This is a genomic window from Nocardia sp. NPDC058518, from assembly GCF_042719655.1.
Lineage (GTDB): Bacteria > Actinomycetota > Actinomycetes > Mycobacteriales > Mycobacteriaceae > Nocardia.
Genome location: NZ_JBHXNJ010000016.1, coordinates 50,294 through 106,884 on the forward strand (window position 1 = coordinate 50,294; position 56,591 = coordinate 106,884).

Here is a 56,591-nt window from a genome sequence, read left to right on the forward strand (position 1 = left end):
TTCTTGTGGGGGGGGGTGGCCGCGCGTGCGCCCCCCCCCTCCCGGGCCGCCCGCCCCCCCGCCCCCCCCCTTCTCTGCTCTCCGCAGCATGTCACACTCGCCGCCCCCACATCGTCGAATGGTTATGAGCATCAACGATCTGCATACCGATATCCGGGGAAACGTTCTCCTGCCGGGTGACACCACCTTCGACCTGGCCGCCTGCCCCTGGAACACCGCGATCACCCAGTCGGTCGCCGCCGTCGTGGAGGTCGCCGACGCCGACGATCTCGCGAACGTCGTGCGCTACGCGAACCGCGCGGGCCGTACGGTGGTCACCCAACCGACCGGCCACGGCGCGACCGGCGACATCGACAACGCCATCCTCGTGCGCACCGGCCACCTCGACACTGTCGACATCGACCCGGCCCAGCGGGTGGCGCGCATCGGCTCCGGCGCCGAGTGGGGCGCCGTCCAGACCGCGGCCGCCGCGCACGGCCTGAGCGGCCTGGCAGGCAGCAACCCCGTGGTGGGTGTCACCGGATACACCCTCGGCGGCGGCTTCGGCTGGCTGGCGCGCAAACACGGGTGGGCGGCCGAAGCGGTCCGCGCGTTCGAGATCGTCGACGCCGACGGCCGACGCGGCCGGGTGAGCGCCGACTCCGATCCCGAGCTGTTCTGGGCGCTGCGCGGCGGCGGTGGCGACTTCGCGATCGTCACCGCGCTCGAGATCGACCTGTTCGAACTGCCACAGCTCTACGGCGGCCGGGTGAGCTGGTCCGCCGAGCGCACCCGCGACGTGTTCGACGTCTTCACCGAACTCACCACCGACGCACCGCCGGAGCTGTCGGTCTGGCTGCAGCGCTACCAGATCCCCGGCGCCGCACCGACTGTCGCCATCGATTTCGCCTACCTCGGCGACGAGGCGCGGGGCCGCGAGCTGACCGGCCGCCTCGACACCGTCACCGGCGCGCTCGCCGACACCCGCACCACCATGACCCCCGACCGGATCGGCACCATCACCGCCGAACCCACCGACCCCAGCCCTTCGCTGTCGCGCGGCGAACTGCTCACCGACCTGGGTGACGCGGTCGTCAAAACACTCATCGACGCCCCGGTCGCGCCCCTGCTCAACATCCAGATCCGCGGCCTCGGCGGCGCCCTGGCCGACACCACCCGCGAACACGGCGCGCGCGGCCCGGTCACCGAGCCCTACGCCCTCTATCTGCTCGGCCTCGGCCTGCCGCACCTGATCGACGACGTCAAGGCGGCCTTCACCACCATCGTCGACAACCTCGGCGCCCACGTCACCGGCAAGAAGCCGTACACCTTCCTCGCCCCGGGCGAATCGGCCGCGGCCGCCTTCGACACAGTCACTCTGGACCGCCTCCGCGAGATCAAACAGGCCCGCGACCCGCGAAACGTCTTGCGCGCCAACTTCCCTGTCCTTGGCTGACCGCCGACCCGCGCCGTCCACAGCCGACGGCGCGGGTCGCGCGTGTCGGCCGCACAGGCCGTCATCGCGAGTTCGGATTGTTCGCCGCGCCGACGAAGGGCGCGCCAGGGAGTGAATCCGCCGGACGACTGTCAGGCGGAGGCGCGGTTCGCCCGGTGCCGTCGGACGGCCGACCGGTTCGCACAGGCCGGGCTGCAGAAGCGTTGTCTGCCGTTGCGTGAGATGTCGGCGTACACCTGTGCGCACCCATCGGCCTCACAGGCGCCCAAACGGTCCATACCGAGCCCGGTCAGGTGCAAGGCGGTGCCGACGGTGATCAAGGCGGCGATCTGGCGGTCCGTCGCCACTACTGGATCGCGGAAGTGCAGATGCCAACCGTCGCCGACATGGTCGGTCAAGCGCGGCGCCGACGCGTACTCGGCCAGCAACACGTTGAGCCTGGCCGCGCGCTCGGTGCGGTCCGCGCAGTCCACCACACCTCGCCAGCGCCCCAGAAACGCCGTCACCGACACGAGATCGGCGTCGGACACCCCCGCCGACAGCACCAACCCCGCCGCCGCACAGCGCCGCGCCAGCTCCGCGGCGCTCGAACACGGATCGTTGAGCAACTCGACGCCGAGCAGCACCGGCTCCCGTCCGTAATGGTTGTAATGCACAATGCCATTACAACACACTCGATTCATGACCAGTCATCCCGCGCACACCTGGCAGATCGAATCGCGTCACCGGACCAGCGAGGGCCTCGTCGCCTACCAACGCTGCCGCTGCGGCGCACGCCGAGTGGTCGTCGACCACCTGAGCGTCGCGTCCGAGATCCACCGCGACGAACCCGGCCTCGCCGCCACCGGATAACTCGCACCACCATGACGAACATCACGTTTGACCGCTACACTTTGGACCGCTGCCCAGATGTGGGGCAGATCTCGCCATAGCGTCAGCGCTCGACCGGAAAGACCCCTTGATGAAGCGTTCCACCGTTGTCGCCATCCTCGCGGCCGCCACCGTGCTCGGCCCCGTCGCGGGTTCCGCGGCGGCCTCGCCCGGCCTGCCCCTCACCGACTTCGCGGCGGAGACCCCCATCGGCGACTTCGGCCTGCCGAGCGATCAGCCCGAATCCGGTTCGGCGCAGAGCGGCTCCACCACCGGCCTCGAGACCACGGGCTCCTCCGGCACCGGCTCGGCCGGCCTGCCCAACCTCGACCGCCTGCTGTTCGGCGGACGCATCCTGTGCGGCGCCTTCGGCAGCGCGCTCGCCGTCGCGGGCGAGGCGATGATGGACTGCAGCCAGCTCCCCACACCGCTCTGAGACAGCCACAGACACCACGAAGGGGCACCGGAAGTTTCCGGTGCCCCTTCGTTTTTCGTGCGCTACGCGGCTACGGAGCGTCGGCGTTGCCCGCCTTCCATTCCGGCCACGCGATGTTCCAGTCACCCAGCCCGTCGACACCGGACAGGGTGCCGCCGACCGTGTTCTTGATGACGGTGATGTCACCGCGCTTGGCGTTCTCGTACACCCAGCGCGCGTTCGCCGGACTCAGATTCAGGCAGCCGTGACTCGCGTTGGAGTAACCCTGCTGCCCGACCGACCACGGTGCCGAGTGGAAGAAGATGCCGCTGTAGGAGATTCGCGTCGCGTAGTCGACCGGCGTGCGGTACCCGTCGGCCGAGTTCACCGCCACACCGTAGGTCGAGGAATCCATCACGATCTTCTCGTGCCGGTCGCTGACGATGTAGATGCCGTTGTCGGTGGGCGTGCTGTCCTTACCCATCGAGGTGGGCATGGTCATGATCACCTGACCGTTCTTCTCCACCGTCACCTGGTGGGTGTTGTCGTCGGCGGTGAAGATCACCGCGTCGCCGATGGTGAAGAACGAATGGATGTTGTCCTGACCGAACAGGCCCTTGCCCAGGTCCTTGCCATAGACGTTCACATCGACGGTCACCTTGGTGCCCGGTGCCCAGTAATGCTCTGGGCGCCACCGCACTTCGCGATTGTTCACCCAGTAGAAGGCACCCTCGACAGCAGGCTCGGTGGTGATCTTGATGGCCTCTTGCGCGGCCCGGCGATCGGGGATGTTCTCGTCGAACTGGATCGCCACCGGCTGACCGATGCCGACCACATCACCCTCGCCGGGCAGCAGGTACGGCTTGGTCTGGCTCTTCGGCGAGCTGGTGGTGAAGCTCAGCGTCGAGGAGTTCGCGCCACCGAGCCCGATGGCCGAGGCCGTGAGCTGGTAGGTCTTGCCGTAGCCGAGAACCTCGGCGGTCGACCAGGAGCGGCCGTCCGCGGCCAGCTGGCCCGCCACCGTGGTGCCCTGCTGATTGGTCAGCTTGACGTCGGTGAACTTGCCGTCTTCGACCTGGAAGGCCATCGGCATGCCGGGCGAGACGCCGACCTGCCCGTCCTTGATGGTCGAGACCAGCTTCGGCTTGATGAGCTCGGCGAGGGGGTTGCGATCGATCGCCACCTCCACACCGGCACCCTCCGCCGCCGAACACGCCGACGCCCCGAGGGCGAACACCGCCAGCAGCACCACCGGAACGATCGTCCGTAGCGACCGAGGTCGCCCCCGCTTCTTACCCATGTCAACCCCGTTTCCGTACCGACGCGATTACAGTGCGCCGCAGATCCCACCGACCCGAATCGCTAGAGCCATCCGTGTGAGCGGGGGGCGTTACGAACTCGACGTCTCGCCCATTCTGCCAGCTGGCCCGGCCGGTTCCAACGGGAAAGACCCCGCGACACGACCAAGTCACAATCGTTAGATACGCGCGAGGGCCGTCGGCGTTAACAACGCCGAGTGTGCGGCATTGTTGCTGGTCAGCGCCCGATTTCACTTTCCGGCCCACCGCCTGCTAATGTTTGTTCCGCACCGGAGACGGGGCAAAGAACAAAAACACGCGCCATTAGCTCAATTGGCAGAGCAGCTGACTCTTAATCAGCGGGTTCGGGGTTCAAGTCCCTGATGGCGCACTCACGGGATGCCCCGTCACCATTCGGTGACGGGGCGTTTCCTGTTTCCAGCCAGTACAGATCGACGCCGGTCGCCATCGACCACGCCATGTAGGTGGTGCGTCGCGGCTTGGTAGCTCCCGACTCGGCACGCTGCACCGTGGCAGTCGTCACGCCCAGCCGATCGGCCATCTGGCCCTGGTTCAGCTTCGCGTGCATCCGCGCCAGCATGAGCCGCTGCGGCCCTGTCGGCACGGGAATTACCCCGGCCTGCTGCTGCACCGAACTGGTCATCTGTCCTCCAAAGCAGTAGTTACGACTCCCCGCATCGTATCGCCGCGACTGTCGTACTTACAACAGTCTCGCCGTGTCGCATCGGTGTGTCGGTGGTTGACGAAAGTACTGGATTACTACATTCTGAGCTTATGCCCATCCAAGTCGGAATAGCAGACTTTCTATCTGCCGCCGCCGCCGCGAGGGTCATCGGCGTTACCGATGTCACCGTTCAGCGGTGGGCAAAGAGTGGCCGAATCGCCGCGACGAAGCTGCCCGGTAGTACCGGCGCCTATCTCATCGCTCGCGCGGATGTCGACCGCGCCGCAGCGGAGCGCAGCGCACGCAAGGACGCAGCGTGACGGCCCGCGCGTATCTGGCCGCGATGCTGGCCACGTTCGCCGCTGTCTACGGCCTCGGCTGGCTGGGATTGGTGTTGCCGTCATGATCGCGCAGCGCGCCCGGCGAATCGCCCGGCCTGACTCTCTGGCCGGTCTGCTGCTCGACCTGAGCCTAGTCGCTTGCTGCATGGGATGCGTTCCCGCGCTTGCCATTCTGATGTCTGTGCCCGAGTTGGTGCACCCATGATCCGACGTACTGAGCCGCTGCCACGCTGCCCGCAATGTGAGCGCCCCTACTCCCCCCGTACCCGAGTGCCTCGGTTGCCCTCGGGGGAAGTGCGCCCGTGCTGGGAATGCCGTGGTGGCCGGATAGACGCCCGACCGCGCCCGGTGTTCCGGCCTGGGCGCGGTCGGGAATTCACGGGTGGTGATGCCGCCTAGCCGTCGCTCTCTGCGCGGTCCGACGTAAACCGACTGCGCCCGCACCGATACGCGACTTAACCCACGGAGACGGTGCCCGAGGGACGTTCGACACGGCTCGCTACCGCGTTGAATGTTGTTCCAGCACACAGCAATTCGTACCGCACCCTCACGGGTTCGGGGTTGCTGGCTGGCCGAAACGAGACGCCGGGCGTTGCTTCTCGGGAATTCCTGGGGGAGGTCAAGACCCCGACCACACACCTACCTATAGGGAGATTCAATGAGTCCCAACGCTCAACGGAAACCGGACCGGCGCACCTGGCTGGCCAAGTTCCCGGACACCTGCGCCGAGTGCAAAGAACCGATCAAGCGCCGCCAGCCAGTGACGTGGCTGTCGGCGAAGATCGCCCACGAGTCATGCGCACACACGGTATGGCTCAAGACCCGCGCAGCCAGTCCCGCAGCCGCCCGCGCCGCCCGTCACCGTATGGCCCGCAAGCAAGGCCACAGGAAGGCCACCGCCGCGCAGGTGCGCGCCGCCGCCGCCGAGGCCGAACGCAACCGTGACGCGATCCTCCGTGGCGACACGTTCCGCGCCGGTGGCCTCCCCGAGGCGCCCTCGGGCCCGTCGCGGCGCAGCAAGGCCCGGAAATGACCCTCGAGGACACGAACGTCTGCCGAGTGTGTTTCGGCCCCATCTGCTACCGGCAGACGGTCGGCGGCGTGTGGCTGCCGATCGACTGTGAACCGACCGCAGACGGCACGGTGCGCATCCGCGCTGATCGCGCCGTAGTCCTGTCCGGCGCCGACCTCACCGAGGCGCGGCGCCTACGCCCGATCCCGCTCTACCGGCTGCATAAGCCCTCGGAAGGCTGCCCGAAATGACCCACCACATCACGCCCATGATCACCCGAGGCGCCGCGCTGCTCGTGTTCGACTGTGACGACCCGGCGTGTGACTACCGAGGCCCGGACACGTCTACCTCCGGCACCTGGCCGATCAGGAACGCGTGCGCCGCTGCCCTGGCCCTCAACCGTGCCGACTGGCTCGACACCTACGACGGCGCGCCCGGTGCCGTGATCGCCGCTGCGCCAATCGAAGTGCGCCTAGAGTCGCCCGGCGCCATGGCCACCTGGCGCTATGGCGGCTAGGTGGGGCGGCAGGAAGGCAGCGGCATACACCGCTGCCGTCCTGGAGCGTGACGGCACGTTGTGTGTCCTCCAGCGGCCCGGCTGCACGCACATCGCCACTACCGCAGATCACATCGTGCCCCGGTCCCTCGGTGGTGATCCATGGGACCTGGAGAACGGGCGCCCGTCCTGCCGTCCTTGCAATTCCAGCCGAGGCAACGGCCTGGCCGGTGCTACGCCGGGCGTGCGGATCGTCATCGTGACCGGCCCACCGGCCGCCGGGAAATCGACCTACATCAGGCAGCGCGCGCAGGGTGACGACGTGGTGATCGACCTCGACGTGATCGCCTCGGCGCTGCGCGGGCCCACCAATGACGCGCAGCACGTGTACCCGTCGCACGTGCGGCACGTGGCGATCGCGGCCCGGCAGGCAGCCATCCGCAGGGCGACGCGGCTGGCCGAACGGGTCACGGTGTGGATCGTCCATTCCATGCCGTCTGCGGCACAGCTGGACGGCTACCGCGCGCAGGGCGCCGAGGTGGTCACGATCGACCCCGGCGCCGATGTCGTGGTCGAACGCGCCCGCGCCGACCGGCCCGCCGAGGCCATGCGCCATGTCGATCGCTACTACCTCGGCGCCGGTGGTGACGTGCCACCGTCGCGCGAGTGGTGATGCATGAAATCATGCATAGTCCATGCATGAATATGCAGCGGATCATGCATCGTCTATACATGATCCATGCATGACCCTCGGGTGCGCGAGTCTGTATCAACATTCGTACCTTGGTACAAACACGCATTCAGCCGGCCTTTTGAGGTCGCGACCCCCCGGCAGCCCCCTGCCCAGCTCCCCTGTTTCTCTCGGTCTGTATTGACACAGGGGTTGGTACAAAGGTGTATGAGAAGATGAACATCTCAGTTTATAACGGGTTTGTAACAATTTCTGGGTGAATTTTATGCATGGCCATGCATGGCAGCCTTGCATATTATTCGGGGTTCATGCATGGTCGTATGCATGCCCCGACCCGACCCCCGCGCACCCCGCGCCGGACAAGACGCACTGTTCGACGGTGACGCGCTGCCGGTCGCCCGGCCCGGCCACATCGTACGCGGGCGGCACTCCGAAGCGGTCGACCGCGCGTTCTCCTCGGCCACCGAGGGCGGACTACTGCGCCCAGAGCATGAGGCCCTACAGACGTTCGTGCGCGGCTGCGCGTGGGCCCTGGACTCATTCGAGGGATCGAACCTCCCCTACGGCCCGGCCAAACTCGTGCCCGCCGCTGTCGAAGCCCTGCGCGAATTGAACCTCACCCCGGCGCAGCAAGCCGACGAAACCGACGACAAGCTGAGGGAGTTGCTAGACGACATCGGCAAGCCGAGCACCGACGCGCCGACCGATGCGTAAGCGGACCGGCACCCTTCCCGCGGAGCTCGCCGGCCTTGGCATCCTGGCCGGTCACAGCGTTTTGGTGGCCGATCGTAAACGGACCGGCCGGTGATTCCTACCCCGCCGCCTCGGTATCACACGCCTCGGAACTCCGATCGTCCCAGCTTCGGCCGCGCGATCGACCGCACCTCTACCGGCCTCGGGCGTCCGCTGATGCCCTGGCAGCGTCGTGCGGTCGACGTGGCTACCGAAATCGACACGAGCACAGGACGTTTCGTGTATCCGCTCGTCATCATCAGCGTGCCTCGGCAGTCGGGTAAGACGGCGCTTGTCCTGGCCAAGGCGTTTCATCGCGGGCTGATGCTGCCCAATGCGCGCGTGTGGCTCACCGCGCAGACCGGCATGCACGCCCGAGACAGCTTTCTGGAGATGGCGCGCCCGGCCAAACTCACCCCGTTCGGCAAGCTATTCGACCTCAAACGCGGCGCCGGAGATACGCGAATTGAGTTCGCGCACAACATGTCTCAGCTACGCCCCCACCCGCCGACCGAGGACAGTTTGCACTCCAAGCAATCCGACCTGAATCTCATAGATGAGGCGTGGGTGTTCGGCGAAGATCAGGCAGCCGGGCTCATGGCCGCGATCACGCCGACGCAGGCCACGCGCCCAATGCGCCAGACAGTCATCCTGTCGACGCGCGGCACGGCAGCGAGCACGTGGTTTCACGGGCTGATCGACCGCGTACGCGAGGACAATCCGCCCGGTGTGTGCCTGGTCGACTACGGCATCGGCCCCGATGACGACCCGCAGAACCTCGACGTGATCGCCGCTGCGCACCCGGCCTACGGGCACACCATCGACATGGCCGCGCTGGAGTCGGCGCAAGCACAGCTGCCGCCCGGCGAGTTCGCGCGCGCGTACGGCAACATCCCGACCGCTGCCGCCGAGAGCCTGTTTCCGCCCTCGGCGTGGGCTGCCTGCCAGACAGTGGACCGGCTGCCAGACGGGCCCGTGACGCTCGCCGCTGCCGTGTCGATCGACCGGTCGGAAACCGCGATCGCTGCCGCGATCATGGCCGACGGTGTGCCGTGGTGCGAGGTGATCGAAGTGCGCGAGGGGACCGAATGGGCGGCACCTCGGCTTGCCGAGTTGGCCGAACGGCACAGTGACGGCCCGCCCTGGATCGACCGAGGCGGACCCTCGGGAACCGTTGCGGTGCAACTGGATCGGCTCATGGTGCCGGTGCGTGACGCCACGTCCTACGACGTTGCGACCGCTGCCGCCGACATGTCCGATCGCGTGATCGTCGGGCGTATCCGCTGCCGCGTTCACCCCGCGCTGACCTCGGCTGTCGGCTGCGCCGCCTGGCGCAACCTCGGCGACGGCGCGCGGGCGTTCGGGCGCCGGGCGTCCGCCGGATCAATCGCCGCCCTCGAGGCTGTCTCGACCGCTGCCCACGGTGCAGCTCAGCACGTGCCCATGCCCCCGCCGAAGATATGGACCCCTGATGCCTAAAGCGCTGCTCGATGCCAGTAGTTCGTCCGTGCTCGTCACCTGTGATTCGTGCACCTGGCGCGCGATCGCGGGCACGCGCGGTGGTGCCTGGAAGTTTGCCGCGATACATCTCCGGTTGGTTCACCGCGACATCCACGCCGCGCGACGCGCCGTAAAGGCGAGTTGCCAATGGGTTGCTAGAGAACGTGGGCACCGGCAGGAAGCTGGGAAGCGTGGGAATCAGGGACGCAATCCGAGCGATCGCGCACGCGCCGTCGACGATCGCGGCAGCGCATAACACGCTGTCGGGCCCGGCGTCGCCGTGGGCACAGTGGCCTAGCCACCTGGCGCACGTCGACGTTCCGGAGTGGACAGACGGTTACGAGTGGCCCGTCTCGCGCGCCGAGGCCCTAGGCGTACCGGCAGTGAACCGCGCACGAAAGCTGTTGTGCGGCACTATCTCCCGCATGCCCATGCGGGTATGCGACCCAGCTGGCCCGGTCGCCCAGCAACCGCGATGGATCGACCGCACCGACCAGCCACTGAGCCCGTTCCACCGCACATCCATGCTCGTGGACGACTTGCTGTTCTACGGCTGGGGCCTGCTCGCAGTGACCCGCGCCGAGGACATGTCGGTCGAATCGCTCGACTACGTGCCATGGGATCTGTGGGAGTTCGACCCCGAGGGGCGTATCAGGATCGGCGGACAGCTGGCCGCGCCCGGCACGGTGTGCGCCGTGCCCGGCCCGGATGAGGGTTTGCTGAGGTTCAACTCTCGCGCCATCCGTATCGCTGATTCGCTGTCGACCACCACCGAACGCGCAGCCAAAACGCCCGTGCCGAACATCGAATTGCACGACACCTCGGATCGGCCGATGGACGACACCGATATCGGCAAGCTAGTCAGTCGGTGGGCGGCTGCGCGCCGAGGCGAAAACGGTGGCGTCGCGTACACGAACAAGAGCATCGAAGTACGGGCGCACGGACAGCAGAACGCGGACGTGTTGATTCCGGCCCGCAACGATGCCGTGGTCGACATCGCCCGCGCGATCGGCATTCCCGCCGCGATGCTCGATGCGACTGCCGCACAGGCCGCCCTGACCTACGAGACATCGCAGGGCAGAAACGCGGAGTTCATCGACTACGGCCTGTCACCGTTCATGGCCGCGATCTGCGCGCGCCTCGGACAGGACGACATCACCGCGCCCGGCCTACACGTAGAGATCGACCTCACCGGCTTCTCGTCGCTGGCGCCCCCGGATCGGGCGATCGCACCCGACGACGGCGCCACCATGCCGCAGCCACCCGCACCCGCGCCGACCCGATTGGGGATCGCCTCATGACATTTCGCACCGTCTACGGCAACACACACTCTGAAAACGGTTGGCGCATGGCCGATCGCAATGAGTGCGTGGTGGCCAACCCCGTGCCGTTCAGCGACACAGCGCCGGTCCGTTCCGGCGTCGCCGCGACGATCCTCAATGCCTGGCTGATCTGGTACCACCTCAACGTCGAACAGATCGTTTCGCCGGTGTGGGGATGGTCGCGTGACAACGACGTGACTACCAGCAATCACCTTTCCGGAACGGCCCTCGACATCAACGCGCCCACGTATCCGTGGGGATACCGCACCATGCCTGTCGAACGAATTCACAAGGTGCGCAAGGGATTACAGCTTTTCAACGGCTGCGTGTTCTGGGGCGCCGACTGGGACCGCGCCGACGAAATGCATTTCCAGATCGCCTACCCCGAGGGCGACCCACGGCTATCGGCCCTGGCCGAGGCACTGAGTGACGGATACCTCGGGCTGTACGGACCACCGACCACCGAACCGGAAGAGGAAGACATGCCATTCACCGAGGCCGATCGCAAGCTGTTGCAGGACGTACACCGCGAGCTGCGGCAGCCGTACCCGTCGCGCAGCCGGTACCGCGCCAACGCCAAGCCGGTCGACACCCTGGCCGGAATGGTCCTCAACGCAGACGCCCGCATCCATGAGGACGCGACCGAGCGCGCCGCGATGCTGGGCGACGCCGAGGCCGGTGCCCGTGTGCGCGCTGCCGCCGAGGCGGGCGACCCGCACGCCGCTGCCATCCTCGGGATTGTCGACGGGATCAAGTCATGACGTGGTATCTGATCCTCGCGTACGCGATCGCCACCGGCGCATTCATCGCTGCCGGTGCCGCCGTGATTCTCGTGATGTCGTTCGCAAATGCGTTGGCGCACAGCCAATCCCGAACAGAGGGGCGACACACGGTCGGCGCTGGCCGAGGTGGGCCCCCGTGAGTACGCCCACCGATCCGCCGACACAGTGCACGCACCCCGGCCGGTCGACCGCGCGATCCAGCGTGGCGACCCTGGTGGGTATCGGGCCGCTCGTGCCGGTGCTCGTGATGCACCTCGGCGAGACCCGCGCCGCGCTCGTGGTCGGCGCCGCGCTGATCGGCAACGCGGTGGTCACCCGAGTGTTGGCCATTCCGCAGGTAGAGGCGTGGCTACGCGCCGTCGTGCCCCTGCTCGCAGCCTCGAAAGGTCCGACACGATGACAGTCCGAATCACTACGGGTGCAACGGTTTTCGCTGAGGCGTCGACGCGCACGGTTACCGGCATGGTCGTTCCGTTCGGTGTCACCGGCCGAGGTTCGATCGGTCCGACCACGTTCGCGCCCGGCGCGATCGAGCTGCCCGCCGACCTCGGGCGCGTCAAGTTGTACCGGGATCACCGCGATCAGTACGGGATCGGTACCCCGGTCGGCTGGATGACCCGTGCGGAATCGCGCCCTGATGGGCTCTACGCCACGTTCGCGATCGGCGTGGGCCCGGATGGCGATCAGGCCCTACAGGACGCGCAGGGCGTCCGTGACGGGCTGTCGATCGAGATCAACGGACAGATGGACCGGGCGCCAGATGGCACCGTGCGCCGCGCGCAGCTGGCCGCCGTCGCCCTGGTCCCTACGCCCGCGTTCGCCGACGCGCGCGTGTTGACCGTCAACTACTCCGAAACCCCAGAGGGAGCCCAAATCATGCCTACCGAAAACGAAAACCCGCAGGTCGCAGCCCCGGCCGTCACGGAATCCGCCGGCGGAATTCCGGCCCCCGCCACCACCGTCGCGCCCGGCACTGGCGCCGGTGTCCCGGTCACGCCCGGCACCACGGAGCCGCTGCCCGCGCCGGTGCCCGCGCCCGCCCCGACTGCCTCGGCTGCGTTCGCTGCCTCGGCATCGCGCCCGGTCGGTGTGCAGGTGACCGAGCGAGCGCCCACGTTCGCGCAGGTGGTGACCCATCTCCAGCACGTGATGCGCGGCGAGACGCCCGCGGCTTCGTTCGCCCTGGCCGACATCACCTCGACCGCGTTCACTCCCACGATCAGCCTGCCGGGCTGGCTGGGCGAACTGTGGCAGGGCGTCGCCTACCAGCGCGAAATCATCCCGCTGATGACACAGCGCCCGCTGACTCACCACAAGATGGTCGGCTGGAAATGGGGCGTCAAGCCCAAGGTTGCGAAGTACCTGGGCGACAAGACCGAGATCCCGACCAACGTACCGACCACGCTGCCCGATGAATTCGAGGCCGAGCGGTGGGCTGGCGGCTGGGATCTGGACCGCAAGTTCATCGACTTCAACGACAGCGAGTTCCTGGCGTCGTTCATGCGCGCGGCAGTCGAGTCGTACGCGATGGAGACCGACACCGACGCGGCGGTGTTCCTCAACACGAGCGCCACCGTGGTGCCCGGTACCGCGCCGGACATGCTGCGCGCTGTGTCGCGCGGCGCGCAGGCGATCAAGCGAGGCAAGGCCGGTCGCGCGTCGTTCGTCCTGGTGAACGACACCGATCTCGAATCGCTGCTCGACTTCGCAGAGCTCGACGTACCCGCGTTCCTCGGCGTGCTCGGTATCGAGCCGACGTCGTGGGTTCCGTCTGATCTGGTCCCGGCCGGTGGCGTGATCGTCGGCGCAGCCCCGGCAGTGGAGTTCTACGAATTGCCCGGCAGCCCGATCCGGGTGAACGCGCTCGACCTGGCGCGCGGTGGTGTGGATGAGGCCGTATTCGGCTACACCGCAAACCATCTCGTGAATGCCAAGGGACTCGTCAAGGTCGCATGGGCGACCCCGGCGCAGCCCTGATCATGGCCGCACCACTGACCACCGTTGAACTCGTGCGCGCATATCTGGCGCTCGAGGAAGACGGCGCAGCAGCCGACGAAACCTACCTGGCCGCGACCGTTTCGGCGGTCGTGTCCAGGGTGGCCACGTGGCTAGAGCCGCTGGCCGCTGGCGCCGAGTGGCCCGACCACGTGCGGCACGGTGCGACCATGCTGGCCGCCCGCGTGTGGAAGCGCCGAGGCACGCCCTCGGGCGTAGAGACCCAAGGCGATTTCGGGGCGTTCTACGTCCAGCGGACAGACCCCGATATCGCGATGCTGCTCGGTCTCGGCAATCACCTACCGCCGAAAGTTGGGTAGCGCATGAACATCGTTCGTGAGCTTGACCGGATCGTCATTGCCCTACGGGCACAAGGGATTCGGGCAAACATTGATCCGGTCAAGCTCACCCCGCCGTGCGCGTGGGTGCAGGTTACGCAGGTGGCGCACACCCGCCTATGCGGCGGCGCCGAGGCAACCGTCACGGTGCTACTGATCACCACCGACCGACCCCCGGCGCTGGCACACGTGGCCCTCGGTGAGCTGCTGGATAAGGCGCTGGCCGTGGTCGAACCCACGGAACCGACCGTCACCAATGAGGCGGTCAAGCTCACCGACAACGGGCAGCCGCTCCCGGCCTACCGGATCACGACCACAACCGAAATCGGTTAGGAGACAACACAATGCCCGCACAGACATACAAAGTCGGCCCCGGCACACTGGCGTTCGGTGAGGTCGGCACGCCCAACGATTTCAGCTGCCAGTTCACCGACATCGCTCTAGAGCCTTCCAAGGATTCAGAGGACGCGCTGAAAGTCCTGTGTGGCGATCAGATTCCGGGCGACGTGACTTACACGTGGGTGCTGAAAGGCACGCTCGTGCAGTCCCTCCAGGACACCGGAATCACGCTCTACACCCTGGCGCAGGCCGGTAACACGGTGCCGTTCCGATTCTCGCCGAAGTCCGGCGCCAACGGATTCAGCGGTTCGGTGGTGATCGACCCCACCAAAATCGGCGGTGAGGTCGGTAAGACTGCCACCGCGGATTTCGAGTTTCAGGTAGTCGGGCTGCCCGTCCTGGTCCCGCCGCCGGTCGGTCCCTGATGCCCGGACAGCTGCGCGGGAACCGCAACTTTCAGCGGACCATGAACCGCGCGCAACGCGATCTCCGATCGGGTGAGCCGAGCAAGAAGGCTGCCCAGATCGCGGCGCGCGCTGCCCGCGCAGCTGCGCCCAGAAAGTCCGGGCGCCTGTCCCGGTCGATCCGTGCCAACGGACGCACGGTGTCAACCCCGATCGTCTACGCAGCCGTCCAGAACTACGGGTGGCCCGCGCGCAACATCCGCGCACGGGCGTTCATGTACGACGGCATGCGCCGCGTAGAAGCCACCTGGCTACGCCAATTCACCGACAACACAGACCGCGCCCTCGGGCGAGTGAGAGGTATCTGATGGGCAAGGTACAGCGACTGCTGATCGACATTCTCATGGTCGACGGCACCGAACACGATTCCGTCGAAATCATTGGCGCAGACCGCAAACGGTGGTCCGAAACCGCGCAGCGGCACAAGTGGCCCAGCCAGCAAGACGACCCCGACCTGTGGCTGATGTTCCTGTGCTGGGCTGCGCTCTACCGCACCGGCAAGTTCCCGCAGGGGTTCGACCAATTCGCCAATGAAGTGAGCGCCTACGACATGGCCGAGGCGCCCGAGGTGGACCCTACGGCCCCGACGACTACGGGCGTCTAGTCGTCGGCCTGGCGCTCGCGACGCACACCGCCCCGGCGGTGTGGTGGGAAGCGTCGCCCGAGGAAATCGCAACGGCCCTAGACATTTTGGAAGAGCAAGCCGAGGAGGTTCGCCGTGGCAGCCGGTAGCGCAGTGCTCGCCGTTCACATCATCAGCCAGCTAGGCGGCGCCGGGTTCAACGCGGCGCAGCGCGCGGCGAACAGGCTGGCGCGTGCGGCTGCCTCGGCTGGCCGGGCGGTCGACCGAGTAGCCCGCACGACCACCAAGATAGCGGCGCTCACCGGTGCCGCTGCTGCCGCTGCCGGTGCGGTCGGCTCACTCGGTATCGGCCTGGTCGGCCTCGGTGTGCTGGCCGGGCCCGCAGTCGCCGCGATCGCCCTCGGCATGGATGGCATCAAGCAAGCTGCGCAGGGCGCCAAACCCGCGCTCGATCGGCTGAAAGCTGCTGTTTCACAGACGTTTGCGCGCGAGATGGCGCCAGCATTTCAACAGCTGTCGGGCGTCATGGACCGGATCACCCCGGCCATGCAAGGTATTGCGTCGTCAGTGTCGACCGTGTTCGGCGCGGTCGTCGGTGAGCTGGCCGGGCCCGGCGCTGCCGCCCTCGATCAGCTGTTGGTCGGCACACAGAAGTTCATCGGCGCGATGGCGCCCGGCCTGGCGCAGATGACGCGCGGCATTCTCGACATGGGCGCAGCCGCCGCGCCGGTGGCGGACAAGATGGGCGCCGCGTTCGGCAGCGTGTTCGGCGAGATCGGTAAGGCGTTCTCTCGGCTGTCCGAGGACGGCACGATGACGCGCCTTATGGACGGGTTCGCGCAAGCGCTGTCCGGCCTGGCCGTGTTCATCGGCCCCCTGGTCGAACTGCTCGGACGCCTCGGCGCCGTGATCGGTCCCGTTCTGGGACAAGCCTTTACGATCCTCGGCAACGCGCTCACAGCCATGATGCCGTCCCTTGTGCAGATGGCTGGCACGATCGGCACTGCGCTAGTGCAGGTGTTCGAGGCCCTGGCGCCGGTGCTGCCCGTGATCGCCTCGGCGTTCGCCTCACTGCTGACCGCGATCGCGCCCCTGATTCCGCCGCTGGCGCAAGTGGCCGCGATCCTGCTCGGTGGTCTGGCGCAGGTAGTCCAGGCCCTGGCGCCCGCCTTCCAAGCTGTCGCCGAGGCACTGGCCGCTGCTCTGCTGCCGGTGCTGCCCATCATCGCTGATCTGTTCGTTCAGATGGCGCCAGTGATCGCACAGGTAGCGGGCGAGATCGGCGCCAATCTCGTCGCCGCGATTCAGACTCTGGCGCCGGTGCTGCCCGGCCTGATCGGCGCGTTCGTCGAATTGCTGGCCGCGCTGCTGCCGATCATGCCCACGATCCTGTCCCTGATCACCTCGCTGTTGCCGCCGCTGGCGAATCTGCTAGTTGCGTTGTCCCCCTTGATAATTGCTGTCGTCGGTGCCGCTGCGTCGCTGGCCTCGATGATGGGCGGCGCCGTGTCCGCCAGCCTCGGCGTGGTCGTCGGCGCGATCAACGCGGTAGTGAACGCGATCAGTTCCCTGATCAGCTGGATAGGCCGGATCAAGTGGCCCAGTCCACCGTCCTGGCTGCCAGGGTTCGGCGCTGCCGGTGGCGGCGCCACGTTCGCCGTGCCGTCGCCCACGGTGGCAGCGTTCGCCGGTGGCACCGGCCTGGCCGGTGCGTTCGCCGCGATGGCCGCGCCGGGCGGCAGTGGCGGCGGCACCGTGCAGACGGTGAACATCACGATCACTGGCGCGCTCGATCCGACCTCGGTCGCGCGCCAGGTGCGCCAGCTGCTGGCCGACGATCAGCGATTGTCCGGCATGATCGCTGCCCGCCGCGTGCAGGTGGTCGGCTGATGGCCCGCATCATGCCGAAGCCAACCATCCTGATCGACGGTATATCGCTGCCGACCACGGGCGGCCCGGCCACCAATACCAACGTCGCGATTGACGACCTGGCCCTTACGTGGGGACGCACGTCCGAGGATGCCGACGTGGTGGCCGCGATCGTCACCGTAAAAATCTGGGTACCAATGGGCGACACGTTCTTTACCGATGACGTTGTAGGCAAACCGCTCACACTGCAATGGACCCATTCGGGCGAGACGTTCGTGTTTTTCCGTGGCCGGGTGAACGCCTACAAAATTGCGGTGGGCCCGCGCCCGAATGTGCCGCAAGAATTCTCGCGTGGATTCATCGTCACGCTTGTCGGGAGCGACAAGATTACCGACGTAGTAAATGTGGGGTTCGGCCCGAACACGCTGAGCCATAATGACACTCTGATCATCAGGGCGAACCTGATTAAGAATGCGGCCAACGGTGGCGGTATTGATCTGGAGGGCGTCTATTTCGAGCCGCAGACGGTTAACTGGCCGTGCGGAATATACGACACGAATAACACGAACCTGCGTCAATGGTTGGACGCGTTCTATATCAGCCTCGGGAATTGGTGGACCTACGCCCACGACACGAACGCCATCCGTGGTGTGCGCCGGTGGACCGATCCCACGGCCCGGCACTGGCGCGCCTACGTCGACAACGACAACCGGCAGATGGTCACCTATCACCCGGTCTCGGTGGTCTACGACACGATCACCTATCAGTCAACGGTCATGCCCGGCCGTGAGTGCTTCTTTGATGGCGCAGCCGAATTGGACAGTGGCACAGCATCATCTATCAACACGATCGCCTGTCACTACTACGATCCGGCCGACGTGGAACACATGCTCGTGATGACGCCGGGCGGCCACCAACGCACCCTGACGTATGACTCTTGGCTGTCGACGGAATCGACCGTGACACAGGTCTGCCAGGATCTCTATTCAATGTACGGCGCGAATATGCAAAACCCGAAGCTGCCGCCGATCACGTGGGATACCTCGGTGGGTGGCGGATTCCTCGGCATCAGCAATGCGAAATGCATGACCCGCGCCTACGAGAATGCAGGCGAAATCACGATGGGCGGCAGCCCCCTGGCCGCTGTCCTCGGCGCCAAGAATCAAGTACAGGCCAACGGCGGAACGATCCGGTACCTAGACGACCATTGGGAAATCACGATCAATCCGAAATGGTGCGGCAACTGGGGCAATACCACGCCGATCACGTGGGACAACATGCCCGCTGGCTGGCCATTCGATGCACCGGGCAGCGCCTATCTAGACCCCGGTCTCACCGCGTTCGATATGTACGACATGCCGGATAAAGTTGTCTACCAAGGGGATGCATAACAATGGCCGGACAGACACCGAATTACCAACTGATCTACGCCACCGGCACCGATCCCGTTGCCAGCTACCCGGCCATGAATCGCCAGAGCATGGAAAAGGTAGACACCGTGCTGACCCAGATCAGCAAGGCGCCCGGCCCCGAGGGACCGCAGGGCCCGCAGGGTATCCAGGGCCCGACCGGCGCCACCGGCCCGGCCGGACCGCAGGGCATCCAGGGCGTGCAGGGCGCCACCGGTGCCGAGGGCCCGCAGGGCGACGGCATCGAGCTGCGCGGCGCCGTGGCCACCGCCGCCCAGCTGCCGACGCTCACACCCGCCGACGCAGGGGCGGCGTACACCACCGACGACGGACACCTCCACGTGTGGGATGGCACCGCATGGCATGACCTCGGCGCAGTGCAGGGCCCGGCCGGGCCCGAGGGCCCGCAGGGTGTCCAGGGCCCGGCCGGTGCCGTGGGCCCGCAGGGTATCCAGGGCGCCACCGGTGCGACCGGCGCCACCGGTGCGACCGGCCCGGCCGGTGCGGCTGCGCCTGTACCGGCCTCGGCGTGCGCCATTCGTACATCGTCGGTCAACATCAACAACGCGACAGACACAGTGGTGTCGTGGAACTCTGCCGCGTGGGACTACCGGCCCGCAGGTGAAGCGGCGCAATACAGTTCGGTCGGCATCACCATTCGCGTACCCGGCCTGTACCTGATCGAAGCGGAATGGCCATGGGCTGGCAACTCCACCGGGCGCCGTGCCGTCAAGGTCACCAAGAACAGCAGTGTCGTCGGTGGCGCGATCCTGTCGACTGCCACAAACGCAAACGCCTGGATCGACAACACCTCGGTGACGGGCACCCGGCCACTGGTCGCGGGCGACGTTCTACGGCTGATCGTCTCCCACGATTCCGGCGGTGTTCTCGCTGGCGGCGCACTCGTCGCGGCAGACGTTCGGGGGCGACTGACTGCCACGTTGGTCCGCCCGGCGTAAGCGGACCGAGGGTGCTCGCCGGCCTCGCCGCGGCCGCTCGCCGGCCTCGACATCATCGCAGGTCAAACGCCCGAGTGCACTTATCATCTTCGGCGCGTAAACGGACCGCAGGCGACCGAACCGCGCGCTAGGTGTCGGCACGCCCGCCGAGTTCCCCGATTTCGCGCGTGCGTTCCTGCCTGGCTCGCGCCGCTTCGCGCTCGTCTGGTGTCAGTTCCCGCAGCGTCTCCGCGTGATCGCCCACGTGCGCCTTGTGCACCGAGCGGTAATACTCTTCGTTGTCCGACTGAGCCATGGTTAGACCTCCGGGAATTCGGTAATCGGGCCGTCGTGCCGCATGAGCCATTCGAGTAGCAGTTCGGCGCGCACGGGGTCACGGGCAAGCACCCCGTATCCGCCGCCGAGGATTCCGTCTACCCACTGGCCCGACCAGCGGCCAATGGCAGCGTCGCCGGTGTGACCGAGGACGAAATACAGCGAGCCGTGTTCGTTGCGGTGGACCTCGACCGCGCGGTAGGTGCCCGCGAGTGACGTGCCGTAGAGCTGCTGGTCTGAGTTCCAGCCGTAATCGCCGGTCGCTCGGAAGTTGACGAACTCGCCCGCGTGCGTCGCCTCGAGTTCGTGGGTGTTGATCGTCGCCTCACCGCGACGGCTGGTCTGCCACACCGCATTCCACTTCCCCGACATGTCCAGCCCGATCGGCATGAGGCCGAGAAGCTGTCCAACGGACATGTCCAGCGCCTTGGCGATGTCGACCAGTCGATCCGACGGCGGGGACGTTTGTGTCTCCCAGCGCTTTACCTGTGTCTCGTTGGTGTCCAGGGCCCTTGCCAGTGCTGCTCTGCTGATTTTCAGCGCCTCGCGCCGAGTGCGCATGTTGCCGCCGATGCTGGTCATATCGCCTTTTCCTGCCCCTGAGTTGGACAAATATGTCTGGACAACTACGTCCAAAGGGTACCCCTGATTGTCTGTCCAACACAGGGGATCTCGTGCTTCACTGTCCAGCAGGGGGACAGAAACGTCCCGACAATTTTGACCCTGTAGGGGACACGATGGGCGCACGTTGGTGGTTCGTGTGGGGCCGCAGCTGGATCGAACGTGAGGCCGTGAGAGAGGCGGACAGGATCATGCGAGACGCAGTAAGGGCGGATGCCGAAACGATGCGCCGCGTTGCCGATGGCCTACGCGAGCAGGACCGGGAGCGGTCGACGTCCGCGACACAAGCCGAAGTAGATGCGGTCATCCGTAGGTGGATGGCCGCTCACCCGGACGGGCTGCGCGCAATAGGCGAATGACCGCGCAGCCCGTGAACAGCGGAACCCCCCACTGCCACAACGGCGGTGGGGGGTTCTGCTATATCAGGCTGTCCGCTGGACCGCGTTCACCGTGCGGCGCAAGGACTCGGACGGTAGCCGCACGTATCGCTGCGTGGTCACCGGCGAGGCGTGGCCTAGTAGTTCCTGCACCACGAGGATGTCTCGGTCGACGCTGTAGGCCACCGTGCCGAACCGGTGCCGAAGCGAGTGCATCGACCACACACCAGGCATCAACCGGGCGATCAGCTTGCCCACCCAAGCCGCCGATAAGTGACCCTTATCGGACCCTGGGAAGGCCCAGCCGGGCGGCAGCTTGCGCAGCTCGGCCGCGAGATCATCCGGTAGCGGCATGTTCCGTGTCTTGCCGCCCTTGCCGTGAACTACCAACGTCCAGCCGTCGAACGTCTGCACAAGGTCATTGCTGTGGACGCGGGCGACCTCACCCCGACGCAACCCGCACTCCGCAGCAAGACGCAGCATCAACCGTTCTCGTGGCTGGGCTGTTGCCAGCGCCCGCGAGTAGACCGGCTCCGGCGCTGGCATCGCGGTCGGATCGGCCGCTTTGACCTTCGGCAGCTTCTCGGCCGGGTTCGTCTCGGTGCGCCCGGCGTCGACTGCCCACCGGTAGAACATCAGCACCGACGATCGGAAGGACCGGCGCGTCTCGCGCTGCCAGTCCTGGGCGCCAGCCCACGCGATCAGCTGATCGGTGGTTACGCCCCATGGCGAGGAGTTCTCGCCCATGCCGCGCGCCAGTCGCCGGATATGGGACAGCCGCGTTGTGCACGTGGTGGCAGGTGCCCCACTGGCGCGCAACGCGGCTGTCCAATCGGTAATGGGATTTGCCCAACCGGCTGGTACTGGCCGGTTGTTCCCCCTCACTCTGGTCATGGGCAAAGATTCGCACAACCGGACTTGGAACCTCCGGATTTAAGACCCACAAAATAATGCCTTGTGGACCTACCTTTTACCAACCTTGTCGTGGTATAGCGACGCGCGATCACAACGCCAATTCCGAATGTGAAATGCCCAGTGCGGCAAGCAGATTGTCCCAGCGCACCGTGTACGCGAGATGCCGCGTTGCATGGTCGGTGCCGAACTGGATTATGTAGTTCTGGCCGGAAGCTTCGGCGAGTCGCAGCAGGATTACCAATTCACTTCGCGTGATCGTCGGCTCATCCTCGGATGTGACCACAGTCACAGTCTTGGCGCTCATGCCGCACGCCCCACGCGGGCAACGCGGGCAACGTCGGCAGCCCACCGGTAGTGATCGAGCTGCGTCACCTGCGGCAACGCGGACCGAGTGCGCTTATCAGCGGGTTCGGGGTTCAAGTCCCTGATGGCGCACAACAGGAAGCCCCTGACCAGGTCAAATGGTCAGGGGCTTCCTTCGTTTCACCGATCGGAGCCGTCACCGACCGCACGTGTATGCGTAGGATGACGCCTGTCTGTAGGGAAGTCCGGTGCGAGTCCGGCGCTGTCCCGCAACTGTGAGGCCCGTGCGCGGGCCGAAGCCAGATACCTGCGGATGAGGTACTGAACACGGTCGTGATCACGTGGGTATTGATCGATGCGCCGAACCGAGCCGTGCTCTAACGGCTTGTTTCCGCATGTCCTCATCGCGTGAGAGCCAGACGCGATAGGAGCTCTTCCCATGCAGTCCTCGACTCTGCGTCGTCGCACGTTCCTGCTCGGTGGCGCGCTCGCCGCGGGCACTGTTCTGGCCGGCTGCAACCGGTCATCGACATCCGCGGACGGTGCGGTCGACACCTTCACCGCGGCCTTCCAGGGTTCGGGTGCGGGCGAAGGCATCGACCCCGGCGTGAACACCTTGTTCATCGACGAGGCCAGGATGAAATCGGTCTACGACGGGTTGTTCGAGATCGATGCGACGATGACACCGATTCCCCGGCTGGCGGTTTCGGCCGAGCCGAACGCCGACGGCACACGATGGCGGATCGCGCTGCGTGAGGCGCGCTGGCACGACGGGAAGGCGTTCACCGCCGATGACGTGCTGTACACGTTCTCGCGGGTGCTCGGCCCGCCACAGCGGCGCCCGTTCATCGCCGCGTCGTCGCTGGCGAACGTCGACCTGGCGCGGAGCCGTGCCGTCGATGCCCGCACCGTCGAGATCGCGCTCACCGAACCGTCTTTCGAGTTCCTGATCGCGCTGTCGGCCTACGGAACCAAGATCGTGCAGAACGGTGCCACCGATTTCGACCGGCCGGTGGGCACCGGCCCGTTCGTGTTCGAGTCCTTCGAAGCGGGAAGGCAGTTCGTCGCCACCGCCAACGATCACTATTGGGACGGCGCACCGGAGATCCGCCGGTTACGGATCGTGAGCGCGGAATCCGACGCCAGGCTCTCGGCCGTGCAGAGCGGCGAGATCGACTACGCCGACAACCTCACACCCTCGGCGGTTCGGACCTTGCAGGGCAAGCGCGGGGTCTCGCTGGGATCGACCCCGAACAGTGGAATCTATTTCTTCGCCATGAAGACCGACCGGGCACCGTTCGATAACCCTGACGTCCGCCGGGCGGTGATGCGGATGCTGGACCGCGACGAACTGGTCAAGGTCGCGCTGGAGGGCCAGGGAGAGGTCGGCAACGATGTTTTCGGCAAGGGCTTCCAGTACTCCGCCGACCTGCCCCAACACAGCTTCGACCCCGACGAGGTGGGGCGCCTGCTCAGTCGTGCCGGGGTGCGCGACCTGTCGTTCGATCTTTTCACCGCGCCCGTCGCGCACGGATTCGTCGAGACGGCAAGGCTTTTCGCCGAGCATGCCGCACGCTGCGGGGTCAAGGTGAATGTCGTCCTCGGCTCGAAGGACACCTACTACACCGACGCGCTCAACACCGGCCAGCTGACGATGGGCCAGTCCGGACCGTTGCCGATTCCGAACCATTTCGCCTCGCGGCTGCTGACCGGTTCACCACAGAATCGGACGAAGTGGTCCGACCCGGAGTTCGACGCCCTGTACGCGAGGGCACAGGCGACACCGACCGAGCAGGCCCGCGCGGCGATCTATCAGACGATGCACGAGATCCTCTACGACAGAGGTGGATTCGTGTTCTTCGGCAATACGGCGTGGAACACTGCCGCCCGCGATCGGTTCCAGAACCTGCCGGACGCCGTGCCCAATTCGCACGGTTGGGCTCGATTCAACCGAGTGGGTGCTCGATGACCGTCCTGAACGCGGCGCGGTACTGGGTCAACCGCTGGGATCGCCGCATCGTGACCAGTATTCGGTAGCGTCCGTGCGTGTTTCGACACCGTATGCCCGATTCCTGGTGCGCCGCAGCGTGATCGGAGCAGGGCAGCTCAGCATACTGATGGTGCTGGTGTTCGGGCTGTCGCTGCTGTTGCCCGGCGACGCGGCCGATGTGCAGAGCAATGATGTACTCGGCGAACAACAGCGGGCGGCGGCACGGCAACTGCTCGGACTCGATGTCGCGCCGGTCAGACGCTTCGCCGACTGGCTCGGTGACGCGGTGACGGGCGACTTCGGTGTCTCCTATGCCAACGGCCGCCCGGTCGCCGAGGTGATCGCGGACCCGTTGCTGACTACCGCGCTGATGGCCGCGCTGGCATTCGTGCTGCTGGTCCCCATCGCTGTCACGGCCGGGTTCGCGGCGGGGCTGCGGCCGGGATCGTGGGTTGATCGCCTCGTCACCACGATCAGTATCGGCCTGGATTCCATTCCGGACTTCGTCCTCGCGGTGCTGTTGGTCAGCTATGTCTCCCTCGAACTCGGCCTGCTCCCCGCGACGTTCCTCGGCACCGACCTCGACACCTTGCTCGACCGGCCGGAGTATCTGGTGCTGCCACTGGTGGTGATGGTCGCCCGCGTCGCCGCTCCCCTGGTTCGGCTCGTGCGCGCCGGGGTGATCGACGTGATCGATCAGCCCTATATCGCCCAGGCCCGACGGCTCGGGGTCGGCCGGGTATCGCTGCTGGCACGCCACGTCGCACCCAACGCGCTCGCGCCCGCGATGCAGGAACTCGGACGCACCGGTGACGGGCTGCTCTCCGGCGTGCTGATCGTCGAGGCGATATTCGTGGTTCCCGGTATCGCCTCGACGCTGATCGGTGCCATCGGTAATCGCGACGACCCGGTGATCCTGGCGATCGTCGCGATCACCGGTGTGATCGCGATCGGGATCAACACCGCCATCGATATCGCCGGGCAACGGATGGTCCCGCATTCGGCCGAAAGCTCGGCCCGATGACCACGCGCCGCTGGATCTACGCGGGCATCGTCGCGGTGCCGCTGATCGTCGCCTCCACCGGTCCGTTCTTCGCCGGCGCCGCGCCGACGCGGCGGCAGGCTCCGTTCGGTCCCTCGGAATGGTCCCCGTTCGGCACCGATCGGCTCGGACGTGATGTCCTGGCCGCGGCACTCACCGGTGGGCAGACCTTCATCCTCATCGCGGCCGTCACCGTCGCGCTCGCCTACGTCGTCGGCGCGGCGATCGGTCTCGCCGCCGCGGCGGCACCTCGAGCGTGGATCGACGAATTGCTGATGCGTCCGATCGACGTGATGCTCTGTCTGCCTTCGCTGCTCATCATCATGGTGGCGGCCCTGCGCACGCGCGGGTCCGCGGTGGCGATCGCGTGCGCGATCGGACTCGCGCTGATCGCGCCGATCACCCGTTTCGTCCGGATGGCGGCCAAGGGGACAGTGCGCGGCCCGGTGATGGACGCGCTGCGGATGCAGGGTGAGAGCCGCACCTTCCGCTACGGGAACTACACCGCCAGGGCGATGGCCCGGCCGATCGCCGCCGACCTCGCTATCCGCTTCACCGCCGCCGTCTATTTCCTCGCTTCGGCGAACTTCCTCGGCCTCGGCTTCGACACCACCTCCACCGACTGGGCGGTGTCGGTGGCCGCCAACAAGGACGCGCTGACCATCGCCCCCTGGTCGGTCGTCCTGCCGGGCGGGCTGATCGTGCTGCTCATCATCGGGATCAATCTGCTCGCCGACGACATGCTCGCTGACCCACGCACCCTGGCCGCTCGGCGGGCAGTCCGGGCGGACCGGCATGGCTGATACCGAGGAACCTCTCATCCGGGTGCGCGGTCTGCGGGTCAGCGCAGGCGAGACCGTGCTCGTCGACGGGGTCGACCTCGACGTACACGGCGGCGAGATCGTGACACTGTTCGGGCCCTCCGGTGCGGGCAAGACCACCATCGCTACCGCGCTCGCCGGTGTTCCGGCGGCGGGCACCGTCGTCTCCGGACAGGTTCTCCACGGTCGCCGCGGCGCGGTCCGCATCGGCTACCTCCCCCAGAACGCGGCGGGGACACTGAATCCCGCCCGCAGGATCGGCACCGCACTCGGCGAACTCGATCGAATCCGCCGACGCCGCAACGGGATCCGCGGGAGCAGTCGAGCCGAGCGGCAACGTCGCATCGCCGAGACCTTGGCGGCCGCGGCCTTCGATATCGACGCACTCGGTGGCGTCCTGCGGAAATATCCGTTCGAGTTCTCCGGTGGCGAACGTGCCCGGCTCGCCCTGGCCCAGGTACTGACCTTCGACCCCGACGTGCTCGTAGTAGACGAGCCGACCGTGGGGCTGGACCCGATCGCGCGCGCGAAACTGCTCACCGGGCTCGATGATCTGCGCCGCGCGGGCAAGGCCGTCGTTCTCGTCACCCATGACACGTTCGCCCTCGAACAGGTCAGTGATCGCACCCTGTTCATCCGTCACGGCCGTCTCCACGAAACCGGCGAACTACCGGTAGCGGTGACCACCGGGCCTCTCGATCGAACGCCGAAAGCACCGGCCGAGCCCGCGTTGCGGGTACGCGAAGTATCGGTGTCGTACCGCGGTTCGACCGTCCTGCACGCCGTCGACCTCGAACTGCGTCGCGGCGAGATGCTGGCCATGATCGGTGCGTCCGGCGCGGGCAAGTCGACGATCGGCCGCTGCATCGCCGGACTCGTCACCCCGGACGTGGGCGAAGTACGCCTCGACGACCGCCCGCTGCCGTCGCTACGGCGACGCACCCGAGCCCAGATCGCCGCGGTGCAGTACGTCTGGCAGGAGTCCGCCGCGTCGTTCGACCCGCGCCGCACCGTCCTCGACCAAGTCGCCGCCACCGCGATCCGGCTGACCGGCACCGACCGTGCCCGCGCGACGGCGGACGCGCTCGAGATACTGCACCACCTGGGAATCGACCACCATCAAGCCGAGCGTTATCCGGCCGGGTTGTCAGGTGGCCAGTTGCAGCGTGCCGCGCTGGCCAGGGCACTGGGCGCCCGGCCACGAGTCCTCGTGTGTGACGAGATCACCACGTCGCTGGATCAGCCTCTGGCCCAACGGATTCTGGACCACCTCGACGAGTACCGGCACCGCACCGGCGCCGCGGTGCTGGTGATCAGTCACGACCTGCGCGGTTACCTGCCCCGCGCGGATCGGGTCGCGGTCGTCGACGCCGGACGAATCATCGAAACGGGCTCACCCGCAACCGCTCTCGACCGTTAGCTCAGCCGGACTCCGCGAGCCGGGTGGCGTCGCATCGGGCGCGCATCACCGCATCGGCGCGGGGTTGCGCCGGTGCGCGCGGGTGATGCGCGCGGTTGACATCCATGAGGCCGTCGAGGGCGTCGCGAGCACGGGTGAGTTCGGCGATGTGGTCGGTCAACCGGTCACGTTCCTGAGCCATCCGCTCGAAGGCGAGCTCGGAATTCTGCTCGCTGGGAGCGTCCACACAGCGCAGCAGCTGGGAGATCGTGCGGCTGGACACCCCGGCCGCGTACAGCCGGCGCAGCAGCAGCACCCGGTCGACGTGGTCGAGGGTGTAATGCCGTTGGCCGCTGGGACTTCGAGTGCTGGTCAGCAGCCCCTGTTCCTCGTAGTAGCGCAGCGACCGGACACTGACTCCCGTGTTGGTGGACAACTCCCCGATCCGCACAGGTTCCTCCTCGTGATCTGCGACACAGACCGTTGCCTCTCACATCCGTGTCAGCTTTTAGCGTAGATCTATCGCCGGCAACCCGGCGAGTCGGACTATCTGGAGAAGCGACATGGCATCCCTATTCGAAAGCTCTCGGCTCGGTGACCTGGTACTGCCCAACCGCGTGGTGATGGCCCCGATGAGCAGGGTCCGCGCCGCCGCGGGCGGCCTGGCCACCCCATCGATGGCCAGTTACTACGCTCAGCGGGCGACCGCCGGCTTGATCGTGAGCGAGGGAACGCACCCGAACCCGGTGGGACAATCCAATCCGGGCACCCCCGGACTGCACACCGACGAACAGGTCGCGGCGTGGCGGCAGGTGACCGACGCGGTGCACGTCAACGGTGGCCGCATCTTCGCCCAGATCATGCACGGCGGGCGGGTCTCCCACCCTGACACCACCGGACTGCAGCCGGTCGGCCCGTCCGCCGTGCCCGCTACCGGCGAAGTGTTCACCCCCACCGGACCACAGCCCGTGCCCGTGCCGCGCGCCCTGGACATCGCCGAGATCCCCGAGCACGTCGAGGCCTACGCCGAGTCAGCGCGCCGGGCCGTCGACGCCGGTTTCGACGGCGTCGAACTGCACGGTGCGAACGGGTATCTGATCTCGCAGTTCCTGTCCTCGAACGCGAACCTGCGCACCGACCGCTTCGGCGGTTCGATCCGCAACCGCATCCGGTTCGCCGTCGAGGCGGTCGCCGCCACCGTCGACGCGGTCGGTGCGACCAGGACCGGTATCCGCCTGTCCCCGGGCGGGGAGTTCTGGGGTGTGGCGGAAACCGATGTCCCCGCGCTGTACCGCGAGTTGCTGACCGAACTCGCTCGCCTCGATCCGGCCTATGTCCATCTGGAGGCGACCACCGACCACGAGGTGCTGCTGAAGTTGCGGCGGACATGGCCGGGCACGCTCATCATGAACCCGGTGCTGCCGATGGGACCGAAGCAGACCGGACTCACCGAGGCCGAGCACTGGCTGGAACTCGGCGCGGATCTCATCAGTTTCGGTCGAGCCTTCCTCGCCAACCCGGATCTCGTCGAACGATTGCGCAACCACCTGCCACTCGCACCGGCGGACGAATCGACCTACTACCAGGGCGGAGACAACGGCTACCTGACCTACCCGGCGCATCAGTACGCCGCATGAGCCAGTTCGAGTGACGGCGCACCAACGACCGCATCCCGGCAGTTACCACAACTGCCGGGATGCGGTCGTTCTGCTGCGGGTCGCCTGCCAGACGACGGTCACGGTCTCGTTATCGAACCGCCATGGAGAATCCCGCGCTCGAGCGCTCAGACCCCGGTTCGGACTCCCCCGAGCTGCGCAAACCCCCGCAAAACCCGATTCGGGCGAACTATTTTTGTGACGGCCACCACGTAGTTCGGAGTTCTAAACCTCCTGCATACATAACGATTCTGCAACTGCCCGGAAAGGAAACAAGATCGGCAACGTTTGCCGTTCAAGTTTCGTTTACCTTGCGTTAACCCTTCGTGACCATTCTGTCATCAGGTCACAAACGGACCTGCGGTTTGGTTAGCCCGGAAGTATCCAACCTCCGATAGCACCGAACAGCGCGTGGTCTCCCCGCAGCCAGCTGTGGAGCACCGTGCGACGCCAGCGATGAACTGCCACCGAGCGTTCGTCCCCCGACAGTGTCGCACCTTCCCCATACAGACAGAAACAACGCATCGCCTGACCGGCGTGTACTCCCGTGCGCGCTGCGCGATCCATCGCGCCCTCCTCCAGGGCCTGCGTCGCCAGACAGAGATGAAGGAACAGAAGAAACATGCTCATCAAAGACAAGCTCAGCACCGTTATCGGCCGTCGCTCGCGCCGTGAGGCGTTCACCGTGGCAGTTGCCGCGGTCGGTCTGGTCGCCGTAGCCGCGTCCTCCGCCGTCTCGTTCGCCGACGACAGCGTCCCCGAGCGTGCCGCCATCGTCGAGCAGGTGGAGAACATCCCCGCCGTCGGCGCCGCACCTGCTGTTCAGGCCATCCCGGCGCCCGCGCCGCAGGCCGCTCCGGCCCCCGCGCCGCAGGCCGCTCCGGCTCCCGAGGTCGCCCCGGCCCCGATGCCCGAGGTGAAGTCCTACGAGGACAACCTGCACGGCTGGATCACCGAGGCTCTCGACATCATGGCCGCCAAGGGCATCCCCGGCAGCTACGAGGGCATCCACCGCAACATCATGCGTGAGTCGACCGGTAACCCCCAGGCGATCAACCTGTGGGACATCAATGCGATCAACGGCATCCCCTCCAAGGGCCTGCTCCAGGTGATCGACCCCACCTTCGCGGCCTACCACGTCGAGGGCACTCCCTTCGACGTGTGGAACCCGGTGTCCAACATCGTCGCGGCCTGCAACTACGCGGCCAACCGCTACGGCTCGATGGACAACGTCAACAGCGCGTACTGATACAACCGTCAAACAGACGGGGTAACGCCCCCGCTCCGGTCATCGCCGACCGGAGCGGGGGCGTTTCGTCGTAGAATCGCCGTCGTGCCAGACAGCGCCGATCAGGCACCCGATCACGCGCATTCCGACGCGGCCACCGCCAGCCGCGTCGCCAAAGCCCGCCGCATGGCCGCCTACGCCTGGTCGCGTGACATCCGCAGCGCCGAACTCCTCGCCCTGCCCGCGACCACCCTGCGCAAGCTGGCCCGCGCCGCCGGCACCAACCCGCCGAGCACCGGCGAGACCTGGCAGGTGGTCGCCGACCTCCTCGACCAGAAGGACGCCTGGGCGGCCCGCAACCCCGAGCACGCCGCCGCGGTGCGCACACACGCTGACGAGAAACTGCTGTGGGTGAAGCCCCCGGTGAAGCCGTGGACAGCGGAGTCCTAGCGATACCGGCTCAGGCGAGCAGCAGCCCGACGGCCAGCGCGAGCATGATCACCGCGATCAGCGAATCGAGGACACGCCACGCGATCGGACGCGCGAAGAGCGGACCGAGCCTGCGAGCACCGTAGCCGAGGGCAACGAACCAGATGACGCTGGCGAGCATGGCGCCCGCGGCCAGGAACCAGCGGTCGGGCGAGGCGTAGGTGCTGGCGAAGGAACCGAGCAGGACCAGCGTGTCGAGATACACGTGCGGATTGAGCCAGGTCAGAGCCAGGCCGGTGAGCACGGACGCACCGACGGCCACCGAGGCGCCCGCCGCTTCGGCGATCAAGGCCGACGAACCGAGGGCGCGCCGGGCCGCCAGCAGCGCGTAGCCGACCAGGAAGACCGCCCCCGCGTACCGGGCAACGGTCAGCACCGCCGGAAACGACTCGACGATCGTCCCGAAGCCGGCCACCCCCGCGCCGATCAACACGATGTCGGACACCGCGCACACCGCGATCACCGGCAACACGTGCTGCCCACGCACCCCTTGGCGCAGCACGAACGCGTTCTGCGCGCCGATCGCCACGATGAGCGAGAGCCCGAAGCCCAATCCGGAGAGGGCGGCCAACGCCGCCGATGATGCCGTCACTCCTTCGACGTTAAGAGAGCGTCAATTTTCAGTCCAGCTAATGATTCTTCACAACCATTAGAGTTGCTTATGTGGATCTCCAGCTCGACCAGTTGCGCGCGCTCAACGCCGTGCTCACCGAGGGCACCTTCGACGCGGCCGCGCGCAGGCTCAACCTCACTCCGTCGGCGATCAGCCAGCGCATCAAGGCACTGGAGGAATCAGCCGGAAGGGTGCTGGTGCAACGCTCGAAACCGGTGCGCCCCACCGAATCCGGGCTCGCGGTGCTGCGATTGGCCAGGCAGGTGGAATTGCTCGCCGGCGATACCGCGCGCGAACTCGGCGATGCCGACCGCCCCGCCGACCGGCCGATCCGCATCCCGATCGCCGTCAACGCCGACTCACTCGAATCGTGGGTGATGCCCGCACTCGCGAGCGTGCCCGCCGGGATCTCCTTCGACCTGCACCGCGAAGACGAGGAACACACCACCCAGTTGCTGCGCGACGGCACAGTGACAGCCGCGATCACCGCGACCGCGACGCCGGTACAGGGCTGCACCGTGACCCCGCTGGGCGCGATGCGCTATCGCCCGACGGCGACCCCGCGGTTCGTCCGCACCTGGTTTCCCGACGGCCCGACCCCGGCCGCCTACACCCACGCGCCCGTCGTGCACTTCGACCGCAAAGACGATCTGCAATTCCGCCAGCTACGCCGCCGCACCCGTCGCCAGGTCGATCCGCCGGGTCATTACGTGCCGTCGTCGAGCGCGTTCGCCGACGCGGTGCGGCTCGGACTCGGCTGGGGCATGCTGCCCGACCTGCAAACCGAGAAGGATCGCACCGCAGGCACTTTGGTGAACATCGAGGGCGACTCCCACATCGATGTCCCGCTGTACTGGCAGCAGTGGAAACTCCACTCCCCCGCCCTCACCGCCGTCGCCACCGCGATCGCCGCGGCCGCGGCATCCGCGCTCACGACGCCGGGTTAGCTAACGAACCGTCTCATCGAGATCCGGAACCACGCTCAGCCCCCACTGATTGGCACAGCCGGTACACACCCACGTTCCGTTCATCTCCTGATAGGTGTACTCGTAGTCGCAGGCGGGGCAGTTCGAGGAATCACGCATGACAGATCCTTGTGAGTGGTGAATTATCGAGCAGCGGAGAGGAATTCGATCAGGATGCGATTGACCTCATCGGGCCGCTCCAGATACCCATAGTGCCCACACCGTTCGATCTCGGTGTAGGTAGCCGTCGGGATCGCCTCGGCGACCTCCCGGCAGAACTGAGGCGGCACCATCTGATCATCGGCGAACCCGACAACCAAGCTGGGTACCGAGATCCCCCGATACGCCGCCCGCCGATCCTGCGACCGATCCATCCCCGCTTGCGCCCGAGTCCCGGGAGTTCCCTTCCCCGAAGTGAATTCGAAGATATCGAGCCACTCCTGTGCCTTGGCCGGATCGGCCAGGGTGTGCGGCGACAGATTGATCATCGCCTTGACCGCGGCCGCGTACTCCGGCGGCAACTGGATCCCCTTGTCGAACAACGCCTGCTCCCCCTTGCTGAGGGCGCTCGTCACCGGATGCGGACGCGCGGTGGCCGCGAACATCACGGCCTTGCGCAGCAGCTCCGGCCGAACCAACGCGAGCTCGGCGACAATCCGCGATCCCATCGAGGTACCGACCACATGCGCTGGGGCACCGAGGTGTTCGATCAGCGCGGCGGTGTCACCGACCAGTTGCGCCATGGTGATTCCGCCGGCCGACTCCGACGACGGCGCGATCCCCCGATTGTCGACAGTCGCGACGGTGAAACCCGCCTCGACCAGGGCAGGCACCTGATAGTTGCGCCAGACACGTCCAGGACTCCCACTACCCATCACGAGCAGGACAAGCGGTCCCGAACCGGTGACGTCGTAGTTGAGCTGAATGCCGTTGAGCGAGGCGATGGGCATATCTCAACCTACCGCCACCGGGGGCGGGGTCTGCAGCGAGGACAACCACGCAGCATCATCTGACCGACACCGCGCACAGCATGCCCATTGAAACGATGAACCCGGCTGCCTTCATGCACCACCCCTGCGTGCGAAGTTCGAGCTCTGTCCACTGCGCATCGGGCTGTGGGCCTGAATCGTTAACCGGCCGAATCGCTTCGGGCCTCGCCTGCCGCTGTCACCTTCGCGGCCAGCGAGCGGATCGCCGCGCTTTCCGCATCGGTCATCCGGTCGATGAACAACTCCCGCACCAATTCGACGTGCTCGGGCGCGGCTTCGCGCAACACCTCGCGTCCGGCCTCGGTCAGCGAGACGACGATTCCGCGCGCGTCGTCCTCGGCGGGCACCCGAGCGACGAGTCCACGCGTGGCCATCCGGGCCAGCTGCTTGGACAACCGGGACTTGTCCCAGCAGACCTTTGCGGCGAGCTCCTTGGCCCGCAGACATCCCTCGGGTGTCGCCGACAGCGGCACCAACAGCTCGTAGTCGGCCATTGATAGTCCGTGTTCGGCCAGGCCCGCGGCCAGGACGGCGTCCAGTCGCTGGCGCATCAGGATGTAGGACTGCCAGGTCTGCTGCTCTTCTTCGGACAACCATCGGGGCACGGGAATGATTCTAGAACGTAGTTGGTTGACATGGAAACCAACTACGTAGCACCCAGGAGGCACCCCATGCCAGCTATCACCGTCGACGACATCATGGTGCTGCCCCGGCTGCCCCGTCCCGATGTCACCGAGACCCAGCGTCCGGTTCGCCAGATCGTCACCGCCGCGCGCCAGCAGGAAGGTGCCGGATTCGAGGTGACCCGGCCGTTCCCCAGCGTCGACCTGCGCTCGGCCGACCCGTTCATCCTGCTCGACCAGATGGGCCCGGTGGCCTACGAGCCGTACGAGGCCAAGGGCGCGCCGTGGCATCCACACCGCGGCTTCGAAACCGTCACGTACATGCTCGACGGCACCATGGTCCACCACGATTCCCAAGGTGGTGGCGGCGTGATCGGCGAGGGCGACACACAGTGGATGACCGCGGGCTCCGGCATGCTGCACGACGAACTGCCCGAGGAGAAGCTCGTGATCTCCGGCGGCACGTTTCACGGAATCCAGCTGTGGGTGAACCTGCCGCGATCGAACAAGTTCGCCACCCCGCGCTACCAGGACCTGCGCGCGAGTGAACTGACCCTGGTCAGCTCGCACGACGGCGGTGCGCTCGTGCGCGTCATCGCCGGTGAGGTCGCCGGATTCGCGGGCCCCGGTTCCACCTACACCCCGATCGCCTACGCCCACGCCTCGCTCGTGCCCGGCGCCCAGCTGGAAACACCATGGCCGAAGGACTTCACCGCGATGGCCTATGTGCTGTCGGGCAGCGGCACGGTCGGCGTCGATCGCAGGCCGATCAGCGCCGGGCAACTGGTGGTCTTCGGCAAGGGCGACGCCATCACCCTGACCGCCGACCTCACCCAGCACAGCACCACCGGCGATCTCGAGGTCCTGCTCCTCGGCGGAACTCCCTTGCGCGAACCGGTGATTCAATACGGTCCGTTCGTCATGAACACTCGCCAGGAAATCATCGACGCGATGGAGGATTTCAACGCGGGCCGAATGGGCACCATCCCGGCCGAACACCTGACCGGACACCGGCTGGGCGAATAACCGACCACGACTCGCGGCGAATCCCCCTCCCCGTGCGGTTGACAATCGGACGCCCCGTCACCAAGGTGGACGGGGCCTACCGGCCATCATCGTGGCCGCGACCACACCCGAACCGCAGCAGACATAGAGGAATTCATGAACGTTCGCCGGCTCACCGTCAGCCTTGCCGCCGTAGGGCTCGCCCTGATCGCCGCACCCGTCGCCCACGCCAACCCGTTCGCGGGCTCGGCGGGCACCGGTTCGTCCAGCTTCGACTCCATTCTCGGAGCCACCGGCTCGGCCAACCTGGTCCAGTCCGGTTCGGCCGGTGGGGCGTTCCGTAGCTGCGACGATGCGATGGCCGCGGGCCGCGCGCCGCTGTTCCGCGGTGAGGCGGGCTACTCGCCGCACCTCGATCCCGATGGCGACGGCCTGGCCTGCCCCACGCAGTAATAAGCACAAAAAAACACCCGATGTGACTCGTTGGCACATCGGGTGTTTTTTGTTGTCCGGCCGGCTGATTCAGCGGCGGAAGATCTTGATCAGGACCAGGCCGGCCACGAGGGCGCCCGCTCCGATCAGCGTGTATTTGACCTTCGGCTCGTTCAACTTGGCGACCACCATATTCTTGGTGTCGTCCGCGATCCGTTGCGGATCGGCGCGCACCGCCAGTTCGTCGAGCGTGGTCGCCAACCGGGTACGCGCGATCTCGATCTCGCGTTCGATCCGGTCGGTGTCGTCCTTGGCCACCGTCACCTCCAGGTATATGTCTACTGCTCGGCACCGAGTCTATCCATGCCCTCGACCGGCCCGGTCGGTTACCGTGCGGTGGTGACCGACAACCATCGCCTCTCCCCCGGAGACACCGCTCCCGAATTCACGCTGCCCGACGCCGACGGCAACGACGTGTCGCTGTCGGACTACCGCGGCCGCAAGGTGATCGTCTATTTCTACCCGGCCGCCAGTACCCCCGGCTGCACCAAGCAGGCCTGCGATTTCCGCGACAACCTGACCGAGCTCGGCGGCGCCGGCCTCGAGGTCATCGGCATCTCGCCCGACAAGCCCGCCAAGCTGGCCAAGTTCCGCGACAACGAGGGCCTGACCTTCCCGTTGCTCTCCGACCCCGAGCGCGAGGTGCTCAAAGAATGGGGCGCGTTCGGCGAGAAGATGATGTACGGCAAGACCGTGACGGGCGTGATCCGCTCGACCTTCGTGGTCGACGAGAAGGGCAAGATCGAGGTTGCCCAGTACAACGTCCGGGCCACCGGCCACGTCGCCAAGTTGCGCCGCGATCTGTCGGTGTAGTCAGTCGCCGAACGTGGCGATGAACACCTCGTAACCGTCGAGCAGTCGGGCCAGGCCGAATTCAAAATCGGCCTGTTCCCAATTGATTTCCTCGTTATCGAAGGCCGCACCGGCGAGGGCGGCCGACATCGCGGGAAAGCGGACGGGATCGATCATCGTGGCCATGATCGTGGTGAAGGCGGCCCCCTCGCCGATACGCAAGTCGCGGGCCGCCCGTCGCCTGCCGACCACGAACATCGACAGGTTCATCACCAACTGGAGTTTGATCGGTTCCGGCAGGGGTTGCGCACGGAGTGCCTGTAGACCGGCATCGAGCCAGGCAATACTGTTCGGACCCATCGGCGGTCCACTCTGCGGGATATCCACCCACCACTCGTGGATACCGATGATCTCGAACTCTGCCAGCGCCCACTGCCGCAAACCCTCCCGCCACGCCGCGCCGCCCACCACGGCGGGTGGTTGCCCGACGACCCGGTCGACCAGCAGATTCACCAGCATGGTCTTGCTGTCGACGTAGCGGTACAGCGACATGGCGGTGAAGCCGAGTTGCTTGGCGACCCGGTTCATCGACAGTGCCGCATAGCCCTCCGCATCGGCCACCTCGATGGCGGCGTCCAGGATCTGGTCGAGGGTCAGTGCCCGCTTGGGTCCACGACCGCCCGGTTCGTGCAGGCCCCACATCAACTGGACAGCTTTCGGCAGCGCCGGATCGCCGGGTGTCGTCATCGTCCTCCTCCGCTCGCGTCGACTCTAGCGGTGCACGCTCTTGCGCCAAGGAACTGATTACAGTATAAACTGTCTCTACAGCATAAACAGTTTCTCGATCGGAGAAATCATGGCACCCGATTCCGTGCCCGCCCTCACCGTCAGCCGGTTGCGAAAGACCTACGGCACCCACGTCGTCCTCGATGACCTCGACCTCGACATTCCGGCGGGGACGGTCTTCTCGCTGCTCGGCCCGAACGGCGCGGGCAAGACGACACTGGTCCGCATCCTGGCCACCCTGATCCGACCCGATGGCGGCCAGGTGCGCGTCTTCGGCCACGACCCCGTCCACGCCGGTGACACCGTGCGCAGGCTGATCGGCGTCACCGGCCAGTACGCCGCCGTCGACCTCGTGCTGACCGGAACCGAGAACCTGCGCCTGACCGGCCGACTGCTGCATCTGGGGGCGGCCGAGACCAGGCGCCGCACCGCGGAGCTTCTCGACCGTTTCGAACTCGCCGACGCCGCCGAACGACCGGTGAACGGCTATTCCGGCGGTATGCGGCGTCGGCTGGATCTGGCGATGAGCTTGATGGGCCGACCGCGCATCGTCTTCCTCGACGAGCCGACCACCGGCCTCGATCCACGCAGCCGCCGCGACCTGTGGACGGGGATCAGGGAACTCGCGTCCAACGGGACGACGATCTTCCTCACCACGCAGTATCTGGAGGAGGCCGATCAGCTGGCCGACCGGATCGCCGTGCTCGACAACGGCCGCGTCGTCGCCGACGGCACCCCGGCCGAACTCAAGCGTCTGGTCCCCGGCGGGCACATCCGGCTGAGCTTCGCCGATCACCACCAGCTCGCGTCCGCCGCGAAGGCTGTCGACACCGCGTCCGCCGCGGGCACCCAGGTCGATCCCGAGCAACTGACCCTGCAGGTGCCCTCCGACGGCAGCGCGAGCGAGATGAAGCAGCTGCTCGACCGCTTCGCCGACCTCGGCATCGCGATCGAGCAGCTCACCGTGCACACCCCCGACCTCGACGACGTCTTCTTCGCCTTGACCGGTCAACCCCGCAGCGCCGCCTCGGTCGCCTGAACATCGAAACGAGACACACCATGTCCACTTTGTCGCCCAGCCGGCGCACGCTGCGCACAGTCCAGGATTCGGCCACGATGCTGGACCGCAATATCCGGCACACCCTGCGCAGTCCCGACACGATGATCATGACGATCGCGCTGCCCGTGATCATCCTGCTGATGTTCGTCTATGTCTTCGGCGGGGCGATGGACGTCGGCCCCGGCGCCTACATCGACTATGTGGTGCCCGGAATCATCCTGCTGTGCGCGGGATTCGGTGCGTCGACGACCGCGGTCGCGCTGTCCACCGATCTGGCCGACGGCATCATCGACCGGTTCCGTGCCATGGCCATCGCCCGCTCGGCGATGCTCACCGGCCACGTCGCCGAGAGCGTGATCCGCAATCTGCTCACCTCGGGAATCGTGATCGGGCTCGCGATCGCCCTCGGCTTCCGGCCGACCACCGACCCGTTGCGCTGGCTGGGCGTCGTCGGGGTGCTCGCGATGTTCGTGTTCGCGTTGTCGTGGTTGTCCGCGGCGCTCGGTCTACTCGCCCGAAACCCCGAGGCGGCGAACGGCTTCACGTTCGTGTTCATGTTCCTGCCCTATGTGAGCAGCGCGTTCGTCCCGACCGAGTCGATGCCGGTCTCGCTGCACTGGTTCGCCGAGAATCAGCCGGTGACCCCGGTCATCGAGACGATACGCGGGTTGTTGATGGGCACGCCGATCGGCGACAGCGGGTTGCTCGCGGTGCTGTGGTGCGCGGGTATCGCGCTGGGCGGGTACGTCGCGGCGGGAGTTCTGTTCCGCCGTCGCACCAGCGTCTGAAAACAGTGAGGGGGGGGGGCCCCCGCCCGGCCCCCCCACAGCGGGGACGAACAGTAGGGCCGTTGCGGGTTCCGGGCCCGCGGCGGGATAACCAGCGCAGGGGGTCGGGGGGGGGGGGGGGCGCGCGGCGGGGGTAGTGCGGCCCGCCGCCCCCCCCCGGGACACAAACCGGGGGGGGGCCCCCCCCCGGCCCCCCCCCCCTCACTGCGGGAACTATCAGTCGGCCGATGCCGTGTACGGGCCCTCCGGCGTAATACCCTGCGCAGGCTGCATGGTGAGCGGGATGCCGGTTCCGGGCAGCGTCGGTGCCGCGGCGGGGATCTGCGGCACGGAAGGCGCGACCGGTTCGAGCGGCAGCGGATCCTCCTCTGGTGCATCGCCGTACAGCTGGGTCGGGTAGTCGAGCGGGAACTCGCCCGGGTTCACCAGTTGCGGGTTCGGCGACACCGTCTCGTACGGCGAGGTGGCCGACTCCTCCGCCGGACTCACCTGCAAACCGCTGCCGGAACCCACCCCGCCGCTCGACCCGGTCTCCACCGAGGCGGCTTCGTGTGTCTGGGGGGCTTGCGGAATCATCGGCGCCGACGCGACGCCGGGCTCCGACGACACGGCGGTGTTGTCGACCGCAGGGGTCCCGCCGTTCATCACCGCATACGAACCACCCGCGACGAGCCCGCCCGCGAGCACACTGGCGGCCGCGGCGACCATCGCGGTCCCCCGCTTGGATCGCGAGCCGGTTTGGATCGGCACCACGACCGTGTCGCCGAGCGCGACCAGCGCGGCTCCGGCGGCGGGCGCGAACGGCGCCAGCCGGCAGGGCAGCACCGGCACCCCGAATCCGGCGACCGCGTCGCGCACCGCGGGCGCGTCCGACGACGAACCCACCAGCACCACCGCGCCGGGCTTCACCGACGCCGCCTCGAACTGGTCCCACGCCGCGGACACACCGGTGCGCAGCGCGTCGGGCGTGGGCGCACCGGTCTGCGAGTAGGCGGCGAGCACACGATGGCGACCGGGGTCGATCAGCGTCATCGCCTGGTAGCCGGGCACCGCCTCGTAGACGAGTAGATTCTCGAACTCGTCGAGCCAGGTCATCGCGCCCGCGACGAACAGATGCGCCGACTTCGCCGAAACCAGCGAGGCCGTGCGCCATTCGGTTTCCGCCAGCCGGGTGACGATCGCGCGGCGCTCGTTCGCGTCGCGGTAACTCACCGCCACCCCGGCGATCTCGTGCTCGTCATCGAGTTCGGCGGCGATCGCGTCGAGTGCGGTGTGTACCGCCACCGCCACTTCGGACTTACCGTCGCCATTGGCACGGACGGTGCGCCGCAGCAGCATCCGATCCGTGAGGGTGACGCCCGATTCGGCGAACGCCACCGCGTGCACGGCTCCCCGTTCGGTGCTGACGCCGAGGGTTACCACAGATCCTGCTGCCACAAGTCTTGCCTTCCGTTACCTTTTGGTGAGCAAATGCGTGTGCGCGCCCATCAGGCAGCCATCCCTTCCGAGGCGACGGTCCCGGCCTTACCACCACCACTGGTGGTGTAGAGCCGGGTGGACGCTTCACAGCCGGCCGCGTCCCCTACTTGCGTAGGATCGGTCTCCTGCCTGGCTCCACGTCCTGCCGCCGACCCACTGTCGGCGGGACCCTGTTCACCCACGCTTGACTGGGTGTCGCCGAGTCGGGCGAGGTTGATCGCGGCATTGCGATCACGATCGATCGAAACACCGCAGTGTTCACACTCATAGACGCGGTCGGCGAGGGTCAGGTTTGGCTTTCGCCCACCACACCCCGAACACGTCTTCGAACTCGGAAACCACCGATCAGCTTCCACCAGGTCCGACCCATACCATCTGGTCTTATACGAGAGCATCTGCCGGATCTGCGCCAACGCCGCATCAGCGAGCGCTCGGTTCATACCCTTCTTCCGGGCACCACCCGCCGATCGCATCCCGGCCACGTTCAACGTCTCCACGGTGATGACCTGATGTTGCTGAGCCAAGGTCGTGGTCGCCTTGTGTAGAACATCCCGACGGATCGCGGCGGCACGCCCGTGAGTACGGCCTATCCGAGCGGTGGTGGCTTGCCACCGCTTCGACGGCAGCCGCCTTGTTTTCGTGACCGAGTCGTACGGGCCGTGTTGACGTGCAGCCCGGCGTTGCAACGCCCTCAGCCGGGCCCGCGACGCCGCCAACGGTTTCGGGGCCGGAACCCGCCACAACTCACGGCCGTCGGGAGCCGCGACCACGAGCAGGGCGTCGGCTTTGACACCGACATCCACGCCGACCACTGGGTCAGGTGACCGCCGCGCATGCACGGGACGGATCTTGCCCGCGATGAGTGTCTGGAACGACACATACCAGCGGCAACGTGAGTCCTGCGACAGAGTCGCAGACAGGATTCGCGCGGACCCCGCCTCGACACGGCGGGCGAGCTTTCGGGTGGACTCGTGTGTTCTGAGCCGCCCGAGCCGTGGCAAGACGATGTGGCGGCGGTCCGATTCGACCCGGATCGTTCCGGTGGTGAACCGGACCGATGGTCGGGACCGGGCCGCCGTCTTGAATCTCGGGAACCCGACCGGTTTACCTGCCCGCAGGCCGGTTCGGGAGATGGCCCAGTTGTCCAGGGACCGTGCGAGGGCGTCGAGTCCGGTGTTGTAGGCCTCTTTCGAGTTCTCGGCCCACCACGGCGCGTACTCGTGTTTGCGCTGGTTCCAGATTTTGCGGAGCTTGGGTAGTGACCAGCCGATCGACGGGGTCAAATCGGTGTCAGCTATGCCGTAGCTGCGTTCCGCGGCGCGTTGATCCATCACCGCTGTGACGAGGGTGAGCATGTGGTTGAACGCGAACCTGGCTGCCCCGCAATGAGATCGGAGCATTGTGTGTTGTTGCTGGGTCGGGTCGATCGCGAATCGGTAGGCCTGCACTGTCCATCCGTCGGGGATATCGAACCTAGCCACTAGCAATCAACTCCTTCCCCAGGTTTCGTCGTCAGTCACCAACACACGCCACCACGCCAGAGCGATCTGGCCAGTTCCGAACCGTGACAGCGAACCAAGCCGCCGTCAGTCCCCAGCCGTTCGAGATCGGGTACGGCAAGAAGATCACCGCGAATAAGCGTGCAGATAGACGCACACTTATCTGATGATTCGTCACCGGTCAGGGCATGGATGGGTCGGGATTTCAGCCAGTTGTTGACACGCTGTCGGTAGAGGCGTGTCGCGGATGTGTGTATACCGCTAGCCTGGATGGGTGGAAGTACACGCGCAGGCCCGGTCACCGCAGAGCCGTCCGGACCCTGCGCTGGAATTGCAGGACGACCCGCAGGAGTTGATGCCGCGCAAGCGGCCGACGCAGGAGCGCAGCAAGCGCAAATTCGACGCCCTGCTGGCGTCTTCGCGCGAGCTGCTGGTCGAGGTGGGGTTCGAATCGTTCACCTGCGAAGAGGTCGCGCAGCGCGCCGAGGTGCCGATCGGCACCCTGTACCAGTTCTTCGCCAACAAGTACGTGATCGTCTGCGAGCTCAATCGACAAGACCTGGTTGCGGTTTCCCGCGAGCTGGCCGACTTCCACGGTGAAGTGCCCTCGCTGGACTGGTTGCGGCACATGAATCAGTTCGTCGACCACATGGCGAACCTGTGGACCACCGACCCGTCACGGCGCGAAGTGTGGCTGGCGATGCAGTCGACCCCGTCCACGCGGGCCACGGGCGCGCTGCACGAGAAGGAATTCGCCGCGGTCGTCTCGCAGATGCTGCGGCCGCTGACCCCGCGCACCCCGCGCGCCCGGCGCACGATGATGGCCGAGGTACTGGTGCACGTCGTGTATTCGATGCTGAATTTCTCGGTGCAGGAAGATCAATCGAACACCGATGCCGTCGCCGAACTCAAGCGGCTGATGGTGGCGTATCTGCTCGTCGCCGAAAAAGAATCGCGAACCGCCGAGGAGAAGTAGCGGTTCGCGATTTCTAGCCCCGGCCGTCGATCAGATCGGCCAACTCGCCCGGGTCCTCCAGCACGACCATGGCGGCGGCGGTGTCACCGTCGTGGGTCAGGGACAGGTGCACTCGTACGCGGGGCAGGAACTCCGCGGCGAGGCCGTGGAGTTTGATGCTCGGTCTGCCCCACGCGTCGTTGACGACTTCGATGAGCGGGTAGGGGTTGTCGCCGATCTGTGGGCTGCGGGCGAAGCGAGACGATGCCCAGGCTTTGAGCACCGCCTCCTTCGCGGCCCAGCGTGCGGCGAAGCTGCGGTCCGGGTCGGTTTGCTTGCTCTGGCAGTAGCGACGTTCACCAGCGGTGAATGTCTCCCTGAGCATGGTCGACCCGGGCCGTTGCAGCTGTTCGGAGAACTCGGAGATGGTTACCAAGTCCAAGCCGATACCGAGAATCGTCACGAAGCGGCAGCCTACGACGCTTCGGTCGGCTGCGGAGCGATTTGCCCGGTGCCGCAACCCCATCCGTTCGCGCTGTAGACGCCGTCGCGGTCCAGGCGTGCCTGCGGCGAGAGCAGCATGTCGGCCTCGAGCTGACGAATCTGCTTGGCCGGCGTGCCGTCGGCGCCAAGCCGTCGATCGGCGGGCTTCTCGTACAGTGCCGACCCGCCGCACATGGCCTCGGCGAACCGCTGCCTGCCCGCGAGCTGACGCGTCTGCGCCCGCTCCTGGTACTCGGCGCGCGCGGCCGGTTCGATCGCGGCCAGGAACGCCTGCGGATGGACCACCGCGAGCAGACCGGACACGTGACCGAAGCCGAGCGAGGTCACCAGACCCGCCTTCAGCGCGAACTTCTCACCGAAGCGCAGCGGCTCGCGCGCCCACACCAGATGCGGGTAGTCGGCCATCTTCTCGTCGACGCAGTCCAGACTCCGGTTCGGCGGCACCACACCGTTTTCCAGCACCTGGCACAGGCCGATGAGCTGGAACGCCGCCGCGCCGCCCTTCGCATGGCCGGTGAGGCTCTTCTGCGAGACCACGAACAGCGGTGCGCCGTCGGTACGACCCAGCGCGCCCGCGAGCCGCTCGTGCAGCTCCGACTCGTTGGGATCGTTGGCCGCGGTGGAGGTGTCGTGCTTGGAGATCACCGCGATGTCGTCGGGGGTCACGCCGAGCTTGCGCAGTTCGGCCGCCAGTCGCGACTCGCTGCCGCCACGCCCCGCACCCAGTGCGCCGAGGCCCGGTGCCGGGATGGAGGTGTGCACGCCGTCGGCGAAGGACTGGGCGAAGGCGATGACGCCGAGCACCGGCAGACCCATCTCCACGGCCACGTCACCGCGGGCCAGCAGCACGGTGCCGCCGCCCTGGGATTCGACGAACCCACCGCGCCGGCGATCGTTGGCGCGGGAGAAGTAGCGGTCGCTGATTCCCTTGGCGCGCATGGTCGCCGAGTCGGCGGTGGCCGACATGTCACCGAAGCCGACGATGCCTTCGATACCGAGGTCGTCGAAACCACCGGCGACCACGACCTCGGCCTTGCCGAGCCGGATCTTGTCGACGGCTTCCTCCACCGACACCGCCGCCGTGGCGCAGGCCGCGACCGGGTGCACCATGGCGCCGTAGCTGCCCACGTAGGACTGCACCACGTGCGCCAGGGCGACGTTGGGCAGTGCCTCCTGCAGGATGTCGTTCGGGCGCGGTTCGCCGAGCAGGTTGTCGACGTAGAGCGAGCGCATCGAGGACATGCCGCCCATGCCGGTGCCCTGGGTGTTGGCCACCAGGCTCGGGTGCACCCAGCTCATCAGCTCGTCGGGGCTGAAGCCCGCGCCGACGAACGCGTCGACGGTGCAGACGATGTTCCACAGCGCGACCCGGTCGATCGAAGCGGCCATGTCGGCCGAGACACCCCAGATGGTGGGATCCCAGCCGGTCGGGATCTGGCCACCGACCACGCGCGAGAGCTTCGCCTTGCGCGGCACCCGGATCTCGGTGCCCGCCTGACGGGTCACGGTCCAGTCGTTGGAATCGGCGACCGGCGCGATGACGGTGTGCTCGGGATCGGCGGTGTGGAAGGCCCGTGCCTCCGCCTCACCCGCGACGGTGAACGACAGGTCCTGATCGAGGAACACCGAGGTGAGCAGCGGGGCCGCGTTGTCGAGCATGGCGCCGTCGTCTTCGTAGCGGCGCACGCCGCAGCGTTCGACGACGGTGTCGTGGTAACGCTCCGCGACCTCGGCTTCGGGCACGAAGTCACCGGACTCGGTGTCGTACCAGCCGGGCTTTGGTTCGTTCTCCCAGCGGATCAGACCGGTGGTCCAGGCCAGTTCGAGCACGCCTGCGGCCGAGAGCTTGTCTTCGACCTCCATCTCGAAGCGGGTGCGCGAGGAGCCGTACGGGCCGAGCTCACCCGCGCCGACGATGACGATCATGTCGCTGAGATCCGCGGTGACCTGACCCCACTCCGGCACGGGCAGTGCCGAACTCAGGGTGGGCGGTGCGGGCAGCGCGGCGATGGTCGCGGCGGTCGAGGCTTCCTCGATCTGCTCGGCCGCGGCCTCCTGCGCCTGCTTGGCGAGCGCGGGCAGGTCGAGCTTGGCACGCGCCAGACCACCGGTGAGGTCGATCTGCTGCGGGGCGGTGATCGTCACCTGGCGAGCACGCGAGGTGCACCACTTGAGCAGTTCGTCGGCCATCTCGGTGGTCGACCAGGTGTGCACGCCCGCTTTCTCCACGGCCTCGACCATGGGGTCGTTGTGGCCCATCAGCCCGGTGCCGCGCACCCAGCCGATCAGCGCGTGCACCAGCGTCACCCGTGCCGCCCAGGACTTCTCGGCCTTCCACTTCAAGACCACCGCGTCGAGCGCGGCCTTGGACTCGCCGTAGGCGCCGTCGCCACCGAAGAGGCCGCGGTTGGGCGAACCCGGCAGCACCACATGCAGTTTCGCATCGACGTCGTGGTCGGCGCCGATCGCGGACAGGCCGCCGATCAGCCGTTCCACCGACCAGAGCAGCACACGCATTTCCATTTCGGCGCGGGCGCCCGCGTCGGCGAGGTCACCGGCGACGCGCGGTGCCGCGAACGGCAGCAGCATCGTCGGGGTCATGGCGTCCTTGACCTTGATCTTGGCGCCACCGGCGTTGTCGACCTGTTCGGTGCCGACCCACTCGATCAGCGCGTCGAGGTCCTGGTAGGAGGCCATATTGGCCGGGACCACCCACAGCGCCGCACCGTGGCGGGCGTTGTCGCGGTAGAGCGAGCGGTAGAACCGCAACCGCTCGTCGTTGAGCCCGGAGGTGGTGACCACCACGGTCGCACCGCCGGAGAGGAGCTTGCCGGTGACCGCCGCCGCGATGGAACCCTTGCTGGCACCGGTGATCACGGCGAGGTCGTCGGACCACAGACCCGGCTCGGTGGTGTCGAGCGCGGCCTTCGCGATCTGGGCGTACACCCCGGCCAGCACCGAACGGGCCTCGTGCATGGCCCGCTGCCGCCACCAGTTCGCCTGGGCGGCAACAGCGTCACCGGCACCGGCGAAACCGTCGATCGACTGCTCCGCGGTGGTGGCGTCGTCGCCGAGCCACATCTTCGCGAGGTCCTCGCGGGCGGTGGCCCAGCGGTCGTCGATGAGAACGGCCTTGCGGGCATCGAACGCGGGCGCGACCAAACGCGGCCAGTCCGAACCCAATTCGGCCGAGACGAGGTCGACGAGCGTGTCCGGAGTCGCTTCGGGAGCGCTCATCTTCTCGCTGAGGCCGAGCTGTTCGAGCACCACACGCGCCGCGGTGGCGAGCACGCCGTCGCGTCCGGTGATCTGCTCGGTGAACTCGCCGAGCGCCGCCGCGTCGACGGTGCCGCCTGCCGCGCCACCCGCCGAGGGCATCGAGACCGCGACACCGCGTCGTGCGGCCACAGCCTGCACGGCCGCGTCGATGGCCGCGTCCACCGACGCCGCGTCGCTGAGCGCACCGGCGGCGAGACCGCCGAGGTCGCCGCCGCGCACGCTGGCACCTTCCCGGGTGCCGAGCGAGACCTCGGCGGTAACGTGGCTGGCCCAGCCGTCGCCGAGTTCCCAGACCTTCTTGACCCGGTCGGCGATGGCGGCGGGCCGCTTGCCCGACGGGCCGAAGACCTTGCGCAGGTGGTCGCCGATGGCGTCGGTGAGCACGGTGCCGAAGGGCTTGTAGGTGCGGGCCAGGCGTTCGACGGTGGCGGCCAGTGCGCCCATGTCGGCGTCGGCGGCACCGTCGATGGCACCGAGGGAGAGTTCGGCACCGAGGTCGACGAGCAGCTGGTTGCGCCGCGAGGAGACACCGTCACAGAGGCCCTCGATGGTGTCGACCGGGCCGATCTGGTCCATGCGCAGCTTGGTCCACAGCGCGATGAGCACACGGGTGGCGTCGGCGGCGCTGAAGGCGATGTCGTCGGGGCGCGGGCCGCCGGTGGAGACCGGAGCGGCGGCGGCAACAGGTGCCGCGGCCGGCGCGGCCGTGGCCTCGGCGGGGGTGTCGTCGATGTCCTCGACCGGCGCCGGATCGGTGTCGGTGGAGTAGACGACGGCCGCGTCACGTTCGACGTTGACGACCTCCACGGTCGCCCCGCCGAACGCGGGCAGCTTCAGCGTCTGCGAGGCCAGGTTCGCCACGGTCGGGGTGGCGCCGAGGCCGATCTCGACGAACCGTTCGACGCCGAGACCACCGTGCGCGGTGTCGGTGAACAGCAGGTCCTGGGTCTCGATCCAGCGCACCGGGCTGGCGAACTGCCATGCCAGCAGCTCGATCAGCACCACGCGGCACAGCTCGGCATCGCGCTGCGCCCAGCTGTCGAAATCAGCCAGCACGGCCACGAGCGGCTCCGACGGCACGAGTTCGGCGATCTCGGTGAGGAACGCGCGGTCGAGGGAGAACGGCCGGGGCACCAGGTTCGGGATGTAGCGCCCGACCAGGACTTCCGGGTGCACCTCGGCGGGCAGCAGCTGCTCGAGCTTGTGGCGGAACTCCGGCACACCGTCGCGCAGCACCGAGGAGTGGAACGGCACGTCGATGCCGGGCACCAGGATGAAGGCCCGCTTGCCACCGAATTCGGCACGGCGGCGGTCGATTTCGGTCTCGAGCGCCTCGAGTCCGGCGACCGTGCCCGCGATGGCGTACTGGGAGCCGCGCAGGTTCAGGTTCACCACCTCGAGGAATTCACCGGTCTGGGCGCCGATGCCGTTGACGAAGTCGATCACCTCGGCGTCGGGCAGCCCGATCTGCGACGGGCGGATGGCGGCCATCCGGTAGTCGCTGCGGCCCTGCGCGTCACGCGGGACCAGCTCGTGCATGGCCGAGCCACGCTGGAACACCACCTCGAGCACCGCCTCCAGGGGCAGCACACCGGCGACGGCGGCGAGGGCGTTGTACTCACCGACCGAGTGACCGGCCAGCATCGCGCCTTCGACGAACGCGCCCGCTTCGCGCAGCTCGGCGACCTGGGCAACGCCGAGGGTGGCCATGGCGACCTGGGTGAACTGGGTCAGGTGCAGCACGCCGTCCGGGTGCCGGTGTTCGACGCCGCGCGCCTTGAGGTAGGTCGGGTTGTCGCGCACCACCGCCAGGATCGAGAAACCGAGGGCTTCGCGGGTGTGCGCGTCGGCACGCTCCCACACCCGCTTGGCCGCCTTCGAGCGGGTCAGCGCGTCCAGGCCCATCCCCTTGCGCTGGATGCCCTGGCCCGGGAAGGCGTACACGGTCTTCGGGGCGGCGGTGCGCCCGGTCGCGGTCATGACCAGGTCACCGTCGACGCGGCAGGAGACCTCGACGATCTCGGCGCCCGCGTCCACCGCGATCCGCTCCACCCGCACGTCCACGGTCGCGCCGGGGCGCACCATGCCGAGGAACCGGGTGGTCCATGCCGTGAGAGTGCGTGCGGGAACGGAGCTTTCGGGATCCACCGCGACCACCGCGTGCTGGGCGGCGGCCGAGAGCCACATGCCGTGCACGATCGGGCTGCCGAGGCCTGCCAGCTTGGCGGCGGCATCGGAGGTGTGGATCGGGTTGTGGTCGCCGGAGACCGCGGCGAAGGCGTGCATGGCGCGCGGGGCGGCCATGCTGACATCGCGGCGACGGCGGCGCGGGGTGTCGGTGGCGTCGTCGGAGACCGCACCGGCCGCGCGCGGCGGATCGGTGAGCTCGCCCGCGCCGTTGCGGCCGCGGATGGCGAACCGTTCGACGAGGCGGGCCAGCGGGGTGGCGTCGAGTCCCTGGTCGAGGATCAGGCCGACGTGCACCACGACCTCGACCACGCGGCCCATGTCGGTGTCGACCACCGCGCCGCCCTCGGCACGGACGACGAGAATGCTCGTCTCCGAAGGCAGTTCGTCGAGCAGGTCGATCTGATGGTCCAGGTGGACCAGGTCGAGCATGCCCTCGATGACGGAACCACCCACCGGGGTGCGGGCCGCGCCGAGCACGCCGAACACCGCGGGCCAGCAGGCACCGACCAGCACATCAGGGGCGGTACGGCCGAGGGTGCTGAGGGTGTCTGGCAGACCCGAGCCGGTGACCCCGGCATGGTCGGCGATCAGATCCGGCATCCACGCCAGGTTGAGGTGTGCCACACCGGCTTTCACCTCGGGCAGCGCCTTCCCGGCGGCCACGCCGAGCAGTGCCGACATCGCGACTTCGGCATCGGCCTCGGTGATCACCGGCGCGCCACCGGAATACACGCTGGCGGGCACGGTGATGCGGATCCGGACGTTGTCGCGGGCGAGCGGCACCGTCAGCTCCACATAGCTGAATTCGGCTTCGGGACCGGTGGTTTCGGTCAGGGTGGCGCCGGTGCCGTGGTGCACCGCACTCCCCTGCTCGATGGTCCACTCGGAGATCTCGCCGAGGCGGTGCACCGGGTTGATTGTGGTACGCCCGGCCCACTGCACGTCGGGGGCGGCGAGCACGGTGTCGATCGGACCCGCGACGACGCCCGCGGCGCGACGCGCGTCCACCGGCTCGGGCACGACACCGGCCCTGACCAGGCTGTACGCGGTGTCCTGTTCGAAGCGGTCGAGCAGCTCGCCGACCGGCTCGTCCACCCGGGTGATACCGGCGACGGCGACGGTGCCGGGGATGACGCACACCTGATCGGCCGAGTAGCGCGGATCATGGGCCTGCCACAGCGAATCCGAACGCCACCAGCGCCGCACATCGGCGTCGACGACAGGCACGAAGTTCACCGGCTTGCCCGGCGTCTTGCACAGCGAGACGAAGAACGGCACATCGGCCGGGTGCAGCACGGTGTCGGCGACGGTCGGGTACTGCTTCTTCAGCGCGCACAGCGCCTGCACCGGGTGCTCGAAGGCTTCGTCGTCGGCGAACAGGGTTTCGATCTCGCCGCTGTCGGCCGGGTTGAGCCGGGATTCGGTGCGGCGCATCATCTCCGCGAACCGGTCGCGCCAGCTGATGTCGAGCCAGTCCGAGCGGGTGGCGTCGCGGATCGCGTCACCGATATCGCTGCCGCAATCGAACGAGATCGGCACCTCACTCGTCACAGCGAGGGAGACATAGCGTTCCAGCCACTGCTGGTAGGTCATGGTGGCGATGTCGCCGAAGTAGGGCTTGGCGGTGGCGTCGAGCGCAGCGATGATCTCGGCGCGACGGCTCGCCACGGCGTCGGCATCGCCGGCGACCTCGTCGAGCAGGCGGCCGGTGCGCGAGGCGGCATTGTCGATCTCGTGGATATCGGCGCCCAGTTGGCTTCGCCCGGAGGCCATTCCGCCACTGGCGGTACCCGCACCGACCCAGTCGGGGGTGCCGGGGGTGTCGACGAGCAGCTGCTTCACCTCGGGCGCGGTGGTCGCTTCGAGGGTGGCCATGGCCGCGGTGCCGACGAGCACACCGTCGAGCGGCATGAGCGGGTAGCCGTAGCCGGTGGACCAGGTGCCGGTGAGGTAGTCGGTGGCGCGCTCGGGGGTACCGATGCCGCCGCCGACGCAGATCACCACGTTGGCGTGGCCGCGCAGCTGGGCGTAGGTGGCCAGCAGCAGGTCGTCGAGGTCTTCCCAGGAGTGGTGCCCGCCGGCCTTGCCGCCTTCGATGTGCATGATCACCGGGTAGTCCGGCACGGCGTCGGCGATGCGCAGGACGGCCTTGATCTGGGCGACGGTGCCCGGCTTGAACGCGACGTGGCTGATGCCGGCCTCGGACAGCTCACCGATCAGCGCGACGGCTTCGTCGAGTTCGGGGATGCCCGCGGTGACGATCACGCCGTCGATCGGCGCACCCGCCGCCCGCGCCTTCTGCACCAGCCGCTTGCCGCCCAGCTGCAACTTCCACAGGTAGGGATCGAGGAACAGTGAGTTGAACTGCACCGCGCGACCCGGCTGGAGCAGCTGACGCAGCTCGGTCATCCGGTCGGCGAAGATCTGCTCGGTCACCTGTCCGCCACCGGCCAGCTCGGCCCAGTGCCCCGCATTGGCCGCGGCCGCGACGATTTTCGCGTCGACGGTGGTCGGGGTCATGCCCGCCAGCAGGATCGGCGAGCGACCGGTGAGCTTGGTGAAGGAGGTCTCGACGACGATGCGGCCGTTGGGCAGGCGCACCGGCTTCGGCGCGAAGGCCGACCACGGCGTCGACGGCTCTGGCGCGGCGCCCGGGGTGAGCAGGCTGCGCTGACCGGCGCGGGTGGCGGCCGCGATCACGCCGACGCCGGTGCCCTTGAGCGAACCGCCGGTCACCCGCGAGAGCAGGTCGCCGGGGCCGAGGTCGAGGATCCACTGCGCGCCCGCGTCGACCACGGCGTCGACGGTGGCGACCCAGTCGATCGGGTCGACGAGTACCTGCTGGGTCAGGGCGGCGGCGAGGTCGGCGTCGATCTCGCACTGGCGGGCCCAGCCCGCGACCAGTTCGACGGTTTCGGCCAGCGCCGGGTGATGGAAGGCGACGTCGACGGAGATGTCCTCGAACACGGGCGCGAATACCGCGCCACCGCGGGCCTTGCTCTCACGCTCACGGGTCTGCTCGTCGTGCAGCTGCGCGCAACGCGTGCGCACCCGATCGATCTGCGCGGGCGCACCCGAGAGCACGACGCGCCGGCGGCCGTTGCGGATCGACACGACCGCGGCGGTCGCGGGATCGACCCCCACGGCGACCTCGGTGACGATCGCCCGCAGCTGTTCCGGGTCCACATTCGACACCGCGACCATCGGCGAGCGCTCGCCCACCGGCATCAGTCCACGCCTGCGCGCGACGAGCCCGGCGGCCGCACCGACGAGCTGGGCGATGGCCAGCAGCTCCGCGTCACGCGTGCCGCCCGCTTCGACCGCGGCGGCGGCGAACAGCCCCTGCGAATGTCCGACGATCGCGACGGGCGCGTGCTCGGCCATGTCGAGACCCTGCAACCGCAACGCCCTGGTCGCGGCGAGCTGGGCCAGCAGCACACCAGGCATGGAAACAGCCACCGACCGCAGCACCGAGTCCGCGGGTGCCGAGGAGGGCTCCTCCGGCTCGTCGAGCTCGCTCTCGAGCACCCAGCCCATCGGATCGAAACCACCGGGGCGCACGACCAGCAACTGTGTCGCAACCGGCTCGATCAGCGCGGACGCGTCATTGACCAGCGCGGTCAGCTCGGGCTCCAGCGCACTGTCGCGCCCGATCTCCTCGAGCTCGCGCAGCCACTGCGCACCCTGTCCACCGAACGCCAACGCGTATCCCGCCCCGTTGCGCAGCTGCTCCAGCAGCGCCGCGCGGACACCTCTCGCCGGGCCACGACCATTCGTCTTCATGGTCGCTTCCGTGCCGATTTCGGTGCTCTCGTTGATCGTCAAGACGCTCGACTTCCTTCTCCTGGCGTGTCGCCCACCGACGGCACGCACACGTATCCGGCAGCCCCTCGGGCCTGTTGAGAGCCACAATCGCACAAAATCATGAGGAAAGCCTCACGTTTCTGCCCCCGCCGATGGCTACCGTCCAGTATTTCCGTACGTCCGTACCAGAATCATCTGAAACATGACACAGCCTCATGTTTGAACACGCAGGTCCAGCCTGTTACCGGGATTCTCAAACATGAGTGCCCCTCACATTGAGGTTTACCGAATCGTTATAGTCCCAGGTAGTGTTACCCACGAGTACGCCACGCCGCCCCAACGCTTCGCGCAGCCCGATTCGCCCGGTAGAGTTTGGACGGTCGTACATATCCAAGCGCGAGTGGCGAAATTGGCAGACGCGCCAGATTTAGGTTCTGGTGTCCACGGACGTAGGGGTTCAAGTCCCCTCTCGCGCACTTCTCTTGCACGTTTTTATGTCAGATATGACGCAAAAACGTGGTGGAGAGCCCCTATCGCACCACTCGAGCACGTAGATGCGGCAGAGGGGCCCCACCGCTGTTCCGGCCTTCGCCGACGGCCTCGAGCCACAACAGATGGAACCGGTTCACACACTCGCAGTCGTGGGACGCCCCCTGTTTCGAATGCCTCGAACCATCCACGCGCACCCGGCGTATGGCTATCGCTCCCGAGCCGTGCGGTCGAGACGAACAGGTGATCGAGCGCGCCACCGTCAAGCCCGATGAGGCATTCGCGGGGCCGAGGTCACCGCTGGGCTGGTGGATCGTCTGCCCGAAGGAGGATCGTCTTGTTCACTCTGCCTGCCGCGTAGAGCGGGCGAGGTTGTCGCGAATGGTCAGGGTATCGGGATGATCTAGGCCGAGGATCCGCTCGGCGTCGGCGAGGGTCTGTTCGAACACTGCGACAGCTTCGTGTACCCGGCCCGCCACCAGGTAGACGTCGCCGAGGTTGTTGCGAACGGTCAGGGTATCGGGATGGTCGGGGCCCAGGACCCGTTCATGTTTGGCGAGAGCCTGCTCGGACATGGCAGTCGCCTCACCCACCCGGCTGGCCAGGTGATAGGCATCGGCAAGGTTTTTGCAGACGGTCAGGGTGCTGGGGTGCTCGCCGAGGGTCCGCTCGGTCTCGGCGAGGGTCTGCTCGAAGAGGGTGATCGCCTCGGTGAGGCGACCAGCCGAGTGGAAAGCGTGAGCGAGATTGTTGCGGACAGCCAGCGTGTCGGGATGGATGGGGCCGAGGACTCGTTCGCGGGTGATACAGATCCGTTCGTAGAGGGGGATCGCTTCGTCCACCCGGCCCGCCGAGTGGTAGGCATCGGCAAGATGGTGACAGGCGGTCAGGGTGTCCGGATGGTCACCACCGAGAATCCGCTCCGCGTCGGTGCGGGTTTGTTCGGACATGGCTACTGCCTCGTGAATCCGACCTGCTACCCGGTAGGCGAAGGCGAGGTTGCTGCGGCAGACCAGTGTTTGGGGGGTATCGGGGCCTTGCAGCCGTTGAAGGATTGTGAGCGTCTGCTCGGACAACGCTATCGCCTCCGGTACGCGGCCCGCCGTCACGTACATGTAGGCGAGGTTGCCGTCGATGCTCATGGTGAAAGGGTGGTCGGAGCCGAGGACTCGCTCGGTCTCGGTACGCAACTGCTCGAGCAAAGTAACCGCGTCGGGTGTGCGACCCGCGGCGTGGTAGGCGGCGGCCAGGTTATTGCGGAGGCGCAGGGTGTCGGGATGGTCTTGGCCCAGGATGTGCCCGGCGTCGGCAAGGGCATTCTCGAGCAGCAGGACGGAATCGGCACTGGCTGTGGCTTGGTGCGCGGCGGCGAGGTTGGCGCGGCCGCGCACGGCGTCCAGATGGTCGGATCCCAGGACTCGCTCACGGTCGATGCGGTTTTGCTCGGCCAAGGCGGTCGCCTCGCTCAACCGGCCTGTCGCCATGTATGCGGCCGCAAGGTAGCCGCCGCTGTGCAGGGTGGCGGGGTGATCTGGGCCGAGAGCCCGCTCGCAGTCGGCAAGATTTCGCTCGAATAGCGCGACTGCCTCCCTTGCCCGGCCTGCCGCCTGATAGGCGTGGGCGAGGTTGCCACGTACACACAGAGTGTCGGGATGGTCGTGGCTCAGAACTCTTTCGGAGTCGGCGAGGAGCTTGTCGAGCAATACGGTCGCCTCGTCTACCCGACCAGCTTTCAGGTATGCGGCGGCGAGGTTGCCCCTGCTACGCAGCGTCTCGGGGTGATCGGGGCCGAGAGCCCGCTCGCAGTCGGCAAGATTTCGCTCGAACGACATCACTGCCTCGCTCAGTCGCCCCGCGCTTTGGTGGGCGAGAGCGAGGTTGCCGCGGGAAATCAGAGTGAGAGGGTGGTCAGGGCCCAGGACCTGCGCGCGATCGGTGAGAGTTTGCCCGGATGCCGTAATGGCCTCTGCCAGGTGTCCCGCCGCCAGGTGGGCGAGAGCGAGGTTGCTGCGGGAGGTCAACGTATCGGGGTGATCAGAGCCTAGGATCCGGGCGCGGTCGGCGAGGGTCTGTTCGTGCAGCGCTATCGCCTGTGTCATCCGGCCCGCAATTTGGTAGGTGTTGGCGAGTTGATTGCCCACCGCGAGCGTGAGGGGGTCGAGCCCCAGAACCCGCTCGGTATCGGCGAGGGTCTGTTCGAAGAGCGGGATTGCTTTGTCGATCCAGCCCATCCCGGCGTACCCCTCGGCGAGGTCTTTGCGGGCCAGCAAAGTGTCCGGGTGGTCGAGTCCGAGAACCCGCTCGGCGTCGGTGAGCGTCAGCTCGAATACCGGGACAGCTTCTTCGACGCGGCCTGCCGCGAAATAGGCGAGGGCGAGGTTGAAGCGGGAGGCGACAGTGTAGTGGTGGCTGGTGCCCAGTGTCAGGGCCGCGTCGGCGAGGCATTGGTAGGTATAGGAGATCGCGCGAGTGGTGTCGGCCGCTTCGATCAGGTGGCGCCCGGCCCAGATTCGAGCAAGAGCCAACTTCTGGGCAAGGGTGGTGCTTGTTGCGTGGGCACGGCTGTTCCAGATCGAGTCGAGGTGATCGATCAGGTGTGCGCCGACGTCACGGTAGTTCCAGGACTGACTCGTGTCGAAGGAGTGGTTGTCAAGAACCGTCAGGGCGTTGTTCGCCAACCGCACAAGCCCGGTTTCGGCCACCGCTGCCGGATGCTGGTACGTGGGTGCTTGTTCGGTGGAGGCACGTTCGCGCAGCACCCGGGAGATGAGGCGGTGCATCAGCACGGCGTCACCGGTGGTCGAGCGTGTCAGAAGTGAGCCCCACTCGCAGCGGGCCAACGCTTCGTGCAGGCGGCCTGTCCCGTCGGGCAGGATCTCCACCCACACGCCTGCCGGAGACAGCATCGCAATCAGTTCGAGGAGGTCCCGGACCGCGGTGTCGAGTTCCGCATCGCCGCTGGTGGCTTCGGTGGTCTCGAGTGACAGCAGGATCGCCTTGTCGACCCGGTGCGGGTGCGGTGAGCCGGCCAGGCGGGTCAGCGCCGCGGGCAGTGGCTGGTCGAGCAGTGCCTCATAGCGGGTGTAGTCCAGTCGGCGGATGACGATGGTGGCGGCGGCTTGCGTCAGAGCCAACGGCAGGTCCCCGAGTTGCTGGGCGATGCGGTCGGCGCCGTAGTCGTCGGCGAGACCGGTGGCATTGCGCAGGAAGGCTATCGACTCCGCGCGGGTGTAGACCTCGAGATCGACCAGCGTGCCCAGAGTGGTGAACGAGTGGTCGGTACTGGTGATGACGACCCGGGTGCCGCCACGGACCGGAACGAACTCACCGACCCGGTCGGGGTTGGTGGCGTTGTCGAACACCAGAACACCGGGCTCGCGGCGGGTGACGAGGTGATCTCGCAGTCGATGCGCGGAGCGCTGGGAGTCGCCCTCGGGATCGGCCACCCCCAACCGGGATGCGATGGCCGCCAACCCTTCCAGCAGGGTGCCATCGGTTTCCGCGTCGACCCAGCCCACCAGTCCAACACCCGAATCCATGGCCTCTCGCGCGTAGGCGGCGGCCAGTTGCGTCTTGCCAACGCCCCGCA

The 56,591-nt window shown here is 67.2% G+C and carries 55 protein-coding genes, 2 tRNA genes and 1 riboswitch (1 of these 58 cut by a window edge); of the genes, 38 read left to right on the top strand and 19 right to left on the bottom strand.

Annotation, left to right across the window (positions count from 1 at the left end; all coding sequences use genetic code 11):
- Positions 1–124 precede the first annotated feature (124 nt).
- Complete coding sequence (locus ACFWPX_RS24890; RefSeq protein ID WP_378929459.1) at positions 125–1,435, top strand: FAD-binding oxidoreductase; 1,311 nt, start codon at positions 125–127, stop codon at positions 1,433–1,435.
- Between the two features lie 131 nt (positions 1,436–1,566).
- Here ACFWPX_RS24890 and ACFWPX_RS24895 read toward each other — a convergent pair whose 3' ends face one another.
- A complete protein-coding gene (locus tag ACFWPX_RS24895; protein WP_378929462.1) occupies positions 1,567–2,091 on the bottom strand; it encodes a CGNR zinc finger domain-containing protein in 525 nt (174 codons plus the stop codon).
- Between the two features lie 25 nt (positions 2,092–2,116).
- On the opposite strand from ACFWPX_RS24895, the gene ACFWPX_RS24900 reads away from it, so the two are divergent.
- On the top strand, positions 2,117–2,287 hold the full coding sequence (locus ACFWPX_RS24900; RefSeq protein WP_378918312.1) for a hypothetical protein: 171 nt from the start codon (positions 2,117–2,119) through the stop codon (positions 2,285–2,287).
- 109 nt (positions 2,288–2,396) lie between these two features.
- The gene (locus ACFWPX_RS24905) at positions 2,397–2,741 is read left to right on the top strand and encodes a hypothetical protein (protein ID WP_378918314.1); all 345 of its coding nucleotides are present in this window, start codon (positions 2,397–2,399) and stop codon (positions 2,739–2,741) included.
- Between the two features lie 70 nt (positions 2,742–2,811).
- Here the strand turns inward: ACFWPX_RS24905 and ACFWPX_RS24910 are convergent, their stop codons facing one another.
- Entirely contained in the window at positions 2,812–4,020 is a 1,209-nt protein-coding gene (locus tag ACFWPX_RS24910; RefSeq protein ID WP_378918316.1) for an Ig-like domain-containing protein, read from the bottom strand.
- 316 nt (positions 4,021–4,336) lie between these two features.
- On the opposite strand from ACFWPX_RS24910, the gene ACFWPX_RS24915 reads away from it, so the two are divergent.
- A tRNA-Lys gene (locus tag ACFWPX_RS24915) sits at positions 4,337–4,409 on the top strand.
- On the opposite strand, the gene ACFWPX_RS24920 is transcribed toward ACFWPX_RS24915, so the two are convergent.
- On the bottom strand, positions 4,371–4,682 hold the full coding sequence (locus tag ACFWPX_RS24920; protein WP_378929737.1) for a helix-turn-helix domain-containing protein: 312 nt from the start codon (positions 4,680–4,682) through the stop codon (positions 4,371–4,373). The genes ACFWPX_RS24915 and ACFWPX_RS24920 overlap by 39 nt on opposite strands.
- A gap of 131 nt (positions 4,683–4,813) precedes the next feature.
- Between ACFWPX_RS24920 and ACFWPX_RS24925 the strand changes: the two genes are divergently transcribed.
- The 19 genes from ACFWPX_RS24925 to ACFWPX_RS25015 all read left to right on the top strand — a co-directional run bounded on the left by ACFWPX_RS24925 (position 4,814) and on the right by ACFWPX_RS25015 (position 19,535).
- Entirely contained in the window at positions 4,814–5,023 is a 210-nt protein-coding gene (locus ACFWPX_RS24925) for a helix-turn-helix domain-containing protein (RefSeq protein WP_378929465.1), read from the top strand.
- Between the two features lie 679 nt (positions 5,024–5,702).
- Entirely contained in the window at positions 5,703–6,077 is a 375-nt protein-coding gene (locus ACFWPX_RS24930; RefSeq protein ID WP_378929468.1) for a hypothetical protein, read from the top strand.
- On the top strand, positions 6,074–6,307 hold the full coding sequence (locus tag ACFWPX_RS24935; RefSeq protein ID WP_378929471.1) for a hypothetical protein: 234 nt from the start codon (positions 6,074–6,076) through the stop codon (positions 6,305–6,307). Before ACFWPX_RS24930 ends, ACFWPX_RS24935 begins: the two co-directional genes overlap by 4 nt.
- Positions 6,304–6,573 carry a hypothetical protein gene (locus ACFWPX_RS24940; RefSeq protein ID WP_378929474.1) on the top strand — a complete coding sequence of 90 codons (270 nt, stop codon included), beginning with the start codon at positions 6,304–6,306 and terminating at the stop codon, positions 6,571–6,573. Before ACFWPX_RS24935 ends, ACFWPX_RS24940 begins: the two co-directional genes overlap by 4 nt.
- Positions 6,563–7,225, top strand: a complete 663-nt coding sequence (locus tag ACFWPX_RS24945; protein WP_378929477.1) for an AAA family ATPase — start codon at positions 6,563–6,565, stop codon at positions 7,223–7,225. Before ACFWPX_RS24940 ends, ACFWPX_RS24945 begins: the two co-directional genes overlap by 11 nt.
- Positions 7,226–7,567: 342 nt before the next feature.
- Positions 7,568–7,957: a hypothetical protein gene (locus ACFWPX_RS24950; RefSeq protein WP_378817553.1), complete on the top strand. Its 390-nt coding sequence runs from the start codon at positions 7,568–7,570 to the stop codon at positions 7,955–7,957.
- A 258-nt stretch (positions 7,958–8,215) separates the two neighbouring features.
- Positions 8,216–9,454: a terminase gene (locus ACFWPX_RS24955; protein WP_378929480.1), complete on the top strand. Its 1,239-nt coding sequence runs from the start codon at positions 8,216–8,218 to the stop codon at positions 9,452–9,454.
- Between the two features lie 404 nt (positions 9,455–9,858).
- Positions 9,859–10,776, top strand: a complete 918-nt coding sequence (locus ACFWPX_RS24960; protein WP_378929483.1) for a phage portal protein — start codon at positions 9,859–9,861, stop codon at positions 10,774–10,776.
- 47 nt (positions 10,777–10,823) lie between these two features.
- A complete protein-coding gene (locus ACFWPX_RS24965; RefSeq protein ID WP_378929486.1) occupies positions 10,824–11,558 on the top strand; it encodes a M15 family metallopeptidase in 735 nt (244 codons plus the stop codon).
- A gap of 157 nt (positions 11,559–11,715) precedes the next feature.
- Positions 11,716–11,979, top strand: coding sequence for a hypothetical protein (locus ACFWPX_RS24970; RefSeq protein ID WP_378929489.1), 264 nt, complete (start codon positions 11,716–11,718; stop codon positions 11,977–11,979).
- A gap of 62 nt (positions 11,980–12,041) precedes the next feature.
- Entirely contained in the window at positions 12,042–13,556 is a 1,515-nt protein-coding gene (locus ACFWPX_RS24975; RefSeq protein ID WP_378929492.1) for a hypothetical protein, read from the top strand.
- Entirely contained in the window at positions 13,532–13,894 is a 363-nt protein-coding gene (locus ACFWPX_RS24980; protein WP_378929495.1) for a hypothetical protein, read from the top strand. The genes ACFWPX_RS24975 and ACFWPX_RS24980 overlap by 25 nt, the downstream gene beginning before the upstream one ends.
- A gap of 3 nt (positions 13,895–13,897) precedes the next feature.
- Positions 13,898–14,245, top strand: a complete 348-nt coding sequence (locus ACFWPX_RS24985) for a hypothetical protein (RefSeq protein ID WP_378929498.1) — start codon at positions 13,898–13,900, stop codon at positions 14,243–14,245.
- A gap of 11 nt (positions 14,246–14,256) precedes the next feature.
- Complete coding sequence (locus ACFWPX_RS24990) at positions 14,257–14,676, top strand: hypothetical protein (protein ID WP_378929501.1); 420 nt, start codon at positions 14,257–14,259, stop codon at positions 14,674–14,676.
- Positions 14,677–14,855: 179 nt separating this feature from the next.
- Positions 14,856–15,023: a hypothetical protein gene (locus ACFWPX_RS24995; protein ID WP_378929504.1), complete on the top strand. Its 168-nt coding sequence runs from the start codon at positions 14,856–14,858 to the stop codon at positions 15,021–15,023.
- Positions 15,023–15,319, top strand: coding sequence for a hypothetical protein (locus ACFWPX_RS25000; protein ID WP_378929507.1), 297 nt, complete (start codon positions 15,023–15,025; stop codon positions 15,317–15,319). The genes ACFWPX_RS24995 and ACFWPX_RS25000 overlap by 1 nt, the downstream gene beginning before the upstream one ends.
- A gap of 114 nt (positions 15,320–15,433) precedes the next feature.
- Positions 15,434–17,188: a hypothetical protein gene (locus ACFWPX_RS25005; RefSeq protein ID WP_378929510.1), complete on the top strand. Its 1,755-nt coding sequence runs from the start codon at positions 15,434–15,436 to the stop codon at positions 17,186–17,188.
- Positions 17,188–18,558: a hypothetical protein gene (locus ACFWPX_RS25010; RefSeq protein WP_378929513.1), complete on the top strand. Its 1,371-nt coding sequence runs from the start codon at positions 17,188–17,190 to the stop codon at positions 18,556–18,558. The genes ACFWPX_RS25005 and ACFWPX_RS25010 overlap by 1 nt, the downstream gene beginning before the upstream one ends.
- Positions 18,559–18,560: 2 nt before the next feature.
- The gene (locus ACFWPX_RS25015; protein ID WP_378929516.1) at positions 18,561–19,535 is read left to right on the top strand and encodes a hypothetical protein; all 975 of its coding nucleotides are present in this window, start codon (positions 18,561–18,563) and stop codon (positions 19,533–19,535) included.
- Between the two features lie 127 nt (positions 19,536–19,662).
- Here ACFWPX_RS25015 and ACFWPX_RS25020 read toward each other — a convergent pair whose 3' ends face one another.
- The 4 genes from ACFWPX_RS25020 to ACFWPX_RS25035 form a co-directional block, all read right to left on the bottom strand.
- Entirely contained in the window at positions 19,663–19,830 is a 168-nt protein-coding gene (locus ACFWPX_RS25020; RefSeq protein ID WP_378929519.1) for a hypothetical protein, read from the bottom strand.
- Positions 19,831–19,832: 2 nt separating this feature from the next.
- Positions 19,833–20,432, bottom strand: coding sequence for a helix-turn-helix domain-containing protein (locus tag ACFWPX_RS25025; protein ID WP_378929522.1), 600 nt, complete (start codon positions 20,430–20,432; stop codon positions 19,833–19,835).
- Between the two features lie 461 nt (positions 20,433–20,893).
- Positions 20,894–21,595, bottom strand: a complete 702-nt coding sequence (locus ACFWPX_RS25030) for a tyrosine-type recombinase/integrase (RefSeq protein WP_378929525.1) — start codon at positions 21,593–21,595, stop codon at positions 20,894–20,896.
- A gap of 256 nt (positions 21,596–21,851) precedes the next feature.
- Positions 21,852–22,067, bottom strand: a complete 216-nt coding sequence (locus ACFWPX_RS25035) for a hypothetical protein (RefSeq protein WP_378929528.1) — start codon at positions 22,065–22,067, stop codon at positions 21,852–21,854.
- 197 nt (positions 22,068–22,264) lie between these two features.
- A riboswitch (cobalamin riboswitch) is annotated at positions 22,265–22,396 on the top strand.
- A 109-nt stretch (positions 22,397–22,505) separates the two neighbouring features.
- Between ACFWPX_RS25035 and ACFWPX_RS25040 the strand changes: the two genes are divergently transcribed.
- From ACFWPX_RS25040 to ACFWPX_RS25055, 4 genes are all read left to right on the top strand, one after another.
- Positions 22,506–24,035: an ABC transporter substrate-binding protein gene (locus ACFWPX_RS25040; RefSeq protein ID WP_378929531.1), complete on the top strand. Its 1,530-nt coding sequence runs from the start codon at positions 22,506–22,508 to the stop codon at positions 24,033–24,035.
- A 73-nt stretch (positions 24,036–24,108) separates the two neighbouring features.
- Entirely contained in the window at positions 24,109–25,080 is a 972-nt protein-coding gene (locus ACFWPX_RS25045) for an ABC transporter permease (protein ID WP_378929534.1), read from the top strand.
- Positions 25,077–25,901: an ABC transporter permease gene (locus ACFWPX_RS25050; RefSeq protein ID WP_378929536.1), complete on the top strand. Its 825-nt coding sequence runs from the start codon at positions 25,077–25,079 to the stop codon at positions 25,899–25,901. The genes ACFWPX_RS25045 and ACFWPX_RS25050 overlap by 4 nt, the downstream gene beginning before the upstream one ends.
- Entirely contained in the window at positions 25,894–27,339 is a 1,446-nt protein-coding gene (locus tag ACFWPX_RS25055) for an ABC transporter ATP-binding protein (RefSeq protein WP_378929538.1), read from the top strand. The genes ACFWPX_RS25050 and ACFWPX_RS25055 overlap by 8 nt, the downstream gene beginning before the upstream one ends.
- Before the next feature lies 1 nt (position 27,340).
- On the opposite strand, the gene ACFWPX_RS25060 is transcribed toward ACFWPX_RS25055, so the two are convergent.
- Complete coding sequence (locus ACFWPX_RS25060; protein ID WP_378918326.1) at positions 27,341–27,769, bottom strand: MerR family transcriptional regulator; 429 nt, start codon at positions 27,767–27,769, stop codon at positions 27,341–27,343.
- A gap of 112 nt (positions 27,770–27,881) precedes the next feature.
- On the opposite strand from ACFWPX_RS25060, the gene ACFWPX_RS25065 reads away from it, so the two are divergent.
- The 3 genes from ACFWPX_RS25065 to ACFWPX_RS25075 all read left to right on the top strand — a co-directional run bounded on the left by ACFWPX_RS25065 (position 27,882) and on the right by ACFWPX_RS25075 (position 30,651).
- Positions 27,882–28,955, top strand: a complete 1,074-nt coding sequence (locus ACFWPX_RS25065; RefSeq protein ID WP_378929541.1) for an alkene reductase — start codon at positions 27,882–27,884, stop codon at positions 28,953–28,955.
- A 640-nt stretch (positions 28,956–29,595) separates the two neighbouring features.
- Positions 29,596–30,222 carry a transglycosylase SLT domain-containing protein gene (locus tag ACFWPX_RS25070; protein WP_378918330.1) on the top strand — a complete coding sequence of 209 codons (627 nt, stop codon included), beginning with the start codon at positions 29,596–29,598 and terminating at the stop codon, positions 30,220–30,222.
- An 84-nt stretch (positions 30,223–30,306) separates the two neighbouring features.
- A complete protein-coding gene (locus tag ACFWPX_RS25075) occupies positions 30,307–30,651 on the top strand; it encodes a hypothetical protein (RefSeq protein ID WP_378929544.1) in 345 nt (114 codons plus the stop codon).
- A 10-nt stretch (positions 30,652–30,661) separates the two neighbouring features.
- Here ACFWPX_RS25075 and ACFWPX_RS25080 read toward each other — a convergent pair whose 3' ends face one another.
- Positions 30,662–31,282, bottom strand: coding sequence for a LysE/ArgO family amino acid transporter (locus ACFWPX_RS25080; protein ID WP_378929547.1), 621 nt, complete (start codon positions 31,280–31,282; stop codon positions 30,662–30,664).
- A 71-nt stretch (positions 31,283–31,353) separates the two neighbouring features.
- On the opposite strand from ACFWPX_RS25080, the gene ACFWPX_RS25085 reads away from it, so the two are divergent.
- A complete protein-coding gene (locus ACFWPX_RS25085) occupies positions 31,354–32,250 on the top strand; it encodes a LysR family transcriptional regulator ArgP (RefSeq protein ID WP_378929550.1) in 897 nt (298 codons plus the stop codon).
- Here ACFWPX_RS25085 and ACFWPX_RS25090 read toward each other — a convergent pair whose 3' ends face one another.
- From ACFWPX_RS25090 to ACFWPX_RS25100, 3 genes are all read right to left on the bottom strand, one after another.
- On the bottom strand, positions 32,251–32,388 hold the full coding sequence (locus ACFWPX_RS25090; protein ID WP_378929553.1) for a hypothetical protein: 138 nt from the start codon (positions 32,386–32,388) through the stop codon (positions 32,251–32,253). It lies immediately after the preceding gene.
- A gap of 23 nt (positions 32,389–32,411) precedes the next feature.
- A complete protein-coding gene (locus ACFWPX_RS25095; RefSeq protein WP_378929556.1) occupies positions 32,412–33,218 on the bottom strand; it encodes an alpha/beta fold hydrolase in 807 nt (268 codons plus the stop codon).
- A gap of 179 nt (positions 33,219–33,397) precedes the next feature.
- On the bottom strand, positions 33,398–33,862 hold the full coding sequence (locus tag ACFWPX_RS25100) for a MarR family winged helix-turn-helix transcriptional regulator (protein WP_378929559.1): 465 nt from the start codon (positions 33,860–33,862) through the stop codon (positions 33,398–33,400).
- Between the two features lie 66 nt (positions 33,863–33,928).
- Between ACFWPX_RS25100 and ACFWPX_RS25105 the strand changes: the two genes are divergently transcribed.
- Positions 33,929–34,906 carry a pirin family protein gene (locus ACFWPX_RS25105; protein ID WP_378929562.1) on the top strand — a complete coding sequence of 326 codons (978 nt, stop codon included), beginning with the start codon at positions 33,929–33,931 and terminating at the stop codon, positions 34,904–34,906.
- 135 nt (positions 34,907–35,041) lie between these two features.
- Complete coding sequence (locus ACFWPX_RS25110; RefSeq protein ID WP_101464065.1) at positions 35,042–35,338, top strand: excalibur calcium-binding domain-containing protein; 297 nt, start codon at positions 35,042–35,044, stop codon at positions 35,336–35,338.
- Between the two features lie 69 nt (positions 35,339–35,407).
- Here ACFWPX_RS25110 and ACFWPX_RS25115 read toward each other — a convergent pair whose 3' ends face one another.
- Positions 35,408–35,641, bottom strand: coding sequence for a DUF3618 domain-containing protein (locus tag ACFWPX_RS25115; RefSeq protein WP_378918345.1), 234 nt, complete (start codon positions 35,639–35,641; stop codon positions 35,408–35,410).
- Between the two features lie 75 nt (positions 35,642–35,716).
- Here ACFWPX_RS25115 and bcp point away from each other — a divergent pair, with 75 nt between their 5' ends.
- Positions 35,717–36,190, top strand: a complete 474-nt coding sequence (gene bcp, locus ACFWPX_RS25120) for a thioredoxin-dependent thiol peroxidase (RefSeq protein ID WP_378918347.1) — start codon at positions 35,717–35,719, stop codon at positions 36,188–36,190.
- Here the strand turns inward: bcp and ACFWPX_RS25125 are convergent, their stop codons facing one another.
- On the bottom strand, positions 36,191–36,916 hold the full coding sequence (locus tag ACFWPX_RS25125) for a TetR/AcrR family transcriptional regulator (RefSeq protein WP_378929565.1): 726 nt from the start codon (positions 36,914–36,916) through the stop codon (positions 36,191–36,193). It abuts the gene before it with no gap.
- Positions 36,917–37,025: 109 nt separating this feature from the next.
- On the opposite strand from ACFWPX_RS25125, the gene ACFWPX_RS25130 reads away from it, so the two are divergent.
- Together ACFWPX_RS25130 and ACFWPX_RS25135 are read left to right on the top strand one after the other, a co-directional pair.
- Positions 37,026–37,994 carry an ATP-binding cassette domain-containing protein gene (locus ACFWPX_RS25130; protein ID WP_378929568.1) on the top strand — a complete coding sequence of 323 codons (969 nt, stop codon included), beginning with the start codon at positions 37,026–37,028 and terminating at the stop codon, positions 37,992–37,994.
- A 20-nt stretch (positions 37,995–38,014) separates the two neighbouring features.
- Positions 38,015–38,803, top strand: a complete 789-nt coding sequence (locus ACFWPX_RS25135; protein WP_378918353.1) for an ABC transporter permease — start codon at positions 38,015–38,017, stop codon at positions 38,801–38,803.
- Between the two features lie 216 nt (positions 38,804–39,019).
- On the opposite strand, the gene ACFWPX_RS25140 is transcribed toward ACFWPX_RS25135, so the two are convergent.
- Together ACFWPX_RS25140 and tnpB are read right to left on the bottom strand one after the other, a co-directional pair.
- Positions 39,020–40,240, bottom strand: a complete 1,221-nt coding sequence (locus ACFWPX_RS25140; RefSeq protein WP_378929571.1) for a hypothetical protein — start codon at positions 40,238–40,240, stop codon at positions 39,020–39,022.
- Between the two features lie 50 nt (positions 40,241–40,290).
- Entirely contained in the window at positions 40,291–41,763 is a 1,473-nt protein-coding gene (tnpB, locus tag ACFWPX_RS25145; protein ID WP_378929573.1) for an IS607 family element RNA-guided endonuclease TnpB, read from the bottom strand.
- A 373-nt stretch (positions 41,764–42,136) separates the two neighbouring features.
- On the opposite strand from tnpB, the gene ACFWPX_RS25150 reads away from it, so the two are divergent.
- Entirely contained in the window at positions 42,137–42,757 is a 621-nt protein-coding gene (locus ACFWPX_RS25150; RefSeq protein WP_082844012.1) for a TetR/AcrR family transcriptional regulator, read from the top strand.
- Positions 42,758–42,770: 13 nt separating this feature from the next.
- On the opposite strand, the gene ACFWPX_RS25155 is transcribed toward ACFWPX_RS25150, so the two are convergent.
- Positions 42,771–43,199 carry a holo-ACP synthase gene (locus ACFWPX_RS25155; RefSeq protein WP_378918359.1) on the bottom strand — a complete coding sequence of 143 codons (429 nt, stop codon included), beginning with the start codon at positions 43,197–43,199 and terminating at the stop codon, positions 42,771–42,773.
- A gap of 11 nt (positions 43,200–43,210) precedes the next feature.
- Complete coding sequence (locus tag ACFWPX_RS25160) at positions 43,211–52,534, bottom strand: fatty acid synthase subunit beta domain-containing protein (RefSeq protein WP_378929575.1); 9,324 nt, start codon at positions 52,532–52,534, stop codon at positions 43,211–43,213.
- A 373-nt stretch (positions 52,535–52,907) separates the two neighbouring features.
- On the opposite strand from ACFWPX_RS25160, the gene ACFWPX_RS25165 reads away from it, so the two are divergent.
- Positions 52,908–52,989: transfer RNA gene (locus ACFWPX_RS25165), tRNA-Leu, on the top strand.
- 354 nt (positions 52,990–53,343) lie between these two features.
- Here the strand turns inward: ACFWPX_RS25165 and fxsT are convergent.
- Positions 53,344–56,591: the 3' portion of an FxSxx-COOH system tetratricopeptide repeat protein gene (gene fxsT / locus ACFWPX_RS25170; RefSeq protein ID WP_378929577.1), read on the bottom strand. It continues 424 nt past the right edge of the window; the window shows 3,248 of its 3,672 coding nt (coding positions 425–3,672); the start codon falls outside the window, past its right edge — the gene reads right to left on this strand; its stop codon occupies positions 53,344–53,346.

Coding starts and splice junctions, on each gene's coding strand:
- ACFWPX_RS24890 (WP_378929459.1), top strand. CDS start 125: ATGAGCATCAACGATCTGCATACCGATATCCGGGGAAACGTTCTCCTG.
- ACFWPX_RS24900 (WP_378918312.1), top strand. CDS start 2,117: ATGACCAGTCATCCCGCGCACACCTGGCAGATCGAATCGCGTCACCGG.
- ACFWPX_RS24905 (WP_378918314.1), top strand. CDS start 2,397: ATGAAGCGTTCCACCGTTGTCGCCATCCTCGCGGCCGCCACCGTGCTC.
- ACFWPX_RS24910 (WP_378918316.1), bottom strand. CDS start 4,020: ATGGGTAAGAAGCGGGGGCGACCTCGGTCGCTACGGACGATCGTTCCG.
- ACFWPX_RS24920 (WP_378929737.1), bottom strand. CDS start 4,682: ATGACCAGTTCGGTGCAGCAGCAGGCCGGGGTAATTCCCGTGCCGACA.
- ACFWPX_RS24925 (WP_378929465.1), top strand. CDS start 4,814: ATGCCCATCCAAGTCGGAATAGCAGACTTTCTATCTGCCGCCGCCGCC.
- ACFWPX_RS24930 (WP_378929468.1), top strand. CDS start 5,703: ATGAGTCCCAACGCTCAACGGAAACCGGACCGGCGCACCTGGCTGGCC.
- ACFWPX_RS24935 (WP_378929471.1), top strand. CDS start 6,074: ATGACCCTCGAGGACACGAACGTCTGCCGAGTGTGTTTCGGCCCCATC.
- ACFWPX_RS24940 (WP_378929474.1), top strand. CDS start 6,304: ATGACCCACCACATCACGCCCATGATCACCCGAGGCGCCGCGCTGCTC.
- ACFWPX_RS24945 (WP_378929477.1), top strand. CDS start 6,563: ATGGCGGCTAGGTGGGGCGGCAGGAAGGCAGCGGCATACACCGCTGCC.
- ACFWPX_RS24950 (WP_378817553.1), top strand. CDS start 7,568: ATGCCCCGACCCGACCCCCGCGCACCCCGCGCCGGACAAGACGCACTG.
- ACFWPX_RS24965 (WP_378929486.1), top strand. CDS start 10,824: ATGGCCGATCGCAATGAGTGCGTGGTGGCCAACCCCGTGCCGTTCAGC.
- ACFWPX_RS24975 (WP_378929492.1), top strand. CDS start 12,042: ATGGTCGTTCCGTTCGGTGTCACCGGCCGAGGTTCGATCGGTCCGACC.
- ACFWPX_RS24980 (WP_378929495.1), top strand. CDS start 13,532: ATGGGCGACCCCGGCGCAGCCCTGATCATGGCCGCACCACTGACCACC.
- ACFWPX_RS24985 (WP_378929498.1), top strand. CDS start 13,898: ATGAACATCGTTCGTGAGCTTGACCGGATCGTCATTGCCCTACGGGCA.
- ACFWPX_RS24990 (WP_378929501.1), top strand. CDS start 14,257: ATGCCCGCACAGACATACAAAGTCGGCCCCGGCACACTGGCGTTCGGT.
- ACFWPX_RS25000 (WP_378929507.1), top strand. CDS start 15,023: ATGGGCAAGGTACAGCGACTGCTGATCGACATTCTCATGGTCGACGGC.
- ACFWPX_RS25010 (WP_378929513.1), top strand. CDS start 17,188: ATGGCCCGCATCATGCCGAAGCCAACCATCCTGATCGACGGTATATCG.
- ACFWPX_RS25015 (WP_378929516.1), top strand. CDS start 18,561: ATGGCCGGACAGACACCGAATTACCAACTGATCTACGCCACCGGCACC.
- ACFWPX_RS25020 (WP_378929519.1), bottom strand. CDS start 19,830: ATGGCTCAGTCGGACAACGAAGAGTATTACCGCTCGGTGCACAAGGCG.
- ACFWPX_RS25025 (WP_378929522.1), bottom strand. CDS start 20,432: ATGACCAGCATCGGCGGCAACATGCGCACTCGGCGCGAGGCGCTGAAA.
- ACFWPX_RS25030 (WP_378929525.1), bottom strand. CDS start 21,595: ATGGGCGAGAACTCCTCGCCATGGGGCGTAACCACCGATCAGCTGATC.
- ACFWPX_RS25035 (WP_378929528.1), bottom strand. CDS start 22,067: ATGAGCGCCAAGACTGTGACTGTGGTCACATCCGAGGATGAGCCGACG.
- ACFWPX_RS25040 (WP_378929531.1), top strand. CDS start 22,506: ATGCAGTCCTCGACTCTGCGTCGTCGCACGTTCCTGCTCGGTGGCGCG.
- ACFWPX_RS25050 (WP_378929536.1), top strand. CDS start 25,077: ATGACCACGCGCCGCTGGATCTACGCGGGCATCGTCGCGGTGCCGCTG.
- ACFWPX_RS25055 (WP_378929538.1), top strand. CDS start 25,894: ATGGCTGATACCGAGGAACCTCTCATCCGGGTGCGCGGTCTGCGGGTC.
- ACFWPX_RS25065 (WP_378929541.1), top strand. CDS start 27,882: ATGGCATCCCTATTCGAAAGCTCTCGGCTCGGTGACCTGGTACTGCCC.
- ACFWPX_RS25070 (WP_378918330.1), top strand. CDS start 29,596: ATGCTCATCAAAGACAAGCTCAGCACCGTTATCGGCCGTCGCTCGCGC.
- ACFWPX_RS25090 (WP_378929553.1), bottom strand. CDS start 32,388: ATGCGTGATTCCTCGAACTGCCCCGCCTGCGACTACGAGTACACCTAT.
- ACFWPX_RS25095 (WP_378929556.1), bottom strand. CDS start 33,218: ATGCCCATCGCCTCGCTCAACGGCATTCAGCTCAACTACGACGTCACC.
- ACFWPX_RS25105 (WP_378929562.1), top strand. CDS start 33,929: ATGCCAGCTATCACCGTCGACGACATCATGGTGCTGCCCCGGCTGCCC.
- ACFWPX_RS25110 (WP_101464065.1), top strand. CDS start 35,042: ATGAACGTTCGCCGGCTCACCGTCAGCCTTGCCGCCGTAGGGCTCGCC.
- ACFWPX_RS25125 (WP_378929565.1), bottom strand. CDS start 36,916: ATGACGACACCCGGCGATCCGGCGCTGCCGAAAGCTGTCCAGTTGATG.
- ACFWPX_RS25130 (WP_378929568.1), top strand. CDS start 37,026: ATGGCACCCGATTCCGTGCCCGCCCTCACCGTCAGCCGGTTGCGAAAG.
- ACFWPX_RS25135 (WP_378918353.1), top strand. CDS start 38,015: ATGTCCACTTTGTCGCCCAGCCGGCGCACGCTGCGCACAGTCCAGGAT.
- ACFWPX_RS25150 (WP_082844012.1), top strand. CDS start 42,137: ATGCCGCGCAAGCGGCCGACGCAGGAGCGCAGCAAGCGCAAATTCGAC.